54 protein-coding genes are annotated in these 56,690 nt (G+C 73.5%); 25 read left to right on the top strand and 29 right to left on the bottom strand.

Features of this window, described 5'->3' with window-relative positions:
- Nucleotides 1-26: 26 nt before the first annotated feature.
- Genes AB0N04_RS19745 through AB0N04_RS19735 form a run of 3 tightly spaced genes read right to left on the bottom strand, consistent with a single transcriptional unit; the run spans nt 27 to nt 2,664 of the window.
- Nucleotides 27-797: a DUF4097 family beta strand repeat-containing protein gene (locus AB0N04_RS19745; protein WP_363364915.1), complete on the bottom strand. Its 771-nt coding sequence runs from the start codon at nt 795-797 to the stop codon at nt 27-29.
- 20 nt (nt 798-817) lie between these two features.
- Complete coding sequence (locus AB0N04_RS19740) at nt 818-1,462, bottom strand: response regulator transcription factor (protein WP_360210112.1); 645 nt, start codon at nt 1,460-1,462, stop codon at nt 818-820.
- Entirely contained in the window at nt 1,450-2,664 is a 1,215-nt protein-coding gene (locus AB0N04_RS19735) for a histidine kinase (protein WP_360210114.1), read from the bottom strand. Before AB0N04_RS19735 ends, AB0N04_RS19740 begins: the two co-directional genes overlap by 13 nt.
- Nucleotides 2,665-2,945: 281 nt before the next feature.
- On the opposite strand from AB0N04_RS19735, the gene AB0N04_RS19730 reads away from it, so the two are divergent.
- A complete protein-coding gene (locus AB0N04_RS19730; RefSeq protein ID WP_360210116.1) occupies nt 2,946-3,332 on the top strand; it encodes a hypothetical protein in 387 nt (128 codons plus the stop codon).
- A gap of 58 nt (nt 3,333-3,390) precedes the next feature.
- Here the strand turns inward: AB0N04_RS19730 and AB0N04_RS19725 are convergent, their stop codons facing one another.
- Nucleotides 3,391-4,254, bottom strand: coding sequence for a helix-turn-helix transcriptional regulator (locus AB0N04_RS19725; protein WP_360210118.1), 864 nt, complete (start codon nt 4,252-4,254; stop codon nt 3,391-3,393).
- 261 nt (nt 4,255-4,515) lie between these two features.
- On the opposite strand from AB0N04_RS19725, the gene AB0N04_RS19720 reads away from it, so the two are divergent.
- The 7 genes from AB0N04_RS19720 to AB0N04_RS19690 all read left to right on the top strand — a co-directional run bounded on the left by AB0N04_RS19720 (nt 4,516) and on the right by AB0N04_RS19690 (nt 11,334).
- Nucleotides 4,516-5,916, top strand: a complete 1,401-nt coding sequence (locus AB0N04_RS19720; RefSeq protein ID WP_360210210.1) for an MFS transporter — start codon at nt 4,516-4,518, stop codon at nt 5,914-5,916.
- Nucleotides 5,917-6,134: 218 nt separating this feature from the next.
- Nucleotides 6,135-6,635 (top strand): hypothetical protein, encoded by a 501-nt coding sequence (locus tag AB0N04_RS19715; RefSeq protein ID WP_360210120.1) that lies wholly within the window; start codon nt 6,135-6,137, stop codon nt 6,633-6,635.
- A 190-nt stretch (nt 6,636-6,825) separates the two neighbouring features.
- Nucleotides 6,826-7,536: a hypothetical protein gene (locus AB0N04_RS19710; protein ID WP_360210122.1), complete on the top strand. Its 711-nt coding sequence runs from the start codon at nt 6,826-6,828 to the stop codon at nt 7,534-7,536.
- Between the two features lie 90 nt (nt 7,537-7,626).
- Nucleotides 7,627-8,325 carry a hypothetical protein gene (locus AB0N04_RS19705; protein WP_360210124.1) on the top strand — a complete coding sequence of 233 codons (699 nt, stop codon included), beginning with the start codon at nt 7,627-7,629 and terminating at the stop codon, nt 8,323-8,325.
- Between the two features lie 119 nt (nt 8,326-8,444).
- Nucleotides 8,445-9,023, top strand: coding sequence for an NADAR family protein (locus AB0N04_RS19700; RefSeq protein WP_360210126.1), 579 nt, complete (start codon nt 8,445-8,447; stop codon nt 9,021-9,023).
- Entirely contained in the window at nt 9,020-10,192 is a 1,173-nt protein-coding gene (locus tag AB0N04_RS19695; RefSeq protein ID WP_360210128.1) for a hypothetical protein, read from the top strand. The genes AB0N04_RS19700 and AB0N04_RS19695 overlap by 4 nt, the downstream gene beginning before the upstream one ends.
- A 68-nt stretch (nt 10,193-10,260) precedes the next feature.
- On the top strand, nt 10,261-11,334 hold the full coding sequence (locus AB0N04_RS19690; RefSeq protein ID WP_360210130.1) for a hypothetical protein: 1,074 nt from the start codon (nt 10,261-10,263) through the stop codon (nt 11,332-11,334).
- A gap of 88 nt (nt 11,335-11,422) precedes the next feature.
- On the opposite strand, the gene AB0N04_RS19685 is transcribed toward AB0N04_RS19690, so the two are convergent.
- Nucleotides 11,423-12,805, bottom strand: a complete 1,383-nt coding sequence (locus AB0N04_RS19685) for a glycine--tRNA ligase (RefSeq protein ID WP_360210132.1) — start codon at nt 12,803-12,805, stop codon at nt 11,423-11,425.
- 191 nt (nt 12,806-12,996) lie between these two features.
- Between AB0N04_RS19685 and AB0N04_RS19680 the strand changes: the two genes are divergently transcribed.
- From AB0N04_RS19680 to AB0N04_RS19665, 4 genes are read left to right on the top strand one after another with little or no spacing between them, the layout of a single operon-like run.
- Entirely contained in the window at nt 12,997-13,962 is a 966-nt protein-coding gene (locus tag AB0N04_RS19680; protein ID WP_360210134.1) for a metal ABC transporter substrate-binding protein, read from the top strand.
- A 17-nt stretch (nt 13,963-13,979) separates the two neighbouring features.
- Nucleotides 13,980-14,744: a metal ABC transporter ATP-binding protein gene (locus AB0N04_RS19675; RefSeq protein WP_360210136.1), complete on the top strand. Its 765-nt coding sequence runs from the start codon at nt 13,980-13,982 to the stop codon at nt 14,742-14,744.
- Nucleotides 14,741-15,697 (top strand): metal ABC transporter permease, encoded by a 957-nt coding sequence (locus AB0N04_RS19670; protein ID WP_360210138.1) that lies wholly within the window; start codon nt 14,741-14,743, stop codon nt 15,695-15,697. The genes AB0N04_RS19675 and AB0N04_RS19670 overlap by 4 nt, the downstream gene beginning before the upstream one ends.
- Before the next feature lie 35 nt (nt 15,698-15,732).
- Nucleotides 15,733-16,143, top strand: a complete 411-nt coding sequence (locus tag AB0N04_RS19665; protein WP_360210140.1) for a Fur family transcriptional regulator — start codon at nt 15,733-15,735, stop codon at nt 16,141-16,143.
- A gap of 79 nt (nt 16,144-16,222) precedes the next feature.
- Here the strand turns inward: AB0N04_RS19665 and AB0N04_RS19660 are convergent, their stop codons facing one another.
- From AB0N04_RS19660 to leuA, 4 genes are all read right to left on the bottom strand, one after another.
- Entirely contained in the window at nt 16,223-17,062 is an 840-nt protein-coding gene (locus tag AB0N04_RS19660; protein ID WP_360210142.1) for an isoprenyl transferase, read from the bottom strand.
- A 4-nt stretch (nt 17,063-17,066) separates the two neighbouring features.
- Nucleotides 17,067-17,813: a DNA repair protein RecO gene (gene recO, locus AB0N04_RS19655; RefSeq protein WP_360210144.1), complete on the bottom strand. Its 747-nt coding sequence runs from the start codon at nt 17,811-17,813 to the stop codon at nt 17,067-17,069.
- A 303-nt stretch (nt 17,814-18,116) separates the two neighbouring features.
- Complete coding sequence (locus AB0N04_RS19650) at nt 18,117-18,809, bottom strand: TerB family tellurite resistance protein (RefSeq protein ID WP_360210146.1); 693 nt, start codon at nt 18,807-18,809, stop codon at nt 18,117-18,119.
- A 240-nt stretch (nt 18,810-19,049) separates the two neighbouring features.
- Nucleotides 19,050-20,846 carry a 2-isopropylmalate synthase gene (gene leuA / locus AB0N04_RS19645; protein WP_360210148.1) on the bottom strand — a complete coding sequence of 599 codons (1,797 nt, stop codon included), beginning with the start codon at nt 20,844-20,846 and terminating at the stop codon, nt 19,050-19,052.
- 337 nt (nt 20,847-21,183) lie between these two features.
- On the opposite strand from leuA, the gene AB0N04_RS19640 reads away from it, so the two are divergent.
- Nucleotides 21,184-22,206 (top strand): M4 family metallopeptidase, encoded by a 1,023-nt coding sequence (locus AB0N04_RS19640; RefSeq protein ID WP_360210150.1) that lies wholly within the window; start codon nt 21,184-21,186, stop codon nt 22,204-22,206.
- Between the two features lie 159 nt (nt 22,207-22,365).
- Nucleotides 22,366-22,632: a protealysin inhibitor emfourin gene (locus AB0N04_RS19635; RefSeq protein ID WP_360210152.1), complete on the top strand. Its 267-nt coding sequence runs from the start codon at nt 22,366-22,368 to the stop codon at nt 22,630-22,632.
- A gap of 107 nt (nt 22,633-22,739) precedes the next feature.
- On the opposite strand, the gene era is transcribed toward AB0N04_RS19635, so the two are convergent.
- The 15 genes from era to hrcA form a co-directional block, all read right to left on the bottom strand.
- The gene (gene era, locus AB0N04_RS19630; RefSeq protein ID WP_360210154.1) at nt 22,740-23,669 is read right to left on the bottom strand and encodes a GTPase Era; all 930 of its coding nucleotides are present in this window, start codon (nt 23,667-23,669) and stop codon (nt 22,740-22,742) included.
- Between the two features lie 127 nt (nt 23,670-23,796).
- Entirely contained in the window at nt 23,797-23,955 is a 159-nt protein-coding gene (locus AB0N04_RS19625; protein WP_360210156.1) for a hypothetical protein, read from the bottom strand.
- Nucleotides 23,956-24,153: 198 nt separating this feature from the next.
- A complete protein-coding gene (locus tag AB0N04_RS19620; RefSeq protein WP_360210158.1) occupies nt 24,154-24,507 on the bottom strand; it encodes a cytidine deaminase in 354 nt (117 codons plus the stop codon).
- Nucleotides 24,508-24,600: 93 nt separating this feature from the next.
- Entirely contained in the window at nt 24,601-25,140 is a 540-nt protein-coding gene (locus AB0N04_RS19615; RefSeq protein WP_360210160.1) for a DUF4383 domain-containing protein, read from the bottom strand.
- An 87-nt stretch (nt 25,141-25,227) separates the two neighbouring features.
- Nucleotides 25,228-25,464, bottom strand: a complete 237-nt coding sequence (locus tag AB0N04_RS19610) for a hypothetical protein (RefSeq protein ID WP_360210162.1) — start codon at nt 25,462-25,464, stop codon at nt 25,228-25,230.
- 33 nt (nt 25,465-25,497) lie between these two features.
- Complete coding sequence (locus tag AB0N04_RS19605; RefSeq protein ID WP_360210164.1) at nt 25,498-26,823, bottom strand: hemolysin family protein; 1,326 nt, start codon at nt 26,821-26,823, stop codon at nt 25,498-25,500.
- 19 nt (nt 26,824-26,842) lie between these two features.
- Nucleotides 26,843-27,337: an rRNA maturation RNase YbeY gene (ybeY, locus tag AB0N04_RS19600; RefSeq protein ID WP_030061268.1), complete on the bottom strand. Its 495-nt coding sequence runs from the start codon at nt 27,335-27,337 to the stop codon at nt 26,843-26,845.
- A 14-nt stretch (nt 27,338-27,351) separates the two neighbouring features.
- The gene (locus AB0N04_RS19595) at nt 27,352-28,368 is read right to left on the bottom strand and encodes a PhoH family protein (RefSeq protein WP_360210212.1); all 1,017 of its coding nucleotides are present in this window, start codon (nt 28,366-28,368) and stop codon (nt 27,352-27,354) included.
- 277 nt (nt 28,369-28,645) lie between these two features.
- A complete protein-coding gene (locus AB0N04_RS19590; RefSeq protein WP_360210166.1) occupies nt 28,646-29,569 on the bottom strand; it encodes a ribonuclease Z in 924 nt (307 codons plus the stop codon).
- Between the two features lie 8 nt (nt 29,570-29,577).
- Nucleotides 29,578-29,931, bottom strand: a complete 354-nt coding sequence (locus AB0N04_RS19585; protein ID WP_360210168.1) for a histidine triad nucleotide-binding protein — start codon at nt 29,929-29,931, stop codon at nt 29,578-29,580.
- A 44-nt stretch (nt 29,932-29,975) separates the two neighbouring features.
- Nucleotides 29,976-30,767 carry an RDD family protein gene (locus AB0N04_RS19580; RefSeq protein WP_360210170.1) on the bottom strand — a complete coding sequence of 264 codons (792 nt, stop codon included), beginning with the start codon at nt 30,765-30,767 and terminating at the stop codon, nt 29,976-29,978.
- Nucleotides 30,768-30,933: 166 nt separating this feature from the next.
- Nucleotides 30,934-34,197 (bottom strand): PDZ domain-containing protein, encoded by a 3,264-nt coding sequence (locus tag AB0N04_RS19575; protein ID WP_360210172.1) that lies wholly within the window; start codon nt 34,195-34,197, stop codon nt 30,934-30,936.
- Between the two features lie 84 nt (nt 34,198-34,281).
- Nucleotides 34,282-35,037: a 16S rRNA (uracil(1498)-N(3))-methyltransferase gene (locus tag AB0N04_RS19570; protein ID WP_360210174.1), complete on the bottom strand. Its 756-nt coding sequence runs from the start codon at nt 35,035-35,037 to the stop codon at nt 34,282-34,284.
- Nucleotides 35,038-35,154: 117 nt separating this feature from the next.
- A complete protein-coding gene (dnaJ, locus tag AB0N04_RS19565) occupies nt 35,155-36,297 on the bottom strand; it encodes a molecular chaperone DnaJ (RefSeq protein WP_360210176.1) in 1,143 nt (380 codons plus the stop codon).
- 76 nt (nt 36,298-36,373) lie between these two features.
- Nucleotides 36,374-37,408, bottom strand: coding sequence for a heat-inducible transcriptional repressor HrcA (gene hrcA / locus AB0N04_RS19560; protein WP_360210178.1), 1,035 nt, complete (start codon nt 37,406-37,408; stop codon nt 36,374-36,376).
- Nucleotides 37,409-37,671: 263 nt separating this feature from the next.
- On the opposite strand from hrcA, the gene htpX reads away from it, so the two are divergent.
- The 3 genes from htpX (at nt 37,672) to AB0N04_RS19545 (ending at nt 40,139) form a co-directional block, all read left to right on the top strand.
- Nucleotides 37,672-38,592 carry a zinc metalloprotease HtpX gene (gene htpX / locus AB0N04_RS19555; RefSeq protein WP_360210180.1) on the top strand — a complete coding sequence of 307 codons (921 nt, stop codon included), beginning with the start codon at nt 37,672-37,674 and terminating at the stop codon, nt 38,590-38,592.
- 103 nt (nt 38,593-38,695) lie between these two features.
- On the top strand, nt 38,696-39,280 hold the full coding sequence (locus tag AB0N04_RS19550) for a hypothetical protein (protein WP_360210182.1): 585 nt from the start codon (nt 38,696-38,698) through the stop codon (nt 39,278-39,280).
- A gap of 31 nt (nt 39,281-39,311) precedes the next feature.
- Nucleotides 39,312-40,139: a DUF3097 domain-containing protein gene (locus AB0N04_RS19545; RefSeq protein ID WP_360210184.1), complete on the top strand. Its 828-nt coding sequence runs from the start codon at nt 39,312-39,314 to the stop codon at nt 40,137-40,139.
- Nucleotides 40,140-40,147: 8 nt separating this feature from the next.
- Here AB0N04_RS19545 and AB0N04_RS19540 read toward each other — a convergent pair whose 3' ends face one another.
- From AB0N04_RS19540 to AB0N04_RS19530, 3 genes are all read right to left on the bottom strand, one after another.
- Entirely contained in the window at nt 40,148-40,702 is a 555-nt protein-coding gene (locus AB0N04_RS19540; protein ID WP_360210186.1) for a Uma2 family endonuclease, read from the bottom strand.
- 40 nt (nt 40,703-40,742) lie between these two features.
- The gene (gene hemW, locus AB0N04_RS19535; RefSeq protein WP_360210188.1) at nt 40,743-41,972 is read right to left on the bottom strand and encodes a radical SAM family heme chaperone HemW; all 1,230 of its coding nucleotides are present in this window, start codon (nt 41,970-41,972) and stop codon (nt 40,743-40,745) included.
- A 94-nt stretch (nt 41,973-42,066) separates the two neighbouring features.
- Nucleotides 42,067-43,998 carry a long-chain fatty acid--CoA ligase gene (locus AB0N04_RS19530; protein WP_360210190.1) on the bottom strand — a complete coding sequence of 644 codons (1,932 nt, stop codon included), beginning with the start codon at nt 43,996-43,998 and terminating at the stop codon, nt 42,067-42,069.
- A 416-nt stretch (nt 43,999-44,414) separates the two neighbouring features.
- Between AB0N04_RS19530 and AB0N04_RS19525 the strand changes: the two genes are divergently transcribed.
- The 4 genes from AB0N04_RS19525 (at nt 44,415) to AB0N04_RS19510 (ending at nt 50,628) form a co-directional block, all read left to right on the top strand.
- A complete protein-coding gene (locus AB0N04_RS19525; protein ID WP_360210191.1) occupies nt 44,415-46,148 on the top strand; it encodes an ABC transporter ATP-binding protein in 1,734 nt (577 codons plus the stop codon).
- 170 nt (nt 46,149-46,318) lie between these two features.
- The gene (locus AB0N04_RS19520) at nt 46,319-48,217 is read left to right on the top strand and encodes an ABC transporter ATP-binding protein (RefSeq protein ID WP_360210214.1); all 1,899 of its coding nucleotides are present in this window, start codon (nt 46,319-46,321) and stop codon (nt 48,215-48,217) included.
- 93 nt (nt 48,218-48,310) lie between these two features.
- Nucleotides 48,311-49,393: an RNA polymerase sigma factor SigJ gene (sigJ, locus tag AB0N04_RS19515; RefSeq protein WP_360210193.1), complete on the top strand. Its 1,083-nt coding sequence runs from the start codon at nt 48,311-48,313 to the stop codon at nt 49,391-49,393.
- A 155-nt stretch (nt 49,394-49,548) separates the two neighbouring features.
- Nucleotides 49,549-50,628, top strand: coding sequence for an FAD-dependent oxidoreductase (locus AB0N04_RS19510; protein WP_360210195.1), 1,080 nt, complete (start codon nt 49,549-49,551; stop codon nt 50,626-50,628).
- Between the two features lie 112 nt (nt 50,629-50,740).
- Here the strand turns inward: AB0N04_RS19510 and lepA are convergent, their stop codons facing one another.
- Nucleotides 50,741-52,609: a translation elongation factor 4 gene (lepA, locus tag AB0N04_RS19505; RefSeq protein ID WP_360210197.1), complete on the bottom strand. Its 1,869-nt coding sequence runs from the start codon at nt 52,607-52,609 to the stop codon at nt 50,741-50,743.
- Between the two features lie 231 nt (nt 52,610-52,840).
- On the opposite strand from lepA, the gene AB0N04_RS19500 reads away from it, so the two are divergent.
- From AB0N04_RS19500 to AB0N04_RS19490, 3 genes are all read left to right on the top strand, one after another.
- Nucleotides 52,841-53,146, top strand: a complete 306-nt coding sequence (locus AB0N04_RS19500) for an antibiotic biosynthesis monooxygenase (protein WP_360210199.1) — start codon at nt 52,841-52,843, stop codon at nt 53,144-53,146.
- A gap of 155 nt (nt 53,147-53,301) precedes the next feature.
- The gene (gene rpsT / locus AB0N04_RS19495; RefSeq protein WP_196951699.1) at nt 53,302-53,571 is read left to right on the top strand and encodes a 30S ribosomal protein S20; all 270 of its coding nucleotides are present in this window, start codon (nt 53,302-53,304) and stop codon (nt 53,569-53,571) included.
- A gap of 362 nt (nt 53,572-53,933) precedes the next feature.
- Nucleotides 53,934-54,761 (top strand): hypothetical protein, encoded by an 828-nt coding sequence (locus AB0N04_RS19490; RefSeq protein ID WP_360210201.1) that lies wholly within the window; start codon nt 53,934-53,936, stop codon nt 54,759-54,761.
- 211 nt (nt 54,762-54,972) lie between these two features.
- Here the strand turns inward: AB0N04_RS19490 and holA are convergent, their stop codons facing one another.
- Nucleotides 54,973-55,971 (bottom strand): DNA polymerase III subunit delta, encoded by a 999-nt coding sequence (gene holA, locus AB0N04_RS19485; RefSeq protein WP_360210203.1) that lies wholly within the window; start codon nt 55,969-55,971, stop codon nt 54,973-54,975.
- Nucleotides 55,972-56,106: 135 nt separating this feature from the next.
- On the opposite strand from holA, the gene AB0N04_RS19480 reads away from it, so the two are divergent.
- Nucleotides 56,107-56,400 (top strand): hypothetical protein, encoded by a 294-nt coding sequence (locus AB0N04_RS19480; protein WP_360210205.1) that lies wholly within the window; start codon nt 56,107-56,109, stop codon nt 56,398-56,400.
- The last annotated feature ends 290 nt before the right edge of the window (nt 56,401-56,690 follow it).

The following is a 56,690-nucleotide window of genomic DNA, read 5'->3' as shown; positions in this document are numbered from 1 at the left end:
GCCCCGGGCACCCGACCGCCCCGGGCTCAGGACGGGTCGATCGTGACCGACCCGGAGCCGACCGAGGCGTGGATCCGGTTCGGGCTGGCGGAGTCCGCCAGGTTCGGGTCGATGTGCCGGCTGCCGCTGCCCGCCTCACCGCTGAAGCCGTACCGGGTGCCGGTCGGCAGGGTCATCCGCAGCGAGCCGGAGGCCGTCCTGGCGTCCACCGACCGCGGGGCCTTCGCGAAGGACAGCTCCAGCGCGCCCGAGGTGCTCTCCACCTCCACCCGCCCGGAGCTCAGGTCCACGCCCTGCACCATCCCGGAACCGGTGTGCGCGTACACCTCGCCCGAGATGTCGACCAGCCGCAGCTGACCCGAGCCAAGGTCCATCCGGACGCCGCCGCTCAGGCCCTCCACCTGGACGCTGCCCGAGCCCACCTCCCCCGAGACGTCGGTGCCGGCCGGCACCTCCAGATCGATCTGGGCGCCGCACCCGAAGTCGGCGACCGGCAGGACCTGCCGGCAGTCCATGCCGACGGTGAGCACGTCACCCTCGAAGGTGGCCGACACCACCGGCTTGCGCACCGTCCAGTCCAGGTTCTGCCGCACCACCACGTGGCCGTCCCGGCCCGCCCTGATCCGCACCGCGGCGCTGCCGGTGTCCAGCCTGAGCCGGTGGACCGCCACGTCGTACGACTGGACGGAGGTGGTCTGCTGCTGCACCGCCACCGCCCAGGTCTGCACCCCGGCGCCGATCAGGCCGAGCACGGTCGCGACCGTCCCGGTGACCCGCCAGGCCCTGCGGACCGCCACCCCCTTCTCCCCCGCCACCGCTACCCGACCTCCAGGAACCGCAGCACCGCCATCACCCGGCGGTGGCTGTCGTCGGCCGGCGGGAGGTCCAGTTTGGTGAAGATCGAGTTGATGTGCTTGGCCACCGCGCTGTCGCTCACCACCAGCGCGCCCGCGATCGCCGCGTTGGAGCGGCCCTCCGCCATCAGGCCGAGGACGTCCCGCTCGCGCGGGGTCAGCTTCTCCAGCGGATCCCGGTGCCGCCGCACCAGCAGCTGGGCCACCACCTCCGGGTCCAGCGCGGTGCCGCCCGCGGCGACCCGCTGCAGCGCGTCCAGGAAGTCGTCCACGTTGGCGACCCGCTGCTTCAGCAGGTAGCCCACGCCGCTGGTGTTGGTGGCCAGCAGGTCGGCCGCGTAGCGCTCCTCCACGAACTGGGACAGCAGCAGCACGGCGACCTCCGGCCACTCCCGGCGGATCACCATGGCGGCCTTCACGCCCTCGTCGTGGAAGCCCGGCGGCATCCGGACGTCCGCCACCACCACGTCCGGGCGGTGCTCCTCGACCGCGGCCAGCAGCTCGGTGGCGTCCCCGACGGCGGCCACGACCTCGAAGTCCACCGCCTCCAGGACCTTGACCAGGCCGACCCTCAACAGGACCGAGTCCTCGGCGATCACAGCACGCACGGCAACTCCACGGTGATGGTGGTGGGACCCCCGAGGGGGCTGAGAACGGAGAGGGTGCCGTCGACCGCGGCGGTGCGCTTGCGCAGACCGGTCAGACCGGTCCCGCCGGCCGGATCCGCGCCGCCCACGCCGTCGTCGCTGACGACCAGGCGCAGCCGGCCGCCGGCCGTCCGCACCGAGAGGTCGACCCGCCGGGCGCGGGCGTGCTTGGCCACGTTGGTCAGGGCCTCGGAGACGGTGAAGTACGCCACCGCCTCCACCGTCGGCGAGACCGGCTCGGACAGGTCGACGTCCAGCCGCACCGGCAGCGGGGCCCGCGCGGCGATCCCGGACAGCGCGGCGTCCAGGCCGCGGTCCTCCAGGACGGCCGGGTGCAGGCCGCGGACCAGGTCGCGCAGCTCGTCGATGGCCGCCTGGGCCTCCTCGTGCGCGGCCACGATGACCTGCATGGCCTCGGGCGGCAGCACGTCCTTGAGGGTGCGCCGGGCCAGGCCCAGGTTCATCGCCAGGGAGGTCAGCCGCTGCTGGGCGCCGTCGTGCAGGTCCCGCTCGATCCGGCGGCGCTCGGCGTCCACCGCGTCCACCAGCCCGGCACGGCTCTCGGTGACCTCCTCCACCCGGCGCTCGAGCCTCTCCGCCCGGTTCGGGCCGAGCAGCAGGCCCGCCGCACGCACCTCCAGCCAGGCCGCCAGGGCCGCCAGCCACGGCGCGGCCGCCAGCAGCAGCACCCCGCAGAGCGTGATCGCGACGTCCAGCCCGGCCAGCTCGGAGCGCAGCCCGCCACTGGGCAGCAACCAGATCCAGCCGTACGTGCAGGCCATCACCAGCCCGGCACCCCAGGCGTACAGCACCGCCAGCGCGCCCACCGCCAGCAGCGGGCCGACCACCAGGTGGTAGGCGCTCTGGCGCCAGGTCAGGCCCAGCAGCCACCGGTGCCAACCGCCGGCCGGGCGCGGCGGCGGCACCTCCACCCCGTGCAGGGCGCGCAGCCGGCCGCGCTGGAGGGCCGTCAGCGGACGGGTGCCGCCGAGGACCAGGACGAGCACCGGGATCAACAGGGCGGACTCGGTGACGGCCAGCCAGACGGGCAGGGCGATCGGGATGCCGGCGGCTATCAGACGGGTGTCCCGCCAGGCCCCGGGCGACCACGGGGTGCGCCGGAGGCTCCTGACGAGCGCTCGGCGCAACGGTGTGGAGGACATGGCCGACAGCGTAGGGCCCGGTGATCATCGACCGCCATGAAGGGGGCGCCCCGGCGGGGGTGTACCTGGGTACACCCCCGATTCGGAGCGGGGCACCACCGACAACGGACCATGATCGACGGAATTCTTGGGCCCATGACGAGCAGCGCACCGCACTCCGCCACCCCACCGCACCGGCGGCCCGCCCCCGGGAGCCACGGGGCTACTCCCGACGGCGCGCCCCGCGCGGCGGGGCCGGAGGGCACGCTGCCCGTCGGGGCCGGCCGGGACGGCGGCGCGGCATGAGCACCGCCGTCCTGGCCGGCCGCCCGGCCGCCCCGTTCGTCCTGCCCGCACGCTTCGAGCGGGTGCCGGCGCTGGCCGCCGTCGCGCTGCTGCCCTGGCTCGCGGTCCTCGCCGTCTGCCACGAGACCCCGTGGGTGGTGCTCGACCTGGTCGAGCTCACCGCGCTGGTCTCGCTCGACGCGCTGCTGCGCCGGCGCAGCAGCGCCGCCGCCGTGGCCGGCGCGGCCGTCGCCCTGCTGCTCGCCGGGGACGCGCTGGCCGACGTCGCCTGCGCCGGGCCGGGCCACGCGGTGCTCGCCGCGCTGGTGATGGCGTTCCTCGTCGAACTGCCGCTCGCCGTGGTCTGCGTCCTGCTCGGCCGGGCCGCGGCGGCCGGACGCTGAGGCCGGTCCCTGAGGGTCGGTCTCTGAGGGTCGGTGCCGAGGCGGGGCGCCGGGCCGGTCAGCGGGTGGTGGGCAGACGGTTCATCAGCTCGCGGGTCTGCTCGTCGCGCGGGGTGTAGGTGATCATCCGGGTGCCGAGCCGGGGGCCGAGCCAGAGGTTGGTGTACTCGCAGTGCAGCAGTCCGACGCCCGGCACCCGGAAGCGCTTGATGCCGTTGCCCGGGCGCATCACGTCGTGCCGCTGCCAGGCCGCCTCGAAGTCCGGCGAGGCCCTGCGCAGCCGCGCCAGCAGCGTCTTCCAGGCCGGCTCCGCACTGTGGTCGGCCATCCCGGCGCGGAACCGGGCCACCATCACGTCGCGTTCGGTGTCGTGGTCCACGAGCACCTCGCGGAAGCGCGAGGGCGTGAACGCCAGCCACAACAGGTTCCGGTCCTCCGGGGCGAGCTCGGCGAGGTCCCCGACGATCCCGGTGTACTGGGCGTTGTACGCCAGCACGTCGTAACGCGTGTTGATCACTCCGGCCGGGCAGGGCGCCAGCTGATCCAGCACCAGGCGGATGCTGGGCGTCACCGACGGGCAGTCGACCACCGGCGCCGGGTCGTCCGCGCCCGCCAGGGTGAACAGGTGGGCGCGCTCGCTCGGGTCCAGCAGCAGCGCACGGGCGACCGCGTCCAGCACCTGGGCGGACACCTGGATGTCGCGGCCCTGCTCCAGCCACGTGTACCAGGTCACCCCGACGGCGGCGAGCTGCGCGACCTCCTCCCGGCGCAGGCCCGGGGTCCGGCGGCGCCCGGTCATCGGCAGGCCGACCTGCTCGGGTGCGATCCGCTCGCGGCGGCTGCGCAGGAAGGCCGCCAGGTCGTGCCGGCGGGCGTCGGCGGGGGTGTTCCGGGCTTGCGCGGGCGGGGTGACGAGGCTCATGGTTCCCAGCATGCGTCAGCCGCGATCCTGTTGCCAGGTACTTCTCATACCCGGATAACCACACTCTGGTACCAGGGTGCGGAGCAGCGGATCGTATGACCCGTGACCCGACACCTCGCCACCGCAGCCGCACCGGCCCGCGCCGCCACCACCCCCGGCAGCACCGCCACCGCCGCCCGCCCCGCCGGCATCCCGGCCACCGACACCCCGGCCACCGGCGGCCCGTCGACCGCCCACCCCTCGACCGGCGGCCGCCCCGCCGTGGCCCCGTCCCCCGGGACCCCCTCCCTCGGCACCGCCGGGCTGGTCACCGTCCTGCTCGGGGCCTTCCTGCCGATGCTCGACTTCTTCATCGTCAACGTCGCGCTGCCCACCATCGACCACGACCTCGCCGCCGGCCCCGCCGTCCTCGAACTCGTCGCCGCCGGCTACGGCATCGCCTTCGCCGTGCTGCTGGTGCTCGGCGGCCGCCTCGGCGACATCTTCGGCCGGCGCCGGCTCTTCGTCATCGGCGCGCTCGCCTTCGCCGTCACCTCGCTCGCCTGCGGCCTCGCCCCCGGCGCCTGGAGCCTGGTCGCCGCCCGGGCCGCCCAGGGCGCCTCGGCCGCACTGCTGATCCCGCAGGTCCTCGGCACCATCACCGCCGCCACCGAGGGGGCCCGGCGCGGCCGCGCCCTCAGCGTCTACGGAGCCGTCGGCGGCATCTCCGTCGTGATCGGCCAGGTGCTCGGCGGCATGCTCGTCGCCGCCGACCTGTTCGGCACCGGCTGGCGCTCCGTCTTCCTCCTCAACGTGCCGTTCGCGCTGCTCGCGGTGGTCCTCGCCGTCCGCTACGTCCCGGAGAGCCGGGCCGCCAGCGCCGCCCGGGTCGACGTCCCCGGCACCGTCCTGCTCACCGCGGCCCTGGTCGCGCTGCTCGTCCCCCTCATGGAGGGCCGCGCCGCCGGCTGGCCGCTCTGGTCCTGGGTGATGCTGGCCCTGTTCCCCGTCCTCGCCGTCGCCTTCGCCCTCGTCGAACGCCGCGCGGAGCGGCGCGGCGACACCCCGCTCGTGCCGCCGACGCTGCTGCGCATCCCCGAGATGCGGCGCGGCCTCGGCATCGCCCTGCCCTACTTCGCCGGCTTCGGCGGCTTCATGTTCGTCATCGCCGTCGCCCTGCAGCAGGGCCTGCACCTGGGCCCGGTGGCGGCCGGCTGGGCACTCGTCCCGATGGCCGTCGGCTACTTCAGCGCCTCGCTCTCCGGCCCGCGGCTGATCGGCCGGTACGGCAGCCGGGTGCTGAGCGCCGGTGCCGTCGTCCAGGCCACCGGACTGGCCACCCTCGCCGCGACCGTGCTCACCGACTGGGCGCACTTCTCGCCGCTGCGGATGGCCCCCGGCGTCGCCCTGGCCGGCATCGGGCAGGGTCTCATCGGCACCCCGCTGTTCCGGGTCGTCCTCTCCAAGGTGCCCACCGCGCGCGCCGGCGTCGGCAGCGGCGTACTCGCCACCAGCCAGCAGGCCAGCCTCGCCCTCGGCGTCGCCACCCTCGGCACCCTCTACCTGTCGCTCTCCCCCGGTCTCGGCATGGACCGCGCCCTCGCCCTCTGCCTGGGTCTCCAGCTCCTCGGCTCGTTCACCGTCCTCTACCTGACCACCCGTCTCCCCCGCTCCATCGGCTGACCCGGCCGGCGGGTCACGGCGCGCAGGACGGCCCCGCGGTCACCCCGTGACCGCGGGGTCCGGCCGTTCCCGGCGGGGCGGTGCCCGTCGGGGCGTCACTCACCCCGCCCCGGGCCCGGGTGCCGGCACCCGGGCGGGGTGAGTACCCGTACTCATGCCGCGCCGGGGCGCCTGCGGAAGGCTCGTCCCGTACCTACCGCACACCCGAGGAGACCGTCGTGTCCGTCGAAGCCGCCCGTTCCGCCCACCACACCGCGGTCGCCCGGCTCATGGTGGTCGGCGCGGGGTTCTGGGGGGCCGCCCCCTTCTACGCCCTGGCCATGCGGCCGCACCCGGGCGATCGGCTGCCGCCCCGGGAGAAGTGGGGTTCCGCCGAGTACGAGACGGCCCAGATCGACAACCTGGTCGCGGGGATCGGCTTCCTGATGATCCTGCTGGTGGCCGCCACCGCCGTGTGGTGCTGGGCCCGGGCGGCGCACCGCCTGCGGCAGGGGGCGGCGGGCGCGGCGGCCTTCGCGGCGGGGACGGCGCTCTACACCGGGCTGCTGGCCGTCGTCGGCGCGGGCGCGGTCTTCGGCGGCCTGCGCGATCCGGCCGCGGTCGGGGCGCTCGCCGTCCTGCTGCCCCTGAGCGCGGCCGCCCTGGTGGCCACGGCGCTGCCCCGGATGCGTCGGACACCGCGGCCGGGCCTCGGCAGCGGGGCGGTCGAAGGCCGCTGACGTCGCGTCGTGGCGGCCGGCGACCGCAGCGCCCACGGCCGCGGTGCCCCCACGGCCCGCACCGGCTCCCGCCCGCGGTGCCCTCCTGCCAGGCCCGCCCGGCCTTCCTCCCCGCGCTCCGGGCTGTCACCCTGGTCATCCGCCCCGCCGCGGCGGGCACCCCGTACCGACGGCCACCCCGAGGAGGGACATGACCCCGGACATCCACCAGGCGCTGGACCTCCAGGAGGACGACAACCTCCTGGAGGCCGGCGCCGCCGCCCCGCCCAACCGCCCGCCGTACGACAAGGTGCTCGCCACCCGCCCGGTCCGCCGGCTCCCGTACGCCTGGGTGGCGCGGAGCAGGCCCGGCGCCACCCTCGTGGCCGTCCTCGGCACCTGGAGCGAGGGCGCCGGCCTGGCCCGGCTCACCGTCCTGCCGGACGGCACCGCCGAGGGCGGGATCATCGCCCGCGCCGACGCGCTCCCCGGCGACGCCGCCCGGTACGCCCGGAGCCAGCCGTACTGGATCACCTTCGCCGGGCCCGGCCGGCCGGCGCGGATCACCCCCACCCTCCTGAGCGACCCGGCGGCCGCCCTCCTCGTCCAACTGGCCTTCCCCGACGCGGAGTACTACGTCACCATCGGCGAGGACCTGGAGTCGATCCACTGCCTGGCGACCCCCGGCTCGCTGGCCGAGGTCCGCGACGACACCTACGGCTGGACGGCCCACCAGAGCGGCCGGCGCGCCCTGTGGGACGAGGCCGAACCCCTCCTGGCCGCCTGGCAGGAGGCCGGGCGCCCCGGCGCCACCGCCGTCCGGCTCCGGATCGCCCCGCACACCTGGACCGCCTGGGTCCCGGGCCACCCCGCACTGCGCTGGGAGCACCGGTGCCCTGACGCGCCGCCCGGCGAAGTGTGAGAATCGCGTGATCTCCGGGACGGGCGGGGCGACACCTGGAAGGCTGTGGCCCCGATCCGACCGCACCACGACCACCCGGGGGAGCCACCCATGCCGCTGTTCGGCAGCCGCAAGAACCTTCCGAAGCCCCTGTGCGACGAGCACGGCCCGTGCAGGGAACTCGCCAGGATCTCGGTCTTCGACGTCCGGGACCGGCTGCGGCTCCTGATCACCCCGACCAGCGGCCTGGGGCCGGACACGATGGCGCAGCGGATCGACGACGAGCTGTCGGTGGTCCTCTGCGTCGACGGGGGGAAGCGGGGCGGGGCGACGGCGGCCCTGTCGATCGCCGAGCACGCCGCCGACCAGTGGAGCATCAGCCGCCCGGAGCTGTGGGAGCGGGCGTTCGCCAACCTGCCCGCCCAGGACCTCAACCGGCGGTCCTTCAACGCCACCAACGGCGACACCCTGTACGCCATCAACGGCACGGGCGCCTGGCCCGGCGCCGCCCGGGCGCTGCGCCTGGAGCAGGCCCTGGGCGGGATCGAACTGCCCTACGGCGCCCTGGTCACCCTGCCCACGGGCAACGCCTTCTGCGCCGCGCCGATCCGCACCAGCGCCTCGCTGAACGCGATCCGCTTCATGATCGACCTGTCCGGGAACCTCGCCGCCGGCGACCCGGCGCCGCTGACCTCGTCGATCTTCTGGTACCGCGACGGCTGGCTCGAGAACCTCAACGTCGGGACGAACGGCATGATGCGCCCCTCGGCCCGCTTCCGCGAGCTCGCCGACACCCTGCCGGCGGCCTGAGCGACGGGCTCCCACCCGGGCCGGGGCGCACTCTTCCACAGCGCCCCCCGGGGGGCACCCCCGACGGCCGCCCCGAAACCCGCTGGCCCGGACCCGCCCCTTCATGTCAGAGTGACGATATGAAGGAGAAGCACGTGGGGCACCCCGGCGAGGCCCGCAGCCGGGCCGAGTTGGCGGCGCTGACGGCGGCCGGGGCGCGGCCGAAGTGGGTGATGTTCTGGGGGCACACCGCGCGCGGGGGCGGGGGCACCCGGCAGGAGTGCCTGAGCCAGTGGTGGCCCGCGGAGTTCACCGTGGACGGGGTGACGTACCCGTCGGCCGAGCACTGGATGATGGCGGGCAAGGCCCGGATGTTCGGGGACGAGGCCATCGCGCGGCAGGTGCTGGAGGCGCGAACCCCGGCCCAGGCGAAGAAGCTGGGGCGGCTGGTCCGGGGCTTCGACGGCGAGGTGTGGGAGGCCGGTCGGTTCGAGCTGGTCGTCGAGGGCAACGTCGCCAAGTTCGGGCAGGACGAGCGGTTGCGGGCGTACCTGCTGGGCACGGGGGCGCGGGTGCTGGTCGAGGCCAGTCCGGTGGACCGGATCTGGGGCATCGGGCTCGCCGCGGACGACGTCCGGGCGGAGCGCCCCGCCGAGTGGCGGGGGGAGAACCTGCTCGGCTTCGCGCTGATGGAGGCCCGCGCACGGCTGGCCGCGTGAGGGCGGTCGTCCCGCTGCTGGACGGTGCCGTGCTGCTGTCGACGGGGGCGGCGCTGGCACTGGCGCCACGCGCGTGGCGGCGCGAGGTCGCGCCCGGGCGCGGGAGCCGGGAGGTCCCGCGGGGGCGCGGGAGCCGGGAGGTCCCGCCCGGGCGCGGGGGGCGCTTCGGCCCGGAGGCGGCGCTGGCCGTCGTCGTCGGACTGATCCTGCTCAACCAGGCCCTGTTCACGGTGTACGTCCGCCGGGTGCACGACGGCAGCGCCGCGTTCGTCGCCCGCCACCTGCCGCCCGGCTGGTTCGACCTGGCGGGCCCGAACGCGCTGCTCGACCGGCTGGCGGCGCACTTCCCCGCACCGGAGCTGCTGGCGCCCACCGTGCTCCGGGTCCAGGCGCTGCTCGAACTGCCGCTGGTGCTGCTGGCGTTCGCCGCCGTGCTGCGCCGGCTGGACCGGGGCCTGTACGTACGGGTGGCGCGCTCGCCGCTGGTCCCGTTCGCCGCCGCCTCCTACACGGTGGCGTTCTGCGCGGTGGAGTGGGACCTGCACAACCCGTACACCGTGGACGACATCGCGCTGCGGATCGTCTCGGCGCTGGTCACCCCGCCGTTGCTGGCCCGGATCGCCGGGCGGGAGCCGCCCGCCGACCGACCGCCGCGCAGCCCGGTGCTGTTCGCGGTCGACCTGTGGCTGTACGGCCACCTGATGCTGGTGCTGTACGACACCGTGCTGCTCTACAACCTGGGCCGGCTCGGCGGGCACCTGCCCGGCGCGCTCGCCGGGGTGGCCGCCCTGGCCGTCACCGCGGCGCTGCCGCGGTCCGCGCAGGAACCCGGCCCCCGGGTCGCCGCGCTCACCGCGACGACCGGCCGCGCGCTCGCCCTCTTCCTGGTGCCGGCGCTCGCGATCCGCTACGGCGCCTCCTTCGGCACTCCCCGGCTCGCCGCCGCCGCGGGCCTGCTGGTGGCGGCGGCCGCGCTGCGCCGGGAGTCCCTCCGACTGCTCCCCGCCGCGGCGGCGGGCCTGGCCGTCGGGTGCGCGGTGGCCGCGCTGCTGCCGGGGCCGTACTTCGAGGCGACGCTGCTCCGGAGCGCGACCGGCGCACTTCTCGCGGCGTCCGCCCTCTGCGAGCTCCTTGACACCACTCGGTCACGACTGGACGTGCTCCCTTAACTCCCCAGCCACATAACGACGCCAGGATGTCCCGCAGTCAGGGTCGAGATGGACAGGGTGGGGCGATCATGCGCATGCGGCCGACGGCAGAACCCGCGGGCCAGCACCTGGAAGGCGAGCACCAGGCGCACGAACTCCGGGCGGAGCTGGACGAGTTACTCCGGGCGAGCCGCTACGCGAGCCAGCGGGAGCGGCGGTTGAACGAGGCGCTGCGGGCGGCACCGGGCCGCCAGCGGCCGGACGGGGACCTGCTGCGCCAACTGGCCCAGGCCCGCACCCTGCGCGAGGGCCTGGGCGCCCGTTGCCTCCAACTGAGCGACCAGCTGGAGGACTTGCAGACCCGGCTGCGGCACCGGCAGTCCGAGCAGGCACCGCACCCCGCGCCGGCGGCACCGCCCGCCCGGCCCGACCTAGGCGCCCTGTCCGAACGGGTGTCGGCCCTGCACCGCGCCGGCGCGTTCGCCGAGGCCGCGGAGCTGCTCGCCCAGGCCGCGACCCGCCTCGAACCGGCCGACACCGCACTGCTGGTCGGCATGCTGGCCCGGCGCGGCCCGTCGGGCGCCTCGCTCCGGCTGGCCAGGAGCGCCGCCCGCTGCTCCCCGGAGCAGGCGGTGGCGGTGCTGGCGGAGTTGCGCGAGCTCGGGCTGGCCGAGGAGGCCGCGGAGCTGTTCCACACCTTCTGGGGCCTCCCGGCCGCCGAGCTGCCCGCCCTGCTGGCGGCGCTGGAGCGGGCCGGTCAGAGCGCGGACGGCGCCACGCTGCTCTGGGAGTGGGGCTCGGCGCCGACACCGGAGCTCACCGCGCTGGCCGACGGCCTGCGGCGCGCGAACCGCCGGGCCGACCTGCGGACCCTGCTGCGCCAGGCGGCGGGCCGGCCGACCGCGGACCTGGCCTCGCTGGCGACGGGCCTGCCGGCCGAGCTCGCCACCGTACTGCTGCACGAGCTGGCCGCGCTGCGCCCGCCGGCGGAGCTGGTCCGGCTGGCGGCCGCCCTGGAGACGGCCCCGGGGCTGTACGAGGAACTGCTCGCGGCCCTGCTGGCCGACGCCGTCCGGCACCGGACCACCCTCGCCGCGCTGCGCAGCGCCGGCCTGCCGACCACGCCGGCCCCGGCACCGCGGTCCCGCTGGGGCCGCAGGTAGCCGCGCCGGGCCGCGACGGGCCGCGACGACGGGAGCCCCCGCCCGCCCGGTGAGGGCGGACGGGGGCTCCCGGAGGCGCCGGCCGGACTCAGCAGCCGATCAGTCGCGCGGCCAGGTACGACTTGACCTGGTCGAGCGAGACGCGCTCCTGCGACATGGTGTCGCGCTCGCGCACGGTCACCGCGTTGTCCTCGAGGGTGTCGAAGTCGACGGTGACGCAGAACGGCGTGCCGATCTCGTCCTGGCGGCGGTAGCGCTTGCCGATGGCGCCGGCGTCGTCGAACTCGACGTTCCACGCGGTGCGCAGGTCGGCGGCCAGGCCGCGGGCCTTCGGGGAGAGGTCGGCGTTGCGCGACAGCGGCAGGACGGCGACCTTGACCGGGGCCAGGCGCGGGTCGAGCCGCATGCCGACGCGCTTCTCCAGGACGCCCTTGGCGTTGGGCGCCTCGTCCTCGAAGTAGGCGTCGATCAGGAAGGCCAGCATGGCGCGGTTGAGGCCGGCCGCCGGCTCGATGACGTACGGGAAGTACCGCTCGCCGGACTCCTGGTCGAAGTACTTCAGGTCCTGGCCGGACGCCTCGCTGTGCACCCGCAGGTCGTAGTCGGTGCGGTTGGCGACGCCCTCCAGCTCGGAGAACTCGCTGCCGCCGAAGTTGAAGCGGTACTCGATGTCCACCGTGCGCTTGGCGTAGTGGGAGAGCTTCTCCTTCGGGTGCTCGAAGAAGCGCATGTTCTCGGTGCGCAGGCCGAGGCCGACGTACCAGTCCCAGCGCTGCTGGAGCCAGTACTCGTGCCACTGCTCGTCCTCGCCCGGCTTGACGAAGAACTCCATCTCCATCTGCTCGAACTCGCGGGTGCGGAAGATGAAGTTGCCGGGGGTGATCTCGTTGCGGAAGCTCTTGCCGGTCTGGGCGATGCCGAACGGCGGCTTCTTGCGCGAGGTGGTCTGGACGGCCTTGAAGTTGGTGAAGATGCCCTGGGCGGTCTCGGGGCGCAGGAACGCCAGGCCGCTGGCCTCCTCGGTGACACCGAGGTGGGTCTTCAGCATGCCCGAGAAGTCCTTGGGCTCGGTGAACTGGCCCTTGGTGCCGCAGTCGGGGCAGTTGACGTCCTTGAGGCCGTTGGCCGGCGGGAAGCCGTGCTTGGCCTCGTACTTCTCCTCCAGGTGGTCGGCCCGGTGGCGCTTGTGGCAGGAGAGGCACTCGGTCAGCGGGTCGTTGAAGGTGGCGACGTGGCCGGAGGCCTCCCAGACCTCACGGGCGAGGATCACCGACGAGTCGAGTCCGACGACGTCCTCACGCGCCTGCACCATCGCGCGCCACCACTGGCGCTTGATGTTCTCCTTGAGCTCGACACCCAGCGGCCCGTAGTCCCAGGCGGCACGCGTGCCGCCGTAGATCTCGCTGCAGGGGTAGACGAAGCCACGGCGCTTGCTCAGGCTGACGATCGTGTCGATCTTGTCGGCGGCCACAGTGCTCTCTTCAGTACGTACGGCACGGTCAGGGCACGGCTGGTTGCGCGTACCCGAATACCTCAGGTTACCGGCCATATGGGTACGTGGTTCAAATCGGTATCGTCCGGTCTCCCCCACCCATCGTCACCTGCCGTTCACCCGTCCGAGTGAGTTGACAATCATTTCCACTAAAGATGAGAATGATTGTCATGATGATCCGACGACGCACCCGCAGCTCCATAGCCCTCGCCGCCACCGCCCTCGCCGCCTCCCTCGCCCTCACGGCCTGCGGCGGCAGCAGCAGCGCCCAGGACGCGAACGGCAAGCTGAAGGTCGTCGCCTCCTTCTACCCGATGGAGTACCTGGCCCAGCAGATCGGCAAGGACCACGTCGCGGTCACCGACCTCACCGCGGCCGGCGTCGAGCCGCACGACCTGGAGCTCACCGCCAAGCAGGTCGGCACCGTCCAGAAGGCCGACGCGATCCTCTACCTCAAGGGCCTGCAGCCCACCGTCGACCAGGCGGTCGCCCAGTCCGGCAGCAAGCACAAGATCGACGCCACCGCCGCCAGCCCGCTGGTGGACCACCACCTCGACGAGGGCGCCGAGGACGGCGGGGCCGACGGGCACCGGCACGAGGGCCCGGCCGGCGACCCGCACATCTGGCTCGACCCGACCCGCTACGCGGCGGTGGCCAGGAGCGTCGGCGAGGAGTTCGCCAAGGCCGACCCGGCCCACGCCGAGGACTACCGCCGGAACACCGACGACCTGGTCGGCCGGCTGACCGCGCTCGACGAGCAGTTCCGCACCGGCCTGAAGGACGCCGGCACCCGGACCTTCGTCACCAGCCACGCCGCCTTCGGCTACCTCGCCGAGCACTACGGCCTCACCCAGGTCGCCGTCAACGGCGTCGACCCGGAGTCCGAGCCCACCCCGGCCCGCCTCGCCGAGGTGCAGAAGGCCGCCAAGGACAACGGCGTCACCACGATCTTCTTCGAGACCCTGGTCAGCCCCAAGCTCGCCGACACCGTCGCCAAGGACCTCGGCCTCAGGACCGCCGTCCTGGACCCCCTGGAGGGCGTCAAGGACCCGGCCAAGGACGACTACCTGACGGTGATGAAGCAGAACCTGGCCAACCTCCAGGCCGCCCTCGGCGCCACCAGCGCCGCCAGCTGACGGGACGACAGCACGCCATGACCCCTCCGACACCCCCGGCCGTCCGCCTCCGTGACGCCGTCGCCTCGCGCGGCGGCCGGCCGGTGCTGCGCGGCGTCGACCTCACCGTCCAGCCCGGCGAGGTGGTCGCCCTGCTCGGCGCCAACGGCTCCGGCAAGTCCACCACCGTCAAGGCCGTCATCGGCTCCGTCCCGCTGGAGCAGGGCTCCCTGGAGCTGTTCGGCGTCCCGTACGCCGGGTTCCGCGCCTGGCACCGGATCGGGTACGTCCCGCAGCGCACCACCGCCGCCTCCGGCGTCCCCGCCACCGTGCGCGAGGTGGTCTCCACCGGGCGCCTGCCGCAGCACCGGCTGCTGCCGTTCCGCCGCCGGGACCGCGCCGCGGTGGACCGCGCGCTGCACGCCGTCGGCATGCTGGAGCGGGCCGGGGACGGCGTCGCCGACCTCTCCGGCGGCCAGCAGCAGCGGGTGCTGATCGCCCGCGCCCTGGTCGGCACCCCCGACCTGCTGATCATGGACGAGCCGATGGCCGGCGTGGACGCCGCCAGCCAGCAGGTGCTCGCCGACACGCTGCGCGCCGAGGTCGCCCGCGGCGCCGCCGTCCTCCTCGTGCTGCACGAACTCGGCCCGCTGGAGCCGCTGATCGACCGCGCCGTGGTGCTGCGGGACGGCTGCGTCGCGCACGACGGCCCGCCGGTGCCCAACACCGGGCTGCACGCGCTCCCCGGCCACGACCACGTCCACCCGCACGCCGACCACACCCCGCCGAGGCTGCTCGCATGACCGAGATGCTGTCCTACGAGTTCATGCAGCGCGCCCTGCTCGCCGCCGTCCTGGTCGGGATCACCGCCCCGGCCGTCGGCATCTACCTGGTGCAGCGCCGGCAGGCCCTGATGGGCGACGGCATGGGCCACGTCGCGATGACCGGCGTCGGCCTCGGCTTCATCTTCCAGACCAGCCCGGTCTGGATGGCCGTCCTGGTCTGCGTGCTCGGCGCCGTCACCATGGAGCTGGTCCGCTCGCGTGGCAACCAGCGCGGCGACATCGCGCTCGCGATGCTCTTCTACGGCGGCATGGCCTGCGGCAAGCTACTCGTCTCGCTCTCCGCCCAGGCCGGCGCCGGCTCGCTGGAGAGCTACCTGTGGGGCTCGATCCTCACCGTCGCCCCCGCGGACCTGACCGCCATCGCGGTGCTCGGCGCGGTGGTCGTCGCGGTCACCGTCGGGCTGCGGCGCCAGCTCTTCGCGATCTGCCAGGACGAGGACTTCGCCCGGGTCACCGGGCTGCCGGTGCGCACCCTCAACCTGCTGCTCGCGGTGATGGCGGCGGTCACCGTCACCGTCGCCATGCGGGTGGTCGGCCTGCTGCTGGTCAGCGCCCTGATGGTGGTCCCGGTGGTCGCCGCCCAGCAGCTGACCCGCTCCTTCGCCGCCACCCAGGCGGCCTCGATCGCGCTCGGCGTGGTGGTCTCGCTGGCCGGCGTCACCGGCTCCTACCAGCTCGACGTGCCCTCCGGTCCGGCCATCGTGCTGCTCGCGATCGCCGTCTTCGCGGTGTTCAGCGTGCTCGCGGCACCGCTCGCCCGGCGCCGCCACCGGGCCTCCGCGGACCCGGGACCGAAGGTCTGCGACGTCGAACTGCCGGACCGTCCGGCCGGGTCGCACCCGGGGCAACTCCCGGAACAGAGTTCGTCCGACACGACCACCCCGGGGCGGCGGGCAGGGCTGGCACAATGAGGTGCGAGACGCCCACCACCCCAGGAGGACCCACGGTGACCACCGCAGGCCCGTCGCCGCGCGCCCGATCGACCCGGCAGCGTGCCGCCGTCTCGGCGGCCCTGGACGAGATCGAGGACTTCCGCAGCGCGCAGGAGCTCCACGACATGCTCAAGCACCGCGGGGACTCCGTCGGTCTGACCACGGTCTACCGCACCCTCCAGTCGCTCGCGGACGCCGGTGAGGTGGACGTGCTGCGCACCGCCGACGGCGAGGCGGTCTACCGCCGGTGCAGCAGCGGGCACCACCACCACCTGGTCTGCCGGCACTGCGGCGCCACCGTCGAGGTGGAGGGCCCGGCGGTGGAGCGCTGGGCCAACTCGGTCGCCGCCGAGCACGGGTTCAGCGACATCGCGCACACCCTGGAGATCTTCGGCACCTGCGCGGAGTGCGCCAAGAAGGTCTGAGCGCGCCGCCCGGACGCGACGGCGAAGGGCCCGCGGGAGCTGCTCCCGCGGGCCCTTCGCCGTGCCCCGGCGCCGCGCCTCAGCGCTGGGTGGGCAGCCCCACCGGCGCCGGCACCTCGTTCGGGATCGCCCCGCCGAAGCGGCGGTCGCGCATCGCGTACTGCTCGCAGGCGCGCCACAGGTCACGGCGGTCGAAGTCCGGCCAGAGCACGTCCTGGAACACGAACTCGGCGTACGCGGACTGCCAGAGCAGGAAGTTGGAGGTGCGCTGCTCGCCGCTGGGGCGCAGGAAGAGGTCCACGTCCGGCATGTCCGGGTGGTACATGTAGCGGGCGAGGGTCTTCTCGTTGACCTTCTTCGGGTCCAGCCGCCCGGCGGCGACGTCGGCCGCGAGGGCCTGCGCCGCGTCCGCGAGCTCGGCCCGGCCACCGTAGTTGACGCACATGTAGAGCGTGACGGCGTCGTTGCCCTTGGTCTGCTCCTCGGCGACCTGCAGCTCCTGGACGACGCTCTTCCACAGCTTCGGCATCCGGCCGGCCCAGCGGATCCGCACGCCCATCGCGTCCATCTCGTCCCGGCGGCGGCGGATGACGTCCCGGTTGAAGTTCATCAGGAACTTCACCTCGTCGGGCGAGCGCTTCCAGTTCTCGGTGGAGAACGCGTACAGCGAGATGTTCTTGACCCCGAGCTCGATCGCGCCCTTGAGGACGTCCAGCACGACGGACTCCCCGACCTTGTGGCCCTCGGTGCGCGGCAGCCCGCGCTCCTTGGCCCAGCGGCCGTTGCCGTCCATCACGATCGCGACGTGCTCGGGGACCAGCTCACCGGGGATCTTCGGCGGCCGGGCGCCGCTGGGGTGCGGGGTCGGGGGAACGTACTCCCGCTGCTTGCCGCCGCCGAAGAGCCGTCGCGCTGCCATGTGCTCACTTCTCCACGTATCTCATCGAGCGGATGCCCCGCTCCAAATGCCACTGCAGATAGGCCGCGACCAGGCCGCTGCCCTCCCGCCAGTACCGCGGCTCGCAGGAATCGGCCGTCTGCCAGTCCCCTGACAGCAGCGCCCCGAGCAGTACCAGTGTCTCAGGGGAGGGTACGGCACATCCCGGCACTCGGCAGTCCGGGCAGAGCACGCCGCCCGCCTGGAGCGAGAAGAAACGGTTCGGCCCCTCCAGGCCGCACTTGGCGCAGTCGGTGAAGCTCGCGCCGTACCCGTTCACCGCGAGCGACCTGAGCAGGAAGGCGTCCAGCACCAGGTGCGACTCGTGCAGGCCAGCCGCCAGCGTGCGCAGACCGCCCACCAGCAGCAGGTACTGCTGCACGGCCGGCTCGCCCTCGTTCTCGGCGAACCGCTCGGCCGTCTCCAGCATCGCCGTCCCGGCGGTGTAGCGGCCGTAGTCGGTGACGATCGAACCGCCGTACGGCGCGATGGTCTCCACCTGGGTGCAGAGCGGCAACCCTCGGCCGACCAGCTCACTCCCCCGGCTGAAGAACTGCACGTCCACGTGCGAGAACGGCTCCAGGCGGGCGCCGAACTTGGACTTGGTCTTCCGCACCCCGCGCGCCACCGCGCGCACCTTGCCGTGCTGGCGGGTCAGCAGGGTGATGATCCGATCGGCCTCGCCGAGCTTCTGCGCCCGCAACACGACGCCGTCGGCCCGGAAAAGACTCATGCCAGCCATTCTCCCCCAGCCGCCGGCCCCGGCCGACAGCCGGCGACGACCGCCGGGGCCCGGGCGGGCGCCGACAGCCGTGTTGCCCGCACCGAGTCCGTGGGGGAGGACCGTACGGTGCGGGTCACGGCGGGCCCGGAGGGGGGAGTCGGGCCCGTTTGTGGGGGATGGGGATGGCTCGGGGGTCCGGTCGGACGGTTCAGGAGGTCGGTTCAGGTCCAGGAGGTCGGTTCGGCGGGGGTGGCCCGGCGCACCCGCCGCCGGGGCCCGGCCCGGAGCCGGAGACCGGGACGGGCGGGGCGACTAGTACGGCGCCCGGGTCGCCGCCTCCAGCAGCGCCCCGACCCGCGACGCCGGCAGGTCCAGACAGCGCCCGACCGCGGCCAGCGCCTCGCGCTCCTGCGGCAGGTAGCGGCCGTCGGCGAGGGCGATCGCCGCACCCTGCAGCAGCAGCCGCTCCCGGCCCTGGTGGGCCAGGTGCGGGGCGAGCGGTTCGAGCACCGCGTGCAGTTCCACCGCCAGGCCGGCGGCCTCCCCCAGCCCCTCGCCGGAGGGCTCCCCCAGCTCGTGGGCGTCGCGGAGTTCGCCGCCGAGCCCGGAGAGCGCGGCGAGCGCGGCCAGCACCTGCGCCTCGCCGCAGTCCTCGAAGCCGGCCTCGCGCACCGCCGTGCAGGCCGCCTCGCGGGCCGCCCGGTGGGCGGTGCCGCCGGCCGCGAGCAGGGCCAGCGCGATGGTGTACTGGGCGTCCCGCAGCATCGCTCCGAGACGCACGCAGGTCGGTTGCTCCAGGCTCTCGACGCCGTACCGGCCGTGGCAGCCGGTGCACTGCACGCTGCCGATCACCGGGCCGAGCGGGAGCACCGGCGTCCCCAGCAACCGCAGCCACCGCCGGCCGTGCTGCCGGCGGTAGTTGCGGTCCCCGCCACAGCCGGGGCAGAAGAAGTCACCGAGAACGTCCGTCCGCCACCGCGGGCGAACACCCCACAACCTGGTCACGGCGCCACTCCCCAGACATGGCAGGCGGCCTGCACAACTATGGGCAGGTCACGCGACCGGACACCTGGGCCGTCCCACCGACCCGGCTTTCCGGTGGATCGATGTTGCCACGGTTACCGGCACGTGTCAGTACCCCGAACGCCTTCCGACCCGAAAAAATGTGGCGCAGGACACAGCCGCCCCCAGGTGCGGCGAAGGGCCGCCCCGGAGGACGGCCCCGCCGCGTGCCACTCGTACGAACTACCCGCGCTGCGCCCGGTTGACGGCGCTGATCATCGCCTTCAGCGAGGCCAGCACGGTGTTGCCGTCGATGCCGACGCCCCACAGCACCTTGCCGTCCACCGCGCACTCCACGTACGCGGCGGCCTGGGCGTCGCCGCCCTCGCTCAGCGCGTGCTCGGCGTAGTCCAGGACGCGGACGTCCACGTCGATGCGGGCCAGCGCGTCCGCGAAGGCGGAGACCGGACCGTTGCCGACACCGGTCAGGGTGACCGGCAGGCCGTCCACCAGCGCGCCGGCGATCAGCGCGTCCCGGCCGTCCTCGGTGGTCAGGGTGCGCGAACCGCTCAGCGAGATCCGGCCCCACGGGTTCTCCGTGGTGGGCAGGTACTCGTCCTCGAAGACCCGCCAGATCTCGGCCGGGGTGACCTCGCCGCCCTCGGCGTCGGTCATGGCCTGGATGATCCGGGAGAACTCGATCTGCATCCGGCGCGGCAGGTCCAGCTTGTGGTCGTTCTTCAGGACGTACGCGACACCGCCCTTGCCGGACTGGCTGTTGACCCGGATGACCGCCTCGTAGGTGCGGCCGACGTCCTTCGGGTCGATCGGCAGGTACGGCACGCCCCAGGTGTGCTCCTCCACCGGGACGCCGGCCGCCTTCGCGTCCGCCTCCAGGGCGTCGAAGCCCTTCTTGATGGCGTCCTGGTGCGAGCCGGAGAAGGAGGTGTACACCAGGTCACCGGCGTACGGGTGGCGCGGGTGCACCTCCATCTGGTTGCAGTACTCGGCGGTGCGGCGCACCTCGTCGATGTCGGAGAAGTCGATCTGCGGGTCGATGCCCTGCGAGAACAGGTTCATGCCCAGCGTCACCAGGTCGACGTTGCCGGTCCGCTCGCCCTGGCCGAACAGGCAGCCCTCGATGCGGTCGGCGCCCGCCATGTAGGCCAGCTCGGCGGAGGCCACGGCGGTGCCGCGGTCGTTGTGCGGGTGGACGGACAGGCAGACGAACTCGCGGCGCGACAGGTTGCGCGACATCCACTCGAACTGGTCGGCCTGGACGTTCGGGGTGGCCCGCTCGATGGTGGCCGGCAGGTTCAGGATGATCTCGCGGCCCTCGCCGGGCTGCCAGACGTCCATCACCGCCTCGCAGACCTCCAGGGCGAAGTCCAGCTCGGTGTCGACGAAGATCTCCGGCGAGTACTGGTAGCCGAAGACGGTGTCCTCGCCCAGCAGCTTCTCGGCGTACTCCATCACCAGCCGGGTGCCGTCGGTGGCGATCGCCTTGGTGGCGGCCCGGTCGTTGCGGAAGACCACCCGGCGGAACAGCGGGGCCGTCGCGTTGTACAGGTGGACGGTCGCGCGCGGGGCGCCGACCAGCGACTCGACGGTCTTCTCGATCAGCTCCTCGCGGGCCTGGGTCAGCACCGAGATGGTGACGTCCTCCGGGATCGCCCCCTCCTCGATCAGCGACCGCACGAAGGCGTGGTCGGTGGCACCGGAGGACGGGAAGCCGACCTCGATCTCCTTGTAGCCCATCGCGACCAGCAGGTCGAACATCTTGCGCTTGCGGGCCGGGGACATCGGGTCGATCAGCGCCTGGTTGCCGTCCCGCAGGTCGGTGGAGAGCCAGCGCGGCGCCTTGGTGATCACCTTGCTCGGCCAGGTGCGGTCCGGCAGGTCGACGGTGTCGAACGGCAGGTAGCGCCCGTGCCGCATGCCCGAGGGCTGCTGGCGGACGGAGGCGCCGGTGATCGGGGTGGGGCGGTCGACGAAGGCGCGACCGGCGGGGATGGACGCGGCGGAGCTCTGCTCGGTCATGGAGTGACTCTCTCGGCTTCCTGTGATGCGTGGGTGCGGGGCGGGTCGGGGAAGATCAACACCGACTGGCCGGCCAGCTGCCGCTCGCGATCCTCCGTTGGATCGCCCGATGACGCGCACAGCTCGAATCCCCGCGGCGAGGGAGCCGGCCCGAAATGGACTACAGGCCCTCGACGCGGCAGCTAAGAAGAAGCAGCCCGTTGCGCATGATGTCCCCAGCGTAACCCAGGGCCGCGCGCCCCCGAAGTGATCCGGCCCACCGTTCCACTCCTTGAGACGCCGACCGGTCACGCCAAGAGTGGTGACATCCGGTCATCGAGGCCTCACCCTGGGCCACATGACTGCAGCAGTACCGATCTGCGCGATCGTCCCGCCGTACGTCCTGGACCGCCTCGCCGAGGCCGGTCACGAGCCCGCCGTCCGCTCCCTCGCACTCGACACCGCGCACCGCGCGGCCCGCCTCGCCCCTCCCCCGCCGCCCGCCGGCGGGGCGGCCCCGAGCCGGGTGATCGCCGACGCCGGTCACAGCCAGCGGCTGCCCGGCCGCACCGTCCGCACCGAGGGCCAGGCCCCGGTCGCCGACCAGTCGGTCGACCACGCCTACGACGGCCTCGGCGCCACGTACGCCCTGTTCTCCGACGCCTACGGCCGCCGCTCGATCGACGACCAGGGGCTGCGCCTGGACGCCACCGTGCACTACGGCCGGGACTACGACAACGCCTTCTGGAACGGCCACCGGATGGTCTTCGGCGACGGCGACGGCGAGATCTTCGGCGACTTCACCGCCTGCATCGACGTCATCGGCCACGAACTCACCCACGGCGTCACCCAGTTCACCGCCGGACTGCAGTACCAGGACCAGCCCGGCGCGCTCAACGAGTCGGTCTCCGACGTCTTCGGCTCGCTGGTCAAGCAGTACGCGCTGCGCCAGGACGCCGCCGACGCCGACTGGTTGATCGGCGCCGGCCTCCTCGCCCCCGGCATCCAGGGCGTGGCGCTGCGCTCCATGAAGGCCCCCGGCACCGCCTACGACGACCCCAGGCTCGGCAAGGACCCGCAGCCCGCGCACCTGCGGGACTACGTGGACACCGCCGAGGACAACGGCGGGGTGCACATCAACTCCGGCATCCCCAACCACGCGTTCTACCTGCTGGCCACCGCCCTCGGCGGCCCGGCCTGGGAGCGCGCCGGCCGGATCTGGTACGACGCGCTGACGGGCCGCCGGCTGCCCGCCGACGCCGACTTCACCGCCTTCGCCCGGGCCACCGTGGCCGCCGCGCAGGCCCGTTACCCCGACCAGCCGTCGGTGGCGGACACCGTGACGGCCTCCTGGGCGCAGGTCGGGGTCAGCCCGGGCTGACCACCGTCCGGGAGGGCGGCCGGAGGGGAGTCGACGAGGGGCCGGAAGGGGGCCCGGAAGGCGCTCGGAGGGGGATCGGCGGCTGGTCGAGCCGGGCTTAAGGTCACGGTCGGGGAAAAGGCCCGGCAATCCCCCTCCCTGCGTAGCACCATGGACACCATGCGTATCCAGGTGACCCGGACCGGCGGCCTCGCGGGGATCGTCCGCCACGCGGAGCTCGACACCTCCGACCGCACGGACGCCCCGCACGTCCACGCGCTCGCCCGCGAGGCCGTCGCGGGCGGGCTGCGGGCACCCTCCTACGGGGTGCCGGACGGCTTCCACTACGAGATCAGCGTCGACGGCCGCACGGTGCACTGCGCCGACCCGAAGCTCACCGACTCCCAGCGCGAGCTGGTCTCGCTGGTGCTGCGCGAGGGCGCGTAGGCCCGGACGGTGCTGCGCCGCCCGGTGGCCACCCGCCCCCGCGTACGGCGAAGGCCCGCCCGGAGCACTCCGGACGGGCCCGCCCGGGCCGTCGGCCCGGCCGCGGCTCAGAAGCCGAGCTTGCGCAGCTGCTTCGGGTCGCGCTGCCAGTCCTTGGCCACCTTGACGTGCAGGTCGAGGTAGACCGGCGTGCCCAGCAGCGCCTCGATGTGCTTGCGGGCGGTGGTCCCCACGTGCTTCAGCCGCGCGCCCTTGGCGCCGATCACGATGGCCTTCTGGCTCTGGCGCTCGATGTAGACGTAGGCGTGGATGTCCAGCAGCGGGCGGTCCGCCGGGCGGCCCTCGCGCGGGAGCATCTCCTCGACGACGACGGCCAGCGAGTGCGGCAGTTCGTCCCGGACGCCCTCGAGCGCGGCCTCGCGGATCAGCTCCGCGATCATGACCTGCTCGGGCTCGTCGGTGAGGTTGCCCTCCGGGTAGAGCGGCATGCCCTCCGGCAGGAGCTTGGTGAGCAGCTCGGCGACCAGGTCGACCTGCTTGTCGCCGACCGCGGAGACCGGGATGATCTCGGCCCACTCGATGCCCAGCTCGACGCCGAGCTGCTGGATGGCGATCAGCTGCTCGGCCAGCCGCTTGGAGTCGACCAGGTCGGTCTTGGTGACGATGGCGACCTTGGGGGTCTTCTTGATCTCGGCGAGTTCCTTGGCGATGAACTTGTCACCGGGGCCGAGCTTCTGGTCGGCGGGGAGGCAGAAGCCGATCACGTCGACCTCGGCCCAGGTCGAGCGGACCAGGTCGTTGAGGCGCTCGCCGAGGAGGGTGCGCGGCTTGTGCAGGCCGGGGGTGTCGACCAGGACGAGCTGGGAGTCCGGGCGGTGCACGATGCCGCGCACGGTGTGCCGGGTGGTCTGCGGTCGGTCGGAGGTGATCGCGACCTTCGTCCCCACCAGGGCGTTGGTCAGGGTCGACTTGCCCGCGTTGGGTCGGCCCACGAAGCACGCGAAGCCGGAGCGGTACGGGGAGGAAGGGGCACTCATGCGCTCCATTCTCCCTGATCACCGGAGCCCCGCCGTCCGACCCCGCCCGGAACCCGCGACCGGCCGCCGGGGACGGGCCGCCTGCGGGCCGCGAACGGCCCCGGGAGCGGCCCGGGACCAGCCCGGATCAGCCCCGGCGCTCGCCCCTGGCGACGAGGGACATCACGATCAGCAGGACCAGGAAGGCGATGGAGCCCCAGAGCCAGAACGGCGAGCCGGTCTCCTGCCACTTGCCCATCCCCATCACGAACAGCAGCAGTCCGGCGAAGAACGCGACCGCCCCCATCTGCCCAGCCCCCTCACCGAGTTCACTCCCCCGGTGAGATTATCTGCTGAACACAGGACGGTGGTCGCCGGACCGTCGCCGCCCCCGCGGAGCCCGGGCCGGCCCCGGCGGGGCTCCGGACGCCCCGTGGGGCCCCGACCCCCGAACAGGGGCCCGGGCCGGGAGCCCGGACAGCCCCCGGACGGCCCCCGCAGTGCCTCAGCGGGCCTCGACCGCCACCCGCAGCATCCCGTCCACCCCGGCCAGCAGCACCGGCGTCCCGGCCCCGCCGAGGTCCCGGACGGCCGCCAGGTCGGCCTCGGCCGGCTGCTCCGCCTCGCTCACCACGGCGGCCGCCTCCAGCGACTTCGCGCCGCTGGCCACCGCCATCGCCACCGCCGTCTGCAGGGCGCTCAGCCGCAGCGACTCCAGCGCGACCGTCCCGGCCACGTAGGTGCGGCCGGTCTCGTCGCGCACCGCGGCCCCCTCGGCCACGCCGTTGCGGGCGCGGGCCGAGCGGGCCAGGGTGATGATCTTCTTGTCTTCGGGGTCGAGCTCGACGATGTCACTCATGCCGCCGAGCATAGGCGGCCCGCCCCGGCGCCGGTCCGGCGACCGGTCGCCCGCCCGGCGGAGCGGGCGGACCGGCCCGGGAAGGCTCCGGACTCAGTGCCCCACGGGATTGGGCGGCCCCGGGCGGAGGATCCTGACGAAGGTCTTCGGCCCGTTGGGCAGCGGCTCCTCGCGCCCGGCGCGCTCGCGCCAGTACGGGTTGTCGTGCGGCAGGTGGCTGCTCACCCTGCCGTACATCCCGAAGGTCGTCAGGACCACTCCGAAGACGAACGCGAACAGCACGTTCGCCATCCGGAAGTTGAGGATGTTGGCGTCCGGCCGCCCGAGCACCGTCAGGCCGTAGAAGCCGGAGAGGACGAACAGCACGCCGACGGCCATGTTCAGGTTGGACGCGAAGTTCCCGCCGATCACCGCGCCCACCACCAGGACCGCGCCCGCCACGATGGACAGGATGCTCAGCGCCCCGTTGGTCGACAGCCCGGCGACGTCCGAGCCGTGGGTGGAGAGGAAACCCGGGTGGTCGGCCAGCCCCAGGCACCCGAACACGATCAGGAAGACCCCTCCGAGCCCCGCACCGATCCGCCACACCGTGACGAGCCGGTTGTCGACGGGCAGTTCGTCTTGCAGCTTCATGGCGGCCTCCACCATGGTGTAGTCGGCCCGGCCGTGGTCCAGCCGTCCAGGCGTCACGGCACCGGGCAGTGATCCACAGGGCACCCCCTAGCTGTAGGGGTGGCTCCCCTGCATGTGCGGCACCTCGTGCATGTAGAGCGAGCCGCACTGCTGGCAGCAGCGCAGCCCCGTGCCCCACTCCTGCTCGGGCCGCGTGTCGGCGTCGTCGGCCATGCTGCGGCCGCAGAGCGCCGTCGCGGGGTCGGTCTCGCGTACCACGTGCCAGACCTTGACCCCGCCGGCCGTACCCTGCGGGCCGTGCTCCGCGCGAAGTTGGTGCGTCATGCCCTCCATGGTCGCTCCGCGACCGCCCGGCCGCTACTCGCCGAACTCCGCCGCCGCCTCCTCGACCTCCCGGACGGGGGTGGCGACCATCGAGCCGATGCGGTTGCGGCGCCCCGCCGAGGACTCGGCGGTCAGCAGGATCCCGGCCAGGCCGGTGCCGGCCGGCTCGGGCAGCGGGATCTCGCAGGCGGAGCCGGGGATCGGCACCCGCCCGAGGTGCTTGGCCAGCAGGCCGCCCACCGTCTCGACGTCCTCGTCCTCCAGCTCGACGCCGAACAGCTCGCCGAGGTCCTCCACCAGCAGCCGGGCGGTGATCCGGTACGAGCCGTCGCCCAGGTCCTCGATCGGCGCGATCTCCCGGTCGTACTCGTCGGTGATCTCGCCGACGATCTCCTCCAGGATGTCCTCGATGGTGACCAGGCCGGCGGTGCCGCCGTACTCGTCGATCACGATGGCCACGTGCGAACGGCGCTGCTGCATCTCGCGCAGCAGGTCCGCGGCCGGCTTGGAGTCCGGCACGAAGACGGCCGGGCGCATCACCGCGCCGACCTCCTCGGACTCCGCCTCGCGGTTGATGTGGGTGCGCCGGACCAGGTCCTTCAGGTAGACGATGCCGACCACGTCGTCCTCGTTGTCCCCGACCACCGGGATCCGCGAGAAGCCCGAGCGCAGCGCCAGGGTGAGCGCCTGCCGGACGGTCTTGTGCCGCTCGATCATCACCAGGTCGGTGCGCGGCACCATCACCTCGCGCACGATGGTGTCGCCCAGTTCGAAGACCGAGTGCACCATCCGGCGCTCCTCGTCCTCGATCAGGTCGTCCTTCTCGGCGAGGTCCACCAGCGCGCGCAGCTCCGCCTCGGAGGCGAACGGGCCCTCGCGGTAGCCCTTGCCCGGGGTCAGCGCGTTGCCGAGCAGGATCAGCAGCCGCGGGATCGGGCCGAGCACGGCCGCCAGCGGCAGCAGCACGAAGGAGGCCGCGGTCGACGTGGTGAGCGGGTGCTGGCGCCCGATCGTGCGCGGCGAGACGCCCACCGCGACGAAGGACACCAGCACCATCACGCCGAACGCCAGCAGGACGGCCTGCCAGGTCGGCTCGACGTTGCGCACGCAGACCACGGTGACCAGCACGGCAGCCGCCATCTCGCTGGCCACCCGGATCAGGGTGGCCAGGTTGAGGTAGCGGATGGGGTCGGAGGCGAGGGTCAGCAGCCGCGCCGAACCGCGCCGGCCGACCCGCACCGCCTCCTCCGCCCGGAACCGGGAGACCCGGGAGATCCCCGCCTCGGCGCACGCGGCCAGCCAGCCGAGGACGACCAGCAGCACGGCACCCAGGATGAAGCTCGTACTCTCACCACTCACAGGGGTTCGGGCTCCGCGCTCAGTGGGTGGTGGGGGCCGGGGAGATGCCGCCGAGGCCGCGGCCCGCCCGCCAGTCGTCGAGGATGCGCTTCTGGAGGGCGAACATCTCCTCCTCCTCCTCGGGCTCCTCGTGGTCGTAGCCGAGGACGTGCAGCACGCCGTGGACGGTGAGCAGCTGCAGCTCCTCGTCCATCGAGTGCTTGGAGGGGGCCGCCTTGCCCTGCTGCTCGGCGACCTCGGGGCAGAGCACGATGTCCCCGAGCAGGCCCTGCGGCAGCTCCTCGCCCTCCTTGCCGGGACGCAGCTCGTCCATCGGGAAGGACATCACGTCGGTGGGTCCGGGGAGGTCCATCCACTGGATGTGCAGCTCCTCCATCGCCGCACCGTCCACCAGGATCACGGACAGTTCGGACTGCGGGTGGATCCGCATCTTGTCCAGGGCGAAGCGGGCGACGTCGAGGATGGCTTCCTCGTCGGCGTCCCAACCGGACTCGTTGGCGATGTCGATCGACATGACGGGCTGCGTACTCAGCTTTCGGTGCGATGGGACTGGCGGGGTGCGCGGGAGCCGCGCCGCTGGGCGGGCTTGCGGGCGGACGAGGGGTTCTCCTCGGCCTCCTGCCGGGCGTCCCAGCGCTCGTAGGCGTCCACGATCCGGCCGACCAGCTTGTGGCGGACCACGTCGGTGCTGGTGAGGACGGAGAAGTGGATGTCGGGCACGTCGGCCAGGATCTCCTGGACGACCTTGAGGCCGCTGCGGGTGCCGCCCGGGAGGTCGATCTGGCTGGTGTCGCCGGTGACCACCACCCGGGAGTTGAAACCGAGGCGGGTGAGGAACATCTTCATCTGCTCGGGCGAGGTGTTCTGGGCCTCGTCCAGGATGATGAAGGCGTCGTTGAGGGTGCGGCCGCGCATGTACGCCAGCGGCGCGACCTCGATGGTGCCGGCCGCCATCAGGCGCGGGATGGAGTCCGGGTCCATCATGTCGTGCAGCGCGTCGTAGAGCGGGCGCAGGTACGGGTCGATCTTCTCGTAGAGCGTGCCGGGCAGGAAGCCCAGCCGCTCGCCCGCCTCGACCGCCGGGCGGGTCAGGATGATCCGGTTGACCTCCTTGGCCTGCAGGGCCTGGACGGCCTTGGCCATCGCGAGGTAGGTCTTGCCGGTACCGGCGGGGCCGAGGCCGAAGACGATCGTGTGCTTGTCGATCGCGTCGACGTAGCGCTGCTGGTTGAGGGTCTTGGGGCGGATCGTGCGGCCCCGGTTGGACAGGATGTTCGCGGTGAACACCTGGGACGGCGCCGGGCTGTCCGGGTCCTCCGCGGCACCGCGGAGCATGGCGATGGAGCGCTCCACGGAGTCCTCCGTCAGGGGCTGGCCGGTGCGCAGCACCAGCATCATCTCGGTGAAGAGCCGCTGCACGAGCGCGACCTCGGCGCGGGCTCCGGTGGCGGTCACCTCGTTGCCGCGGACGTGGATGTCGGCGGCGGGGAACCCCTGTTCGATCACCCGCAGCAGTGAGTCCGCGGTGCCGAGCAGGGTGACCATCGGGTGCTTCTCGGGGATGACGATCCGGGCGCTGACGCGGCCGTCGTCGGCCGGTTCGGGGCGCGACTGTCCGTTGGTACGGGTCTGCGATGTGTCACTCATAGGTCGGCGCTGGGGCCTGCCTCATCCCATCCGTGGTGTCGTGTGCCGCTCGGTCCTCCGGGGCACCAGGGTACGCCGCGCACGTGATCGCCGCGGCGGGCGGCGGGGCCGCACCCGACGATGCTGCGGCAGATCGCGGGGCGGCGCGAGCCCTTTTCGGCGTGCTCCGCGCGGTTCAGCCCTGCCGCCTCGGCGGGACGGGCACCCGGGCGAGGTCCTCGGCGAGCACCAGGTGCCCGTCGAAGTGCTTGCGGGCGTCGGCCAGGTGCTGCCCGAGGTCCGGGTAGCGCTGGGAGAAGTGGGTCAGCACCAGGGTCCGCGCGCCGGCCTCGGCGGCGACCTTGGCGGCCTGCCCGGCGGTGAGGTGGCCGTGGTCCTCGGCGAGGCGGGCGTCGGCGTCGGTGAAGGTCGACTCGACGACCAGCAGGTCGGTGCCCTCGGCCAGTTCGTGGACGCCGTCGCAGAGCCGGGTGTCCATCACGAAGGCGAAGCGCTGGCCCGGCCGGGGCTCGCTCACCTCGTCCAGGGTGACCAGCCGGCCGTCGACCTCGGTCGCGCCCTCGTGCTGCAGCCGGCCGACCGCGGGGCCGTGGACGCCGAGGGCGGCGAGCCGCTCGGGCACCAGGCGGCGGCCGTCCGGCTCGGACAGCCGGTAGCCGAAGGACTCCACCGGGTGGGAGAGCCGCACGGCGTCCAGGGCGAACCGGGCGCCGGGCGCCGGCAGCGGGCCCGGCTCGTCGATCGGGCGGGGGCGCAGCACGGCCGTCTCGTGGAAGGCGGTGGCGTGCCGCAGCCGCTCGAAGTAGACCTCGCCGGAGGCCGGGAAGTAGACGTCCACCGGGTGGGGGACGCGGTCCAGGTTGATCCGCTGGATCACCCCGGCGAGCCCCAGGCAGTGGTCGCCGTGGAAGTGCGTCACGGCGATCCGGGTGATCTGGGTGGCCGAGACCCCGGCGTGCAGCATCTGCCGCTGGGTGCCCTCGCCGGGGTCGAACAGCAGGCCCTCGCCGTCCCAGCGGAGCAGGTAGCCGTTGTGGTTGCGGTGCCGGGTGGGCACCTGGCTGGCGGTGCCGAGGACGACGAGTTCGCGCTGTGACACGGAGAGCCTCAGACCATGCTCTCGGTCATCGGCTTGCCGCCGAGCACGTGGACGTGGGCGTGGAAGACCGTCTGGCCGGCGCCGGCCCCGGTGTTGAAGATCAGCCGGTAGTCCTCGATGCCCTCGTCCCGGGCCACCGCGCCCGCCTCGGCGAGCAGTTCGCCGGCGATCTGCGGCTCCGCGGCGGCCAGCGCGGCGGCGTTCGGGTAGTGGACGTGCGGGATGACCAGGACGTGCACCGGGGCCTTGGGGGCGATGTCGCGGAAGGCGAGCACGCGCTCGGTCTTGCGCAGGACGGTCGCCGGGATCTCGCCCGCCACGATCTTGCAGAACAGGCAGTCGGACTGCGGCTCGCCGGCCATCGGCTACTCCTCGGGTTCGGGTCGCGGGGCGGTACGGCGGCAGCCTAGCCGAGCCGCCCGACCGCCTGCTGGTACTCCTGCAGGTGCTTCCAGCGGACGGAGCGCATCCCGACGATGTCGCCGTCGTCCAGGTCGAAGTCCTCGGACAGCAGGGTGACCGCGAGGAAGACGAAGCCGAGCAGCCAGCGCCGGGTCAGCCGCCAGGTGTTCGGGCGCATGACGCCCTTGCGGCGCACCACCCGCATCGCCAGGATCCCCTTGCCCACGCTGAACCCGGTCAGGCGGGCGAGCACCACCTGGTTGAGGAAGGACGCGGCGAGTCCGACCAGCAGCTGCGCCACGAAGTAGGGCACGGCCGGGCCCGCGGCGTGGGACGCGTGGCCGGCCACCGCGTGCGCGGCGGGCCTGGGACGGCTGGCCGCGTTGGCGGCGACGAAGCCGAGGCCGACGGCGAACAGGAAGTCGAGCACGATCGCCAGGAAGCGCCGACCGCCGCCCGCCTCCTTGGGGCAGGGCGGCCGGTGCGCGGCGGGCTGCGGCTGCCCGTACGGCTGCTGGTGGGGCGCCTGCTGGTAGGGCGGGTACGGCGCCTGCGGCGGCTGGGGCTGCTGGTACTGCGGCTGCCCCGGGTACGGCTGGGCCTGCGGGTTCCGGCCGTGGGCGCCCTGCCCGTACGGGTCCTGGCCGTACGGGTTCTGGCCGTGGGCGCCCTGCCCGTACGGGTTCTGCCCGTACGGGTTCTGGCCGTGGGCGCCCTGCCCGTACGGGTTCTGCCCGTACGGGTCCGGGTGCTGCCCGTACTGCTGCGGTTGCGGCTGCGGATAGCCCTGTGCCATGTGCTCCCCCGTGAGCTGTGGATGCTCGTTCCCGATCGGGATCGATCAAGAACAGCCCCGCATCCTACTCACCGCCCGGAGCGGGAAGTCGGCCCGTCCGACTTCCCGCTCCGCCGGCCTCCCCCGCCGCCGGCTTCCCCCGCCCCCGGGTGCGCGGGCGGCCCCGCTACTCCCAGGGCAGCGCGGGCGCCGGCCGGGCCGGGGTCGCGGCGAGGGCCTCCAGCGCGATCCGGACCCCCTCGGCCAGCTGCGGGTCCTCCCCGGCCGCCCACTGGTGCGGGGCGAACGGCACCTCGACGTCCGGGTCGACGCCGTGGTTCTCCACGCCCCAGCCGTAGGTCTCCAGCCAGAACGCGTACTTGGGCTGGGTCACCAGGGTGCCGTCGACCAGCCGGTACCGGCTGTCGATGCCGATCACCCCGCCCCAGGTCCGGGTGCCGACCACCGGGCCGAGGCCGAGCGCCTGGATCGCGGCGTTGACGATGTCGCCGTCCGAGCCGGAGAACTCGTTGCAGAGCGCGACCAGCGGCCCGCGCGGCGCGTCACCGGGGTAGGGCAGCGGGCTGGCGATGTCCCGGGCGACGTCCCAGCCGACGATCCGGCGGGCCAGCTTCTCGATCACCAGCTGCGAGGTGTGGCCGCCGCGGTTCTCCCGGATGTCGACGACCACGCCCTCCCGGGCCATCTCCGAGCGCAGGTCGCGGTGGATCTGGGCCCAGCCGGTGGTCTGCATGTCGGGGACGTGCAGGTAGCCCAGGCGCCCGCCGGACAGCTCGCGCACCGCGGCACGCCGCCCGGCCACCCAGTCGTGGTAGCGCAGCGGCTCCTCGTCGGCGAGCGGCACGACCACCGGGTGCCGCTGGTCGGTGCCGTCCTTTCCGGCCACCGTCAGCTCGACCGGCTGCCCGGCGGTACCGGCCAGCAGCGGGGCCGGGCCGGTGACCGGGTCGACCGGGCGGCCGTTCACGGCCAGGACGGCGTCCCCCGGGCGGACGGCCGCGCCGGGCGCCGCCAGCGGCGAGCGGGCCCGCGGGTCGGAGGACTCGCCGGGCAGGATCCGGGCGATCCGCCACTGGTCGCCGTCCTTGACCAGGTCGGCCCCGAGCAGGCCCTGGCGCCGGGCCGGCTCGGTGTGCAGGCCGTGCGGCATCACGTAGGCGTGCGAGGTGCCGAGCTCGCCGTGCACCTCCCAGAGCAGGTCCACCAGGTCGTCGTGGGAGCCGACCCGGTCGACCAGCGGCCGGTAGCGGTCCAGGACGCCGTCCCAGTCCACGCCGCCCAGGTCGGGGCGCCAGAAGTTGTCCCGCATCAGGCGGCCGTTCTCGTCGAACATCTGCCGCCACTCGGCGGCCGGGTCCACCGTCACCCGCAGCCGGGCCAGGTCGACGGCCACCTCGTCGTCCTCGCCGCCCGCCTTGTGGTCAGCCGGGACGATCCGCAGCTCGCCCTCGTCCAGCACCGCCACCCGGGTGCCGTCCCCGCTGACCGCGAAGGAGTCGAGCCCGTGCACCAGCTGCTCGGCGCGGCGCTTGCGCAGGTCGAAGCGCTCCAGGGTGGGCCGGGGCCGCTCGTCCTCCAGCGAGGCGGCCTCGTCGCCGAGTTCGCCGAGCAGCGGGACCCGGCTCCACAGCACGCCGTCCTTGACCGCCCTGAGCGAGTCGAAGCGGCCGCCCTCGACCGGGAACGGGACGATCCGGTCGGCGATGCCGTCCAGGTCGACCCTGGTCACCGGCGCGGCGTCGGCGGCGGCCTCCTCGCCGTCCGCCTTCTTGCCGCGCGGCTCGTCCTCGTCCCCGCCGATCGAACGCCCGGCCCGCTGCGGCCCGAACGGCGACGGCGTGTCCGCGGCCAGCGTGATCAGGTACGGGCGGCAGCCGTTGGGGAACGACAGGTCGAAGACGTGCGAGTCGTAGACCGGGTCGAAGTTGCGCACCGACAGGAACACCAGGTAGCGGCCGTCCGCGGTGAACGCCGGCGAGGTGTCGATGAAGCGCTGCTGGGTGGCCTCGCCGACGGTGCGGGTGGCCAGGTTGGCCAGCACGATCTGGCGCAGCGAGTACGGGCCCATCCCCGGCACCGGGCGCGACCACGCCAGCCACGCCGAGTCCGGGCTGAAGGCCAGCCCGCTCACCTCGCCGTCGGTGCTGCGGGCCAGCTCGTGCACGGTGCCGTCGGCGAGCGAGACCAGCAGCACCCGGCCGTCGTGCACGCCGAGCGCCGCCTGCTTGCCGTCCGGCGACACCACCAGGGAGTTCACCCGGCCGAGCTGCCCGGCCGCCAGCCGTCGGCGCTCGGCGCCCTGCACCGCGGGGGCGAACTCCAGGGCGTCCTCGCCCTCGGCGTCGCTGACCCAGAGCACGCCCTGCCCGCCGTCCTCGCCCGGGACGACCCGGGCCAGCCGGGCGCGCACGCCCGGCGTCTCGTCCAGCACCCGGGCCGGGCCCTCTCGGTGGGTCAGCCAGTGCACCCCGCCGCGCACCACCACGGCGCTCGCCCGGCCGGTGCGGTCGGGGGCGACGGACTCCAGCCAGTGCGCGGCGTACACCGGGCGCGGGCGGCGGCCGCTGCGCGGGCCGGCCAGCCGGACGTCCGGGCGGCGCGCCTCGGCACCGTCCAGGTCGTCCAGCAGCCAGAGGTCGCCGGCGCGGTGGAAGACCACCCGGGTGCCGTCGGTGCTGGCGTTGCGGGCGTAGAAGCCGTCCGGGGAGGTGGTGTGCCGGCGCAGGTCCGAACCGTCGGGGAGGCTGGAGTACAGCTCGCCGACGCCTTCGTGGTCGGAGAGGAAGGCGATCCGCTCCCCCACCCACAGCGGCGAGGAGAGCTGGCCGTCCAGCTCCTCGTGGACGCGGACGAACTCGTCCCGGCCGATCCACAGCTTGCCCGCCCGGCCGCCCCGGTACCGCTTCCACCAGGCCGGCTCGCGGTTGTTGACGGTGGCCAGCAGCACCCTCCCCCGGTCCTCGGCCGGGTCGGCACCCGCGCCGTCCGGCTCGAGGGCGAGCCCGCCGACCGGTCCGTACGGCAGCCGCTCCGACGCGCCGCCGTCCAGCGGCACGGCGTGCGCCCAGGTGCGGCGCAGCGTGGCCTCGCCCGCGGTGGTGGTGGCGATCGGGCGGCCGTCCGCCGTCCAGCCCTGCAGCTGGGTCTGGTCGCTGCCCCAGTGGGTGAGCCGGCGGGAGGGGCCTCCGTCGACCGGCACCACGTGCACCTCGGGCGCGCCGTCCCGGGTGGAGGTGAAGGCGATGTGCCGCCCGTCGGGGGCGAACCGGGGGTGGTGGACCGGCAGGTGGTCGGCCGTCAGCCGCCAGGCCCGGCCGCCGTCCAGCGGGGCCAGCCAGACGTCGTTCTCGGCGACGAAGGTGATCAGGTCACCGTGCAGATGGGGGTGGCGCAGGTAGGCGCCCGCAGGGGTGCTCAGGGGTTCCGTCACGCGGCCAGCGTAGGCACGTGCGCGTACGACGCGCTCCGCTTTTCGCAGACTCCGGCGCCCGGGCGAGCCGCCCGGTCCGGCCGGTCAGGACCAGCGGCCGGTGCGCCCCAGCAGCAGTGCGCCGGCGGCCACGCCGGCGGTCGAGGTGCGCAGCACCGAGGGGCCCAGCCGGTACGGCCCGGCGCCCGCCTCGGCGAAGGCCGCCAGCTCCTCCGGGGAGACCCCGCCCTCCGGGCCCACCACCAGCACCAGGTCGCCGCCCTCCGGCAGCTCGGCGTGCGCCAGCGGCCGGGAGCCCTCCTCGTGCAGCACGGCGGCGAACGCCGCGGCGGCCAGCACCGGCGCCAGCTGCCGGGTGGTCATCGGCTCGCGCACCTCGGGGAAGCGCAGCCGGCGGGACTGCTTGCCCGCCTCCCGGGCGGTGGCCCGCCACTTGGCGAGCGCCTTGGCACCCCGGTCGCCCTTCCACTGGGTGATGCAGCGGGAGGCGGACCACGGGATCACCACGTCCACGCCGACCTCGGTCATGGTCTCCACCGCCAGCTCGCCGCGGTCGCCCTTGGGCAGGGCCTGGACGACGACGATCCGCGGCGCCGGCGCCGGCTCCGGCTCCCGGCGCACCGCCGCCACCGCGACGTCGATCGCGTCCTTGCCGAGCACCTCGGCGACCGTGCCGTCCACGCCCAGGCCCAGGCCGTCGGCGAGGGTCACCGCCTCACCGGCGGTCAGCCGCTTCACCGCGGCCGCGTGCCGCCCCTCCGGCCCGTCCAGGCGCACCACGGTGCCGGGCGCGGCGGCGGCGATCCGCTCGGTCTCGACGACGAAGACGGGGGCGGTCATGCGGGGAACCTCCGGTGGTGGGGCGGAGCGGGGGCGCTCCGGCTGGGCGGGCACGCGAAACCGGGCGGGCACGCGAAAGGGGTGCCGGGCGGATCCCCGGCACCCCCGCGCGGACGGCTACCGGCCGTTGAACGCGTCCTTCAGGCGCGAGAACAGGCCCTGCTGGCCCGGCGCGAACTGGCCGGCCGGCCGCTCCTCGCCGCGCAGCACCGCGAGCCGGCGCAGCAGCTCCTCCTGCTCGGCGTCGAGCTTGGTCGGCGTCTGCACCTCGACGTGCACTATCAGGTCGCCCCGGCCGCCGCCGCGCAGGTGGGTGATGCCCCGCCCGTGCAGCGGGATCGACTGCCCGGACTGGGTGCCCGGCCGGATGTCGACCTCCTCCAGCCCGTCGAGGGTCTGCAGCGGCACCTGGGTGCCGAGCGCGGCCGCCGTCATCGGGATGGTGACGGTGCAGTGCAGGTCGTCCCCGCGCCGCTGGAAGACGGTGTGGGTGGTCTCGGCGATCTCGACGTACAGGTCGCCGGCCGGGCCGCCGCCGGGGCCGACCTCGCCCTCGCCGGCCAGCTGGATCCGGGTGCCGTTGTCGACGCCCGCCGGGATCTTGACGGTCAGGGTGCGGCGGGCGCGCACGCGGCCGTCGCCGGCGCACTCCGGGCACGGGGTCGGCACGACGGTGCCGAAGCCCTGGCACTGCGGGCAGGGGCGGGAGGTCATGACCTGGCCCAGGAAGGACCGGGTGACCTGGGAGACCTCGCCCTTGCCGCGGCACATGTCACAGGTCTGCGCGGAGGTGCCGGGGGCCGCGCCCTCGCCGCTGCAGGTGGTGCAGGTGACCGCCGTGTCGACCTGGAGCTCCTTGGTGGTGCCGAACGCGGCCTCCTCCAGGGTGATCTCCAGCCGGATCATGGCGTCCTGCCCGCGCCGGGTCCGCGAGCGCGGTCCGCGCTGGCCGGCCGCGGCGCCGAAGAAGGCGTCCATGATGTCCGAGAAGCCGAATCCGGCCGCGCCGGCGCCGAAGCCGCCCGCGCCCGCGCCGCCGCCCGGGGACAGCGGGTCGCCGCCGAGGTCGTAGACCTGGCGCTTCTGCGGGTCGGAGAGCACCTCGTAGGCGGCGTTGATCTCCTTGAACCGCTCCTGCGTCTTCGGGTCCGGGTTGACGTCCGGGTGCAGTTCGCGTGCCAGGCGCCGGAACGCCTTCTTGATCTCGTCCTGCCCCGCATCCCGTCGGACGCCGAGTACCGCGTAGTAGTCCGTGGCCACCAAATGCTCCGCTTGTTCCGCCTGTAGAAGTGCTGCGACTGGACACCGCCGTTACCCGTGCAACGGCGGTCGATTGCTACGACTCGGCCAGGATCTGACCCACGTACCGCGCCACCGCACGCACCGCCCCCATTGTGCCCGGATAGTCCATCCGGGTCGGACCGATCACACCCAGTTTGGCCACGCTCTCGTCGCCCGAACCGTAACCGACCGACACCACCGAGGTGGAATTCAGCCCCTCGTAGGCGATCTCGCGCCCGATCCGGACCGTCATCCCGGCGTCCGCGGTCTCACCCAGGAGGCGGAGCAGGACGACCTGCTCCTCCAGGGCCTCCAGCACCGGCTGGATGGTGAGCGGGAAGTCGTGGCCGAAGCGGGTCAGGTTGGCCGTGCCGGCCAGCATGATCCGCTCCTCGTTCTGCTCGGCGAGCGCCTCGAACAGCGTCGCCAGGACGGTGGTGACGGTCGGCCGGTCCGCCTGCTCGAACATCGCCGGGAGCTCCTCCAGGAACCCCGGCACGTCCGGCAGCCGCTGGCCGGCGGCCCGCGCGTTGATCCGGGCCCGCAGGTCCGCCAGGACCGTCTCGCCGACGGTGCCCGGGCAGTCCACCATCCGCTGCTCGACCCGGCCGGTGTTGGTGATCAGCACCAGCATCACCTTGGTCGGGGCGAGGGCGACCAGCTCGATGTGCCGGACGGTGGAGCGCGACAGCGACGGGTACTGCACCACCGCGACCTGCCGGGTCAGCTGCGCGAGCAGCCGCACCGTGCGGGCCACGGTGTCGTCCAGGTCGACGGCGCCGTCCAGGAAGTGCCGGATCGCCCGGCGCTCGGGGGCGCTCATCGGCTTGATCTCGGCGAGCTTGTCGACGAACAGGCGGTAGCCCTTGTCGGTGGGGATGCGCCCGGCACTGGTGTGCGGCTGGTGGATGTAGCCCTCCTCCTCCAGCGCCGCCATGTCGTTGCGCACGGTCGCCGGGGAGACCCCGAGGTTGTGCCGCTCCACCAGGGCCTTGGAGCCGACCGGCTCCTCGGTCCCCACGTAGTCCTGGACGATCGCGCGGAGCACGGCGAGCTTGCGGTCGTCCAGCTGGCGGATCTCACCGGCCATGGGGCACACACCTCCGTCTTCGCACGTTGTCCGTCTGTGTCACAGATGCTGCCGACCGCTCCGGGAAGGCCCCGGATCCGGTGACCGCCCTGGCACTCTGAACCTACGAGTGCCAGAACCGTACCTGCCAGTGTAAGGCCCGGGCCTTGAGGCAGGAACGGCCCGGCCGGAGTGATCCTGCCCGCAGTTCCCGGCGCGGGGGTGGTGCCGTGGGGCCGTCCGGGTGGCAGCATCGGAAGCGACGGCGAATGGAGGAGCAAGCGATGTCGAGCTCGGGCCAGCACACCCGTTTCGCGCCCGACCGCGGTCTGACCGGCCGCATGGTCGTGACGATGTTCGTGATCGGGTTGCTGTACGTCGGTTTCACCGGCCTGCTGATCGCGCTCCTGCGCGGCGCCTGGCCACTGATCGTCCTCATCTCCGGCGGGCTGTTCGTGGCCCAGTTCTGGTTCAGCGACAAGATCACCGAGCGGGCGATGGGCGCCCACCAGGTGAGCCCGGAGCAGTACCCGCAGCTGCACGGCACCATCGACCGGCTCTGCGCCCTCGCGGACATGCCCAAGCCCCGGGTGGCGGTCGCCGACAACGACATGCCGAACGCCTTCGCCACCGGCCGCAACCCGCAGAACGCCGTGGTCTGCGTCACCACGGGGCTGCTGCGCCGGCTGGAGCCCGAGGAGCTCGAAGGGGTCCTCGCCCACGAGCTGTCGCACGTCGCCCACCGGGACGTCGCGGTGATGACCGTCGCCGGGTTCCTCGGCGTCCTCGCCGGCGCGATGACCCGGATCGCGGTGTACGGCGGCTTCATGGGCGGCGGCCGCAACAACAACGACCAGAACGCGGCCATCGTCGCCCTGATCATCCCGCTGGTGTCGATGGTCGTCTACGCCATCAGCTTCCTGCTCACCCGGCTGCTCTCCCGCTACCGGGAGCTCGCCGCCGACCGCGCCGCCGCCCAGCTCACCGGCCGGCCCAGCGCCCTGGCCTCCGCCCTGACCAAGGTCACCGGGCAGATCGCCGCCATCCCCAGCAAGGACCTGCGCCAGGCCCAGCCCTACAACGCCTTCTACTTCGCCCCCGCGCTCGGCGCCCGGGAGACCGCCGCCCAGCTGTTCTCCACCCACCCGACGCTGGAGAAGCGGCTGGACCAGCTGGCGAAGATCTCCGAGCAGCTCGGCCGCTGACCGCGGGGCTCCCCCGCCCACCGCCGCCGCGCCGCCTCACCGGCCCGCCGCCTCGTCACCCCTCCGCCCCGCCACCCCTCCGCCTCGACGCGAAAGGACCACCGTGGGAATCCTGGACGCCCTGTTCGGCCGCACCAAGCCCGTCAAGCCCGACCTCGACCAGCTGTTCGGCGTGCCGTCCGCCGCCCTCACCCTGGAGGCCGGGGCCGGGTTCACCCCCACCGGGCTCGGCTCGGTGTGCTTCGCCGCCGTCGAGGGCGCGGCCTTCGGCCAGGTCGAGCAGCAGGTGCGGGAGCTGCTGGACGCCGACACCGAGCGCGGCGGCGTCCCGGTGGAGGCCTCCAAGGACGGCTACGGCTACTCCTGGCTGCTCGCCCGGCACACCCCCGAGGAGCTGCCCGAGCTGGTGAACGACCTGCACGCGGTCAACAGCGAGCTGGAGGGGAACGGCTTCGGGCCGCAGCTGCTCTGCTCGCTGGTGGGCTTCCGCGACCCGCAGGGCCGGTCGCTCGCCCTCGTCTACCTGTACAAGCGCGGCACCTTCTACCCCTTCGCGCCGATGCCCGGCGGCGGCGAGCGGCGCAACAGCCCGCTCGAACTGCAGGTCAACGCCCTGCTCGGGAACGACCTGCGGCTGGAGAAGGACCTCAGCCGCTGGTTCCCGGTCTGGGGCGCGCCCGGACTCTGACGGTCCGTCCGCACTCCCTATAGTCGCCTGCATGCGCAGCCGCCAGTACGGACCCGACCTGACCCCGCCGTGGAAGAAGCAGACCCCCGCCCCGGAGGTGCCGGCCGACCGGGACCTGGTCGTCGAGGAGGCGGCCACCGGCTTCTGCGGCGCGGTGGTGCGCTGCGAGAAGACCGCCGAGGGCTTCACCGTCACCCTGGAGGACCGCTTCGGCAAGCACCGGGTGTTCCCCCTGGTGCCGCGCGGCTTCCTGCTGGACGGCCGGGTGGTCACCCTGGTCCGCCCGGCCGGCCCCGCCCCCGCCCGCACGCCCGGCCGCACCGCCTCCGGCTCGGTCGCCGTCCCCGGCGCCCGGGCCCGGGTGGCGCGCGAGTCGCGGATCTACGTCGAGGGCCGGCACGACGCCGAACTGGTCGAACGCGTGTGGGGCGACGACCTGCGCATCGAGGGCGTGGTCGTCGAGTACCTGCAGGGCGTGGACGACCTGCCCGCGATCGTCGCCGAGTTCGCCCCCGGCCCCGGCCGGCGGCTCGGCGTCCTGGTCGACCACCTGCTCCCCGGCACCAAGGAGCACCGGATCGCCGCCCGGGTCACCGGCGACGCCGTCCTGGTCGTCGGCCACCCGTACGTCGACGTCTGGCAGGCCGTGAAGCCCTCCTCGGTCGGCATCCCCGCCTGGCCCGACGTCCCCCGCGGCGAGGACTGGAAGCAGGGCACCTGCCGCCGCCTCGGCTGGCCGGCGGACACCCCCGCCGCCTGGAAGCACATCCTGTCCCGGGTGAACAGCTACAAGGACCTGGAGCCCGAGCTCCTCGGCCGCGTCGAGGAGCTCATCGACTTCGTGACCCTCCCGGACTGACGTCCGGATCAGAGCGTTCCGAACTCACCGGTCTCCAGGGTCATCCCCAGGACGTCCACGGGGATCGGGTCCCCGAACTTGGTGGTGCGCCCGGACCAGTAGTCCGGAACGCCCGAGGCGGTCGCCGTGCGCGGCTCGGTGAGCATCAGGCACTCGCCCTTCGTCGGATCGACGATCAGGTAGACCGGGATCATCCCCCCGGCATAGATCTCCCGCTTGACGTGGTAGTCGCGGTGGACGCTCGTCCTCGAGACGACCTCGACGACGAGCGTCACCGCCGGTGCGGGGACCAGACGCCCGGGGCCCTCGACGGCGCCCCGCTCGATCACCACCAGGTCGGGCTGCGGCTCGCTGCCGTCCGCGGGGAACGCCACGTCCTGGGTCTGGAGCCGGTGCCAGCGGCCACGGGGAATCTGGTCGACGATGGACTCGATGATGAGGTTGTGGACCATGTCCGGCCCGGCCATCATCACGATTTCCCCCCTGATGAGCTCGGCCTTGACGCCTTCCGGGACCTCCAGGTTCTCGAAGATCCCCGTCATCCGGTCATCGATGGCGGTCACTGCGCGCTCCCTCCGACGGCTGACACCACGTTAACGGCCGTCAGTCCACCAGGTCACGCACGACCGCGTCGGCGAGCAGCCGGCCCTGGAGGGTCAGGGTGGCGCGGCCGTCGGCGTACGTCCCCGCGGCGAGGAGGCCGTCGGCGAGGTGGCGTTCGGCGGCCCGGCGGCCCGCGGCGGTGAGCAGCTCCAGGGGGATGCCCTCGGCGAGGCGCAGTTCCAGGAGGACGCGTTCGACGCGGCGGTCCTCCTCGGTGAGGACCTCGCGGGCCTGCGCGGGGGTGCGGCCCTCGGCGAGGGCCTGCGCGTAGGCGGCCGGGTGCTTGGCGTTCCACCAGCGCACGCCGCCGACGTGGCTGTGCGCGCCGGGGCCGGCGCCCCACCAGTTGGCTCCGGTCCAGTACAGCTCGTTGTGGCGGCAGCGGCCCTCCGGGGTGGTGGCCCAGTTGGACACCTCGTACCAGGAGTAGCCGGCGGCGGCGAGCGCCTGCTCGGCGATCAGGTAGCGGTCGGCGTGCACGTCGTCGTCGATCATCGGCAGTTCGCCGCGCTTGACCCGGGCGGCCAGCCGGGTGCCCTCCTCGACGATCAGGGAGTAGGCGGAGACGTGGTCCGGTCCGGCGCCGATCGCGGCGTCCAGGGAGGCCCGCCAGTCGTCGTCGGACTCGCCCGGGGTCCCGTAGATGAGGTCCAGGTTGACGTGCTCGAAGCCGGCCCCGCGGGCCTCGGCGACGCAGGCCTCGGGGCGGCCGGGCGTGTGGTGGCGGTCGAGCAGCTGCAGGACGTGCGGGCGGGCGCTCTGCATGCCGAAGGAGATCCGGTTGTAGCCGCCCTCGCGCAGCTCCGCCAGGTAGGCCGGGTCGACGGACTCCGGGTTGGCCTCGGTGGTGACCTCGGCGTCCGGGGCGAGCCCGAACTCCTCGCGCAGCGCGGTGAGCATCTTCACCAGGTCCCGGGCGGGCAGCAGGGTGGGCGTGCCGCCGCCGAGGAAGACCGTCTGCACGGGGAGGTCGACCGGGCCGAGCACCTTGCGGGCCAGCCGGATCTCGGCGACCACGTTGTCCGCGTAGGTCTCCTGGGAGGCGACGGCCCCGGAGGAGCGCAGCTCGGTGGCGGTGTAGGTGTTGAAGTCGCAGTAGCCGCAGCGGCTGGCGCAGTACGGCACGTGCAGGTAGAAACCGAACGGCCGCTCGCCGAGCCCGGTCAGGGCGTGCGCGGGCAGGGAACCGTCGGACGGCACCGGATCGCCGTCGGGGAGTGCGGAGGGCATGACCCCATTGTCCCGTACGGCCCGGGTGTCCCGTGCGGCCCGCGCACCCCGTACGGTTCGCGCGACCGGGCGCGGACCGTACGGGGCGGGTGGCTCAGGCCTCGTTGGCGCCCGCGTACATCGCGGTGACGGCGTCCGCGTAGGTCCGCTCGACCACCGGGCGCTTGATCTTCAGGCTCGGGGTGAGCTCGCCGTGCTCGATGTCGAGGTCACGCGGCAGCAGGTGGAACCGCTTGATCGTCTGCCAGCGCTGCAGGTCCGCGTTGAGCCGCTTGACGAAGCCCTCGATCAGCTGGTGCACCTGCGGGTCGGCGACCACCTCGGCGTAGGACCGGCCGGCCATGCCGTGCTCGGCCGCCCACGGCATGATGACCGCCTCGTCGAGGCCGATCAGCGCGGTGCAGTAGTTGCGGCCGTTGCCGATCACCAGGATGTTGCTGACGAACGGGCAGACCGCCTTGAACTTGCCCTCGACCTCGCTGGGCGCGACGTACTTGCCGCCGGAGGTCTTGAACAGGTCCTTCTTGCGGTCGGTGATCCGCAGGAAGCCGTCGGCGCTGAGCTCGCCGATGTCCTCGGTGTGGAACCAGCCGTCGGCCTCCAGCACCTCGGCGGTCTTCTCCGGCAGGTCGTGGTAGCCGCGCATGATGCCGGGGCCGCGCAGCAGGATCTCGCCGTCCTCGGCGATCCGGACCTCGGTGCCGGGCAGGGCGCGGCCGACGGTGCCGATCCGGACGTCCTCCTCGCGGTTGACGCAGGAGCCGGCGCTGGTCTCGCTGAGCCCGTAGCCCTCCAGGATCGGCACGCCGGCGCCGAGGAAGAAGTAGCCGATCTCGGGGGCGAGGGCGGCGCTGCCGGAGACGGCACCGCGCAGCCGGCCGCCGAAGGCCGCCCGGATCTTGGCGTAGACGAGCTTGTCGGCCAGGGCGTGCTGGAGCCGCAGCCCGAGCGGGGCGGTGCCGGTGCCGGTGGCGATCCGGCTCTCCTGCACGGCCCGGGCGTGGGCCCGGGCGACCTTGGCGGCCCACAGGAAGATCTTGTACTTGGCCCCGCCCTCGGCACGGGCCCGGCCGGCGATGCCGTTGTACACCTTCTCGAAGATGCGCGGCGCCGAGGCCATCACGGTCGGCCGGATGGCCGGCAGGTTGTGGATGATCCGGTCGACCCGGCCGTCCACGGCCATCACGTGGCCGGTGGCGATCTGCCCGGAGATCAGCGTCTTGCCGAAGACGTGCGACAGCGGCAGCCACATGAACTGGACGTCGTCGGAGCGCAGCAGTCCGCTGGCCTCCTGGGCCCGGCCCTCGTACGCCCAGCAGTCGTGCACCAGGCGCACGCCCTTGGGGCGGCCGGTGGTGCCGGAGGTGTAGATGAGGGTGGCCAGCTGCTCCTTGTCGAGGGCGGCGACGGCCTTCTCGACGGCGTCCGGGTGCTCCTCCAGGTAGGCCGCGCCGCGCTGCTCCAGTTCGGCGAGGGTGAGCACCTCCAGGCCGCCGGTGGCGGGGGCCTCAGCGCCGGGCTCGGGCCCGTCGAAGAGGATGACCGTGCGCAGGTCGGGCAGCTGCCCGATCTGGTCGACGGCCTTGGCCAGCTGGGCGGTGTTCTCGGCGAACAGCGCTCTGGAACCCGAGTTGGAGAGGATGAAGGCCGTCTCGTCGGCGTTGGTGCTCGGGTAGACGGTCGTCGTGGCGGCGCCCGCGCACATGTTCCCGAGGTCGGCGATGACCCACTCGAGCCGGGTGGAGGCGGCCAGGGCGACGCGGTCCTCCGGCTGGATGCCCAGCGCCATCAGACCGGCGGCCACCGCCTTGACCCGGGTGGCGGTCTGCGCCCAGGTGAGCGAACGCCACTGCTCGGCGCCGGGGGCGCTGTCCGCGGCCTGCTCGTCGACCGGGGCCGGGTAGCGGTAGGCCTCGCCGTTCGGGGTCAGGGCGACCCGCTCCAGGAACAGGTGGGCGACGGAGGCGGGACGCCCGGCGACGATGTCGGCACTGCCGGAGTCGATCAGGGACTGCGCGGAACTCAACGAGGACCTCCGGGGGCGGGTGGCCGTCTGAGGGATTGTCGCGGCGTCCGTGGGGGCGGTCGCCGGGCCCCCGGTTCACCTGTTCGGTACCGGCGAGTAACAAGGGGGCAATCAGCAGCCTAGGGGGAAACCGGTCATTCCGTAAGGGGGCGAGGCCAGCTGGCACGCCCCCGCGGCGCCGGTGTCCGCCCCGCGACCCCTGCCCGACCCGCGGGAACGGGCCGGCGCGGACCGTACGACCGGGCCCCCGCCGACCTGACGACCGGGCCCGCGTGAACGATACAACCGGGCCCGCCGGGCGATTCGGCAAAGGACTGGACAAACCTCCGGCTCGCACCCCGTGAATCGCCTGTACGAGTGCACCAAAGACCGAGAATTGGGGTGCGAATCCACCCGCCGACGACAAGAGTGTGCCAGTGCTGATCAGACTGCTCAGGGCGTACCTGCGCCCCTACACCCGACCGATCGCCCTGCTGGTCGCCCTCCAGCTGGTGTCCACCCTCGCCGCGCTCTACCTGCCGACGCTCAACGCCGACATCATCGACGACGGGGTGGTCAAGGGCGACACCGGCTACATCCTGCGCGTCGGCGGCGTGATGATCGGCGTCACCCTCGTCCAGGCCGTCTGCTCGATCGGCGCCGTCTACTACGGCGCCCGCACCGCGATGGCCTTCGGACGGGACGTGCGCGCCGCCGTCTTCGACCGGGTGCAGACCTTCTCCTCCCGCGAGATGGGCCAGTTCGGCGCCCCCTCGCTCATCACCCGCACCACCAACGACGTCCAGCAGGTCCAGATGCTGGCCCTGATGAGCTTCACGCTCATGGTCGCCGCCCCGATCATGTGCGTCGGCGGCATCATCATGGCGCTCAACCAGGACGTCCCGCTGTCCGGCCTGCTGCTCGCCGTCATCCCGCTCCTCGCCGTCGTCGTCATCCTGCTGGTGCGCTCGCTGCGCCCCAAGTTCCGCAGCATGCAGGAGCGGATCGACACGGTGAACCGCGTCCTGCGGGAACAGATCACCGGCATCCGGGTCATCCGCGCCTTCGTCAAGGACGACCACGAGCAGGCCCGCTTCGCCGGCGCCAACGGGGACCTCACCCACGTCGCCCTCCAGGTCGGCCGGCTGATGTCCTTCATGTTCCCGGCCGTCATGCTGGTGGTGAACGTCTCCAGCGTCGCCGTGCTCTGGTTCGGCGCCCACCGGATCGACAGCGGCGGCATGGAGATCGGTGCGCTCACCGCCTTCCTCTCCTACCTGATGCAGATCCTGATGAGCGTCATGATGGCCACCTTCATGTTCATGATGGTGCCGCGCGCCGAGGTCTGCGCCGAACGCATCGACGAGGTGCTCGCCACCTCCTCCAGCGTCGTGCCGCCCGCCGCCCCCGTCACCGAGGTGCTGCGCCGCGGCAACCTCGAACTGCGCGACGTCGACTTCCGCTACCCCGGGGCCGAGGCCTCCGTGCTGCGCGGCGTCGACATCACCGCCCGCCCCGGCGAGACCACCGCCGTCATCGGCTCCACCGGCAGCGGCAAGTCCACCCTGCTCGGCCTCGTCCCCCGGCTGTTCGACGCCACCTCGGGACAGGTCCTGCTGGACGGCGTCGACGTCCGCGAACTCGCCGCCGACGCGATCGCCGAGTGCATCGGCCTCGTCCCGCAGAAGCCCTACCTGTTCTCCGGCACCGTCGCCAGCAACCTCCGCTACGGCCGGCCCGACGCCACCGACGAGGAGCTCTGGCACGCCCTGGAGATCGCCCAGGCCAAGGACTTCGTCGAGAAGCTCCCCGAAGGCCTGGACGCCCCCATCTCCCAGGGCGGCGGCAACGTCTCCGGCGGCCAGCGCCAGCGCCTCGCCATCGCCCGCGCCCTCGTCCGCAAGCCCGACGTCTACCTCTTCGACGACTCCTTCTCCGCGCTCGACTACGCGACGGACGCCCGGCTGCGCAAGGCCCTCGCCCGCGAGACCTCGAACGCCACCGTGCTGATCGTCGCCCAGCGCGTCTCCACCATCCGCGACGCCGACCGGATCATCGTCCTCGACGAGGGCGCGGTCGTCGGCACCGGCACCCACCGCGAACTGATGGCCGACAACCCGACGTACCGGGAGATCGTGCTCTCCCAGCTCACCGAGCAGGAGGCGGCGTGACCACCCCCGAGAAGGCCCCCGACAAGGCCCCCGAGGACCAGACCGACCCGGGCGAGGCCCCCGACCTGGGCAAGGCGCCCGGCCGCGGGCCCGCTGCGGCCGGCAGCGAGCTCCCCAGCGACTCGCAGGCCGCCGCCGCCCGCCGCGGCCCGGCCGGCCCGGGCCGCTTCATGGGCGGCCAGGGCACCGAGAAGTCCATGGACTTCAAGGGCTCCGGCAAGCGCCTGCTCGCCCTGCTGCGCCCCGAACGCGCCCTGCTCTCCGGCGTGCTGACGCTCGGCGTCGTCAGCATCGGCTGCGCCGTCGTCGGCCCCAAGATCCTCGGCAACGCCACCGACCTGATCTTCGCCGGCGTCGTCGGCGCCCGCTTCGCACCCGGCACCTCCAAGACCCAGGTCGTCGACGGGCTGCGCGCCCAGGGCCAGGGCGGCGTCGCCGACCTGCTCTCCTCCGTGGACTTCACCCCCGGCCAGGGCATGGACTTCGGCGCCATCGGCACCGTCCTGCTCTGGGTCCTGGCCATCTACGTCGCCTCCGCCGTGTTCGGCATCGCCCAGGGCCGGCTGGCCACCACGGCCATCCAGCGGGCCGGCTACCGGCTGCGCCAGGACGTCGAGGCCAAGCTCTCCCGGCTGCCGCTCAGCTACTTCGACAAGCAGCCCCGCGGCGAGGTGCTCAGCCGGGTCACCAACGACATCGACAACATCGGCCAGTCCATGCAGCAGACCATGGGACAGGTCGTCAACTCGCTGCTCACCGTGGTCGGCGTGCTCGCCATGATGTTCTGGATCTCCCCGCTGCTCGCCGTGATCGCCCTGGTCTCGGTGCCGCTGTCGGTGGTCGTCGCCGCCAAGGTCGGCCGGCGGGCGCAGCCGCAGTTCGTCCAGCAGTGGAAGTCCACCGGCCAGCTCAACGCCCACATCGAGGAGATGTACACCGGCCACACCCTGGTGAAGGTGTTCGGCCGCCAGCGCGAGTCCGCCGAGACCTTCCGCGAGCACAACGAGGCGCTGTTCGCCTCCAGCTTCCGGGCGCAGTTCATCTCCGGGATCATCCAGCCCGCGATGATGCTGATCGGCAACCTGCAGTACGTGCTGGTCGCCGTCGTCGGCGGCCTGCGGGTCGCCAGCGGCGCGCTGTCCATCGGCGACGTCCAGGCGTTCATCCAGTACTCGCGGCAGTTCAGCCAGCCGCTCACCCAGGTCGCCAGCATGGCCAACCTGGTGCAGTCCGGGGTCGCCTCCGCCGAGCGCGTCTTCGAACTGCTGGACGCCCCCGAGCAGACCCCCGAACCGGCCATGCCCGAACGCCCCGACACCGTCCACGGCCGGGTCGCCTTCCAGGACGTGTCCTTCCGCTACGAGCCCGGCAAGCCCCTCATCGAGGACCTGTCGCTCAAGGTCGAACCCGGCCAGACCGTCGCCATCGTCGGCCCCACCGGCGCCGGCAAGACCACCCTGGTCAACCTGCTGATGCGGTTCTACGAGGTCAGCTCCGGGCGGATCACCCTCGACGGGGTCGACATCTCCGCGATGTCCCGCGAGGAGCTGCGCTCCGGCATCGGCATGGTGCTCCAGGACACCTGGCTGTTCGGCGGCACCATCGCCGACAACATCGCCTACGGCGCCCAGGGCGCCACCCGCGACCAGGTCGTCGAGGCCGCCAGGGCCGCCCACGTCGACCGCTTCGTGCGCACCCTGCCGGACGGCTACGACACCGTCATCGACGACGAGGGCACCGGCGTCAGCACCGGCGAGAAGCAGCTGATCACCATCGCCCGGGCCTTCCTCGCCCAGCCGTCGATCCTCGTCCTGGACGAGGCGACCAGCTCCGTCGACACCCGCACCGAGGTGCTGATCCAGCGGGCCATGGCCCGGCTGCGCACCGGCCGCACCAGCTTCGTGATCGCCCACCGGCTCTCCACCATCCGGGACGCCGACGTGATCCTGGTTATGGAGAACGGCTCGATCGTCGAACAGGGCACCCACGACGAGCTGATCGCCGCCGACGGCGCGTACGCGCGGCTGTACCAGGCGCAGTTCGCGGAGGCCGTGGCCGAGGTGGACTGACCCGGACGGGCACGGGGGACGGCCGGAGGGCCGGGGCGGGACTCCACCGCCCCGGCCCTTCGCGTTCCGCACCGGCTTCGCTACCGTGGGCCCGTGATCTCCGAGGACGCGGCCAGGGCCGCCGGTGACGACGACACGGCCGGTGGGACGGGCAGGACGGGCGGGACCGGCGGCGAGCCCGGCGGCGCGACCGCCCGGGGCGGGACCGCCGGTACCGGGACCGCCCGCGCCGGGGTCGGCGACACGGCGCACGACACGGCAGACGACACGGACGGGGACACGGGCGGCGACCGCGCGCCGGACGCCTTCGAGGCGAACCGGCGCTACCTCGGCTCCGTCGCCTACCGGCTGCTCGGCTCGTTCACCGACGCCGAGGACGTCCTGCAGGACGCCTGGCTGCGCTGGCGGGCCGCCGACCGCACCGCCGTCCACGACCCGCGCGCCTTCCTGACCACCGTCGTCACCCGGCTCTGCTACGACCAGCTCGGCTCCGCCCGGGCCCGCCGCGAGGCCTACTACGGCGAGTGGCTGCCCGAGCCGTCCGTCTCCTACGCCTCCGCCCCCGACTCCCCCGCCGACCTGGCCGAACGCGGCGAGTCCGTCTCGCTCGCGCTGCTCACCGTGCTGGAGCAGCTCACCCCGGCCGAGCGGGCCGCGTTCGTGCTGCACGACGTCTTCGCCGTCGGCTTCGACGAGATCGCCACCTCCCTCGACCGCACCCCCGACGCCACCCGGCAGCTGGCCTCCCGGGCCCGCCGGCGGGTGCGCGACGGCGGTCGGCGCACCGGCGCCGACCCGGCCGAGCACCGCCAGGCCGTCGAGGCCTTCGCCGCCGCCACCGCACGCGGCGACCTCCAGGCCCTCCTGGAGGTCCTCGACCCGGACGTGGTCTGGCACGCCGACGGCGGCGGCATCGTCCGCGCCGCCGCCCGCCCCGTCCTCGGCGCCTGGAACGTGGCCCGGCTGGTGGTCGGACTGGTCACCAAGTGGTCCACCCCCGACCACGGCTTCGGCTTCGCCCAGGTCAACGGCGAGCCGGGGATCGTCTGGTACGAGAAGGCCACCGGCACCGTCGGCGGCGTGGTCGCCCTCGACGTCGCCGACGGACGGATCACCCAGGCGTACGTGGTGGTCAACCCGGAGAAGCTGGGCCACATCGACCCGATCGGCGTGTGACGACGGCCCGGTCGGCGTGTGACCGCGGCCCGGTCGGCGTGTGTGACGGCGGCCCGGCCGGGATGTGACACGGGTCACCGTCACACTCCCGCCGGCCGCGTCGTCCCCCTCCCGAACAGCGCTCCGCGCGGGCGCACCGAATGGAGGCGGACGAGATGAGCGGCACCACCACCCACCAGCGGATCGTCGTACTGGGAGCCGGCTACGCGGGCCTCAGCGTCGCCAAGCGCGCCGGGAAGCGGCGCCCCGTCACCCTGGTCGCACCCGAGGAGCGGCTGCTCCACCGGGTCCGCCTGCACGAGACGGCGGCCGGTCACGGCCGGCAGTGGCCGACCATCGGCCACCTCGTCCGCGGCCGGCAGGTCGACCACCGGCGGGCCAGGGCCGTCGGGATCGACCTCGCCGACCACCGGGTCCGGCTCGACGACGGCACCACCCTCGGCTACGACACCCTCGTCTACGCCCTCGGCAGCCGCACCGCCTGGCACGACGTCCCCGGCGCCGCCGAGCACGCGTACTCCGCCGAGCAGGCCGCCGAAATCGACCACCGGCTGCGCACGGCCGACCGGCCCGGCACCCTGGCCGTGGTCGGCGGCGGACCGACCGGCATCGAACTGGCCACCGAACTCGCCGAGAGCCACCCGCAGTGGCGGGTGCACATCGTCGCCGCCGGGCAGGTCGGCGGCATCTACTCGCCCAGGGGCCGCGCCCACGTCCTGCGCGCCCTCGACCGGCTCGGCGTCACCGTCCACGAGCAGGCCACCGTCACCGCGGTCACCGCCGACGGGCTGCGCACCACCACCGGCCCGGTCGACGCCGAGGTCACCGTCTGGGCCGCCTCGCTGGAGCCCCACCCGCTGGCCGCCGAGGCCGGGCTGGCCGTGGACGCCCGCGGCCGGGCCGTCGTCGACGACCGGCTGCGGTCGGTCTCCCACCCGGACGTCCACGTGGTCGGCGACGCCGCCGCGGTGACGCTGCCCGGCATCGGCACCCTGCGGATGGGCTGCGCCACCGCCCTGCCGATGGGCCGCTACCTCGGCAAGCTGCTCGACGGGGCCACCACGGCGCCGTACTCGTTCAAGTACGTCGCGCAGTGCGTGAGCCTGGGCCGGCACGACGGGCTGCTCCAACTGATCCACGCGGACGACTCGATGCGGCCCACCGTGCTCACCGGCACGGCCGGGCGGCTGGCCAAGGCGGCGATCGTCGGCGGCGTCTACGGCGCGCTGAAGTAGCCCACGGCGGCCCGGCGGCGGCCACCTGCCGGACCGGACCGGGACGCGCGAAGAGGCCCGGGACGCGCGAAGGGGCCCGGGCGGATGCCCGGGCCCCTTCGGTCGCCTGCGGTTACTTCTTGTCCTTGGGCGCCTCGGCGTCGGTGGACAGCGCGGCGATGAAGGCCTCCTGCGGGACCTCCACGCGGCCGACCATCTTCATCCGCTTCTTGCCCTCCTTCTGCTTCTCCAGCAGCTTGCGCTTGCGCGAGATGTCACCGCCGTAGCACTTGGCGAGGACGTCCTTGCGGATCGCGCGGACCGTCTCACGGGCGATCACCCGGGAGCCGATGGCGGCCTGGATCGGCACCTCGAACTGCTGGCGGGGGATCAGCTTCTGCAGCTTGCCGGCCATCATCACGCCGTAGCCGTAGGCCTTGTCCTTGTGCACGATCGCGGAGAAGGCGTCCACCGCGTCGCCGTGCAGCAGGATGTCGACCTTGACCAGGTTGGCGCTCTGCTCGCCGATGGGCTCGTAGTCGAGCGAGGCGTAGCCGCGGGTCTTGGACTTCAGCTGGTCGAAGAAGTCGAAGACGATCTCGGCGAGGGGCAGGGTGTAGCGCAGCTCGACCCGGTCCTCGGACAGGTAGTCCATGCCCTGCAGGTTGCCGCGGCGGGACTGGCACAGCTCCATGATCGCGCCGACGAACTCGTTGGGCGCCAGGATGGTGCCGCGCACGACCGGCTCGTAGACCTCGGCGATCTTGCCGGTCGGGAACTCGCTCGGGTTGGTGACGGTGTGCTCGGTGCCGTCCTCCATGATCACCCGGTAGATCACGTTCGGGGCGGTGGAGATCAGGTCGAGGTTGAACTCGCGCTCCAGGCGCTCCCGGATGATCTCCAGGTGCAGCAGGCCGAGGAAGCCGCAGCGGTAGCCGAAGCCGAGCGCCACCGAGGTCTCCGGCTCGTACACCAGGGCCGCGTCGTTGAGCCGCAGCTTGTCCAGGGCGTCGCGCAGCAGCGGGTAGTCCGAGCCGTCCAGCGGGTAGAGGCCGGAGAACACCATCGGGCGCGGGTCCTTGTAGCCGCCCAGCGCCTCGGTCGCACCCTTGTGCATCGAGGTGATCGTGTCACCGACCTTGGACTGCCGGACGTCCTTCACACCGGTGATGATGTAGCCCACCTCGCCGACGCCCAGGCCGTCGGCGACCTTCGGCTCCGGCGAGATGACGCCGATCTCCAGCAGCTCGTGGGTCGCGCCGGTGGACATCATGGCGATCCGCTCGCGCTTGGTGAGCTGACCGTCCACGACACGCACGTAGGTGACCACGCCGCGGTAGGAGTCGTAGACCGAGTCGAAGATCATCGCGCGGGCCGGGGCGTCCTTGACGCCGACCGGGGCCGGGACGGTGTTGACGATGTGGTCGAGCAGGTCCTCGACGCCGAGACCGGTCTTGGCGCTGACCTGCAGCACGTCCGAGGGGTCGCAGCCGATGATGTGCGCGATCTCCGCGGCGTACTTCTCCGGCTGGGCTGCCGGCAGGTCGATCTTGTTCAGCACCGGGACGATCGTGAGGTCGTTCTCCAGCGCCAGGTACAGGTTGGCGAGGGTCTGTGCCTCGATGCCCTGGGCCGCGTCGACGACCAGGATGGTCCCCTCGCAGGCAGCGAGGGAACGGGACACCTCGTACGTGAAGTCCACGTGACCCGGGGTGTCGATCATGTTGAGGATGTGCGTCGTCCCGGCGTTCGGACCGGTCTTCGGCGCCCACGGGAGGCGGACCGCCTGCGACTTGATCGTGATGCCGCGCTCGCGCTCGATGTCCATGCGGTCGAGGTACTGGGCACGCATCTGCCGCGGGTCGACGACGCCGGTGATCTGCAGCATCCGGTCTGCGAGCGTCGACTTGCCGTGGTCGATGTGGGCGATGATGCAGAAGTTGCGGATCAGCGCCGGGTCGGTACGGCTGGGCTCTGGCACATTGCTGGGGGTCGCGGGCACCTTGGTCCGATTCTCCGTTGGTCCGGGGCCGGGGGTGTCCGGATCATCGCTGACCGGTTTCCCGGGGACCGGACAGTCTCGTCCGATCGAAATAGTCCCCCCATCCTCCCACGACCACGGCACCGGCCGCCGTTCGGTCCGCCCCGACCGCCCCCGAGGCGCTCCCGGGGCGCCCGTGGGGCGCTCCCCCGCCTTCCGCGGAACGTCCCCGGAACGGCAGGATGGCCCGCCATGATCCTGGAAAGCGCCCTGCTCGACGTCCTGCCCGGCCAGGAGGACGAATTCCTCGCCGCCTTCACCGAGGCCCGTCCCCTGATCGCCGTCCAGCGCGGCTTCCGCTCCCTGGAACTGCGGCGCTGCCTCGACGAGGGCCGCGGCTCGCGCTTCCTCCTCCAGGTCGAGTGGGAGACCCTCACCGACCACACCGAGGGCTTCCGCACCTCCGCCGAGTACCAGCGCTGGCGGGAGCTGCTGCACCGCTTCTACCGGCCGTTCCCGGAGGTCGAGCACTACGGGGAGCCGGTGCTGCGGGCCTGACCGGACCCGGGCTCCGGCCGCGGCCGGTTTGGGTCGGCGGCGGGCCCCCTGGTAGCGTGGTCAGCTGCACCTGGCCCCGGCATGCCCTCTCAGCAGGACCGGCGGCCGCCGGTGCAGCCCGTTCAATCCTTTTCAGACAAGACTGAGGCTCCTTCGTGGCGAACATCAAGTCCCAGATCAAGCGCAACAAGACCAACGAGAAGGCGCGCCTGCGCAACAAGGCCGTCAAGTCCTCGCTGAAGACCGCTCTGCGCAAGGCCCGTGAGGCCGCTGCCGCCGGCGAGACCGAGAAGGCCGTCGTGCTGGCCCGCGCCGCCTCCAAGGCGCTCGACAAGGCCGTGAGCAAGGGCGTCATCCACGCCAACCAGGCCGCCAACAAGAAGTCGGCCATCACCAAGCGCGTCAACGCGGCCGCCCAGGCCTGACGCCCCGGGGGCCCCGGCCCCCACCGCCTCGGGACGCCCCGGCCCTCTACCCGGACCCCTGAGGCGCGCGAGACTCGCACCGTACGCGGCCTGCGTTCGCCACGCGGGTGCGGTGCACAGAGCAGTACGACAGGCGTCGCCGCCGACCTCCTCCCCGGAGGCCGGCCGCGGCGCCTGTCGCGTTCCGCGGTCCGGCCGCTATGGTCTGGTCACGCGCGATCGGAGGTGCGGGGAGCACCACGACACCGGGCCCGAGGGGGACTGACTCCATGACGACGCCACCACCACCGCCGCAGCAGCCTCAGCCACAGCCGGGGGCCCAGCCCGGAGCCCGGCCAGGGGCCCAGCCGCACCCGGGAGCGGTGAACCGGCCGGGATACGGCTTCCCGCAGCAGGCACCGGGGCCGGTCGCCGGAGCGGGCACGCCCGCGCCGGGCGCGTCGCCGGGCTTCGGACCGCCGACCGGACTGCTGCCGCCCGCACCCGGCGGCCTCCTCCCGGGAGCCGCCGCACCGGGCCACCCCACACCCGGGCGCCCCGGCGGCGGAAACCTGCGGCGCAACACCGTCTGGGCCTTCGTCGGCGCCCTGCTCGCCTCGGCCGGCTGGGCCACCGCCGTGCTCGTCGTCCCCGGCGTGGTCAGCACCGACTCCTCGCCCCGGAGCGTGAGCGCCTACCAGGTCTCCGACGACTTCTGCACCACCGGCAAGCCCTCCAGCCTGCTCACCACCTACAGCGCCTCCGACACCAGCCCGCCGACCCACCACAGCGACCGGCACCCCGCCCTGGACAGCATGAACTGCTCGATGTCGCTCAAGCGCACCGGCGCCAGCAGCTCCGACACCGACTACGCGTCCGTCTACCTGCGCGCCGACCTGCACAAGGCGGTCAACCCTGCACCCGAGTTCGCCGCCGCCAAGGAGGTCTACCGGGCGCGCGACTACCAGGTCACCGACGTCCCGGGGATCGGCGAGGAGGCGTACTTCCTGTACAAGGACGACGCGGGCAGCTCGGACAAGACCTGGCACAGCATCAGCGCCGAAGTGGACGTGCGGGACGGCGGGATGACGTTCTACATCTCCTACTCGGCCAGCTACACCGAGGGCAAGGGCAAGGTGCCGTCCAGGGACGACCTGCGGTCCGCCCTGCAGACGGACGCCCGCAACGCCGTCCGCTCGATGCACAAGTAGCCGTCGCCGCACCGCCGGACGTCCGGGGCGCGGACGGGGCCGGAGGTGAGGCCGGGGTCGGGCCGCGGACGCCCGGTGGGCGCCCGCGCGGCAGGCAGGCCGTTGGCGGGGGTGCCGGTCGGAGTGTCGGGTGGGGTGCCGGTCGGAGTGTCGGGTGGGGTGCCGGTCGGAGTGTCGGGTGGGGTGCCGGTCGAGGATGCCGACCGGGGCGTCAGTAGGCGGGGCGGGACCCGGCCCGGGAGGCGCGGGCCACGGCGACCACCGCACGCTCCAGGGCGAAGGCGGGATCGTCCGAACCGCCCTTGACGGCGGCGTCGGCCTGGGCGATCGCGGTAAGCGCGGTGGCCACCCCGTCACCCGTCCACCCGCGCATCTGCTGGCGGACCCGATCCACCTTCCACGGCGGCATGCCCAACTCGCGCGCGAGGTCGGCCGGGCGCATGTTCCGCCCGGCGGTCGCCAACCGCCCGATGCTGCGCACCCCGGAGGCCAGCGCGTAGGTGATGCCGGTCGGCGGCTGGCCCACGGCCAGCGCCCAGCGCAGCCGCTCCAGCGCCTCCGCGGCCCGGCCGGTGACCGCCAGGTCCGCCACCTCGAAGCCGGTCGCCTCGGCCCGCCCGCTGTAGTAACGGGCCACCACCGTCTCGTCGATCGTCCCCTCGACGTCCGAGGTCAGCTGGCTGCACGCGGCCGCCAGCTCGCGCAGGTCACTGCCGAGCGCGTCCAGCAGCGCCTGGCAGGCCTCCGGGGTGGCCGAACGGCCCAGCGTGCGGAACTCGCCCCGGACGAACGCCAACCGCTCGTTCGCCTTGGCCAGCTTGGCGCAGGCCACCTCACGACCGCCGGCCTTGCGCCCGGCGTCCAGCAGGCCCTTGCCCTTCGCGCCGCCCGCGTGCACCAGCACCACGATCACTTCTTCGGCGGGCGACTCGATGTACGCCTTGACCTCCTTCACCGAGTCGGCGGAGAGGTCCTGCGCGGCGCGGACCACGATCACCTTGCGCTCCGCGAACAACGACGGCGTGGTCAGCTCGGCCAGGCTGCCGGGCTGCAGGCCACCGGGGGGCAGATCCCGCACGTCGGTGTCCGGATCCGCCGCCCTCGCCGCCGCCACCACCTGGGCGACCGCGCGGTCCAGCAGCAGCTCCTCCTGGCCGACCGCGAGGGTCAGCGGGGCGAGCAGGTCGTCGGGTGCACTCTTCCTGGCCATCGCCTACCAGCATCCCACGGGGCGCGGACACTCCCCGCCGGGCCGCCGGGCCCACCCCACCCGGCCCACCGGGCAGCCCGGCGGGCTCGCCCTCCCCGGCCGCACCGGCCCGCGCCCGACCTGGAGAATGGTCCGGTGACCGAGAACCACACCACCGACCTGCCGGTCGTCGACGACCCGCACGCCCGGCAACTGCTCGTCCTGCCCGACCGCGAGGCCGCCGAGGAGGCCTCCGAGGAACTCAGCGCGACCCACCCCGACCTCGGCGAGCTCGACATCGTCCGCGACGCCCTGGCCGGGGAGGACGACGCCGAGGACGCCCAGTGGCTGGTCGTCGTCGAACCCCCGGAGGACGGCTGGACCCCGGCCCGACTCGGCGCCCTCGACGCCCTCGCCGCCGAGTACGAGGGCTGGCGCGAAGCGGGCTGATCCCCGACCCCGACGAACGGGTGAGCCGGTGAGCCCCGGGCCCGGGCCACGTGGCTCCGAGCCCAGGAGTCGTGGAACTTCGAAGCCCTGGAACCCTGGCATCGAGCATCGAGCTGGGCCCTGTGCGGCGCGCTCCGGGCCCGCCCGGAGCGCGCCGCAACCGTTTCCCGGGCCCCGCCCCCCCCCCCCCCCCCCCCCCCCCCCCCCCCCCCCCCCCAGCCAGACCCCCCCCATAGGGGGGTGGGTGTGGGGGCGGGGGGGATCCCGCCGGGGGGCGGCGGGGCACCCCG

The organism is Kitasatospora sp. NPDC051702 (assembly GCF_040681575.1).
GTDB lineage: Bacteria > Actinomycetota > Actinomycetes > Streptomycetales > Streptomycetaceae > Kitasatospora.
This window is presented reverse-complemented; position numbering and strand designations above follow the sequence as displayed.

Coding starts and splice junctions, on each gene's coding strand:
- AB0N04_RS19510 (WP_360210195.1), top strand. CDS start 49,549: ATGAGCGGCACCACCACCCACCAGCGGATCGTCGTACTGGGAGCCGGC.
- AB0N04_RS19635 (WP_360210152.1), top strand. CDS start 22,366: ATGCGTATCCAGGTGACCCGGACCGGCGGCCTCGCGGGGATCGTCCGC.
- AB0N04_RS19595 (WP_360210212.1), bottom strand. CDS start 28,368: ATGGTCACCCTGCTCGGCACCGCGGACTCACTGCTGCGGGTGATCGAA.
- AB0N04_RS19500 (WP_360210199.1), top strand. CDS start 52,841: ATGATCCTGGAAAGCGCCCTGCTCGACGTCCTGCCCGGCCAGGAGGAC.
- AB0N04_RS19705 (WP_360210124.1), top strand. CDS start 7,627: ATGCCGCTGTTCGGCAGCCGCAAGAACCTTCCGAAGCCCCTGTGCGAC.
- AB0N04_RS19615 (WP_360210160.1), bottom strand. CDS start 25,140: ATGAAGCTGCAAGACGAACTGCCCGTCGACAACCGGCTCGTCACGGTG.
- AB0N04_RS19620 (WP_360210158.1), bottom strand. CDS start 24,507: ATGAGTGACATCGTCGAGCTCGACCCCGAAGACAAGAAGATCATCACC.
- htpX (WP_360210180.1), top strand. CDS start 37,672: ATGTCGAGCTCGGGCCAGCACACCCGTTTCGCGCCCGACCGCGGTCTG.
- AB0N04_RS19690 (WP_360210130.1), top strand. CDS start 10,261: ATGCGCATGCGGCCGACGGCAGAACCCGCGGGCCAGCACCTGGAAGGC.
- AB0N04_RS19660 (WP_360210142.1), bottom strand. CDS start 17,062: ATGGCAGCGCGACGGCTCTTCGGCGGCGGCAAGCAGCGGGAGTACGTT.
- AB0N04_RS19545 (WP_360210184.1), top strand. CDS start 39,312: ATGCGCAGCCGCCAGTACGGACCCGACCTGACCCCGCCGTGGAAGAAG.
- AB0N04_RS19730 (WP_360210116.1), top strand. CDS start 2,946: ATGAGCACCGCCGTCCTGGCCGGCCGCCCGGCCGCCCCGTTCGTCCTG.
- leuA (WP_360210148.1), bottom strand. CDS start 20,846: ATGACCGAGCAGAGCTCCGCCGCGTCCATCCCCGCCGGTCGCGCCTTC.
- AB0N04_RS19625 (WP_360210156.1), bottom strand. CDS start 23,955: ATGGGGGCGGTCGCGTTCTTCGCCGGACTGCTGCTGTTCGTGATGGGG.
- AB0N04_RS19520 (WP_360210214.1), top strand. CDS start 46,319: ATGGGCGGCCAGGGCACCGAGAAGTCCATGGACTTCAAGGGCTCCGGC.
- AB0N04_RS19675 (WP_360210136.1), top strand. CDS start 13,980: ATGACCCCTCCGACACCCCCGGCCGTCCGCCTCCGTGACGCCGTCGCC.
- AB0N04_RS19585 (WP_360210168.1), bottom strand. CDS start 29,931: ATGGCCGGCGAGCCGCAGTCCGACTGCCTGTTCTGCAAGATCGTGGCG.
- AB0N04_RS19735 (WP_360210114.1), bottom strand. CDS start 2,664: ATGTCCTCCACACCGTTGCGCCGAGCGCTCGTCAGGAGCCTCCGGCGC.
- AB0N04_RS19610 (WP_360210162.1), bottom strand. CDS start 25,464: ATGACGCACCAACTTCGCGCGGAGCACGGCCCGCAGGGTACGGCCGGC.
- recO (WP_360210144.1), bottom strand. CDS start 17,813: ATGAGTCTTTTCCGGGCCGACGGCGTCGTGTTGCGGGCGCAGAAGCTC.
- hrcA (WP_360210178.1), bottom strand. CDS start 37,408: ATGGCCGGTGAGATCCGCCAGCTGGACGACCGCAAGCTCGCCGTGCTC.
- ybeY (WP_030061268.1), bottom strand. CDS start 27,337: ATGTCGATCGACATCGCCAACGAGTCCGGTTGGGACGCCGACGAGGAA.
- AB0N04_RS19710 (WP_360210122.1), top strand. CDS start 6,826: ATGACCCCGGACATCCACCAGGCGCTGGACCTCCAGGAGGACGACAAC.
- era (WP_360210154.1), bottom strand. CDS start 23,669: ATGAGTGCCCCTTCCTCCCCGTACCGCTCCGGCTTCGCGTGCTTCGTG.
- AB0N04_RS19570 (WP_360210174.1), bottom strand. CDS start 35,037: ATGACCGCCCCCGTCTTCGTCGTCGAGACCGAGCGGATCGCCGCCGCC.
- holA (WP_360210203.1), bottom strand. CDS start 55,971: ATGGCCAGGAAGAGTGCACCCGACGACCTGCTCGCCCCGCTGACCCTC.
- AB0N04_RS19580 (WP_360210170.1), bottom strand. CDS start 30,767: ATGGCACAGGGCTATCCGCAGCCGCAACCGCAGCAGTACGGGCAGCAC.
- AB0N04_RS19700 (WP_360210126.1), top strand. CDS start 8,445: ATGAAGGAGAAGCACGTGGGGCACCCCGGCGAGGCCCGCAGCCGGGCC.
- AB0N04_RS19640 (WP_360210150.1), top strand. CDS start 21,184: ATGACTGCAGCAGTACCGATCTGCGCGATCGTCCCGCCGTACGTCCTG.
- AB0N04_RS19680 (WP_360210134.1), top strand. CDS start 12,997: ATGATGATCCGACGACGCACCCGCAGCTCCATAGCCCTCGCCGCCACC.
- AB0N04_RS19670 (WP_360210138.1), top strand. CDS start 14,741: ATGACCGAGATGCTGTCCTACGAGTTCATGCAGCGCGCCCTGCTCGCC.
- AB0N04_RS19725 (WP_360210118.1), bottom strand. CDS start 4,254: ATGAGCCTCGTCACCCCGCCCGCGCAAGCCCGGAACACCCCCGCCGAC.
- hemW (WP_360210188.1), bottom strand. CDS start 41,972: ATGCCCTCCGCACTCCCCGACGGCGATCCGGTGCCGTCCGACGGTTCC.